A 56,922-nucleotide genomic window follows, 5' to 3' on the forward strand; every position below is an offset into this window, starting at 1 on the left:
CAGGTCGGCCGGGTCGAGCGCGGCGAGCGCGTCGCACGCCGCCGCGAGCGCCGCGGCGCCCACCACGTTCGGCGAGCCGGCCTCGTGGCGTGCGGGCGCCGTCTGCCACTGCGTCCCGGTCACCGCGACCTGGCGCACGGCGCCGCCGCCCGCAAGGTAGGGGGTGCCCGCGTCGAGCCAGTCGCGCCGCCCGACGAGCGCCCCCGCGCCGAACGGCGCATAGGTCTTGTGCCCCGAGAACGCGACGTAGTCGACACCCGACGCGGCGAGCGAGAACCCGCGGTGCGGGACGAGCTGCGCGCCGTCGAGCACGACGCGCGCCCCGGCGTCGTGCGCGGCGCGGACGACCTCGGCGACGGGCAGGGACTCGCCCGTGACGTTGGAGGCGCCGGTCACGGCGACGAGCGCGTACGGGAAGCGCGCGAGCTCGGTGCGCAGGCCCGAGAGCGTCTCCGCGACGGACGCGCCGCCCGCGAGGACCGTCGCGCCGCCGGCGCGCTGCCACGGCAGCAGGTTCGCGTGGTGCTCGACGTCGAGGACGAGCACGCGCCCGGGCGTGCCGTCCGCGTTCGCCGGGACGCAGCCCGCGAGGAGGTTGAGCGAGTCGGTCGTGTTGCGCGTGACGACCGTGACGTCGTCCTCGCGCGCACCGACGAACGCGCCGATCGTGCGGCGCGACGCCTCGTAGAGCGCCGTGGACACCTGCGAGAGGTAGCCCGCGCCGCGGTGCACGCTCGCGTAGAGCGGCAGCACCTCGGTCACGCGGTCCGCGACCGAGCGCAGCGCCGGGGCCGACGCCGCGACGTCGAGGTTCGCGTACGGCACGCTGCGGCCGTCGACGAGCGGGACGAGCGTGTCCCCGCCGACGACGGGCAGGAGCGCGGGCGCGTCGACGAGCGCCGCGAGGTCAGGGGCCGGGGCGTCGGTGGGACACGAGACGTCCGCGAGAGCAGTCATGGCACAGTCCTCCAGGGTCGTCCGGGGAGAACCTCCCCGCGCTTGCCGCCCGCCGGTCGGCGTGCGGCCTGGTCGTCACCCGGGGCACCCCGCCGCGAGAGGAGGGTTGCCGGCCAGCAAACCGGGGTTTCGCGCTGGCACTCATGACCTGCGGACCAGGATGTCCGCGCGGACGGTGACGTGTCAACCGGTGGTCACGGCGTCTCGGATGGCGGGACGCGGCGCTCCGCGTCATAAGCCCGCGCGTCGGAGCCACGCGGCGTCGGGCACCTCCACCCCGGGCCGCTCCCCGAGACGGGCGTTCCGCACGTCGGACGCGTGGCGTACGATCCGAGCCAACCATCCGGAGCGGCCGAGTGACGTGGCACGTCGACGCCGCAGCAACCCCCCGGACCGCCTCGGCGGCCGGGCGCAGGGTGCTACTGCCACGATCGATGGAGGAGGACTCTCATGAGCGACCAGTCCCAGCAGGCGTCGGCACCCTGGCCGGCACCCCCCGAGGCACGTCCCGCCGTCGGCTACGCCGGCGACCTCACCCCGCAGCAGGCATGGGACCTGCTCGCGCACGACGAGCGCGCCGTGCTCGTGGACGTCCGCACCGAGGGCGAGTGGCGCACCATCGGCGTGCCCGACGCCACTCAGCTCGGCCGCGACGTCCTGTTCGACGAGTGGGTGACCCCGGCGGGGCCCAACCCGCGGTTCCTCGACCGGCTCGTCGAAGCGGGCCTGACCCCCGGCGACGAGCGCCCCGTCGTGTTCCTGTGCCGCTCGGGCCAGCGGTCGATCGGCGCGGCGCGCGCGGCCACGGCCGCCGGGCTCGGGCCGTCGTACAACGTGCTCGAGGGCTTCGAGGGCGCCCAGGGGTTCTCGGGCCTGCGGGACGTCGAGGGCTGGAAGGTCCGCGGGCTGCCCACCACGACGTTCGACGAGGCCGCCCGATGAGCGCGGTCGTGCCCGGCGGCTCCGGCCGCAAGCCCCTGCCCGCGAGCGCCCGTCCCGCGACGCTCGCCGTGCGCGGCGGCCACGCGCGCACCGAGTTCCAGGAGACGTCCGAGGCGCTGTTCCTCACGCAGGGCTACACGTACGACCGTGCGGCGGACGCCGAGGCGGCGTTCAAGGGAGAGCTCGACCGGTTCGTCTACTCACGCTACGGCAACCCGACCGTGCACACGTTCGAGGAGCGCCTGCGCCTCCTGGAGGGTGCGGAGGCGTGCTACGCGACGGCGTCCGGCATGTCGGCCGTGTTCACGGCGCTCGCCGCGCTGGTGCGGTCCGGGTCGCGCATCGTCGCGGCGCGCGCGCTGTTCGGGTCGAGCCTCGTCATCTTCGACGAGATCTTCGCGAAGTGGGGCGTGCGGACGGACTACGTCGACGGCCACGTGCTGTCGCAGTGGGAGGAGGCGCTGTCCACCCCCGCGGACGTCGTGTTCTTCGAGACGCCGTCCAACCCCATGCAGGACATCGTCGACGCGCGGCGCGTGAGCGAGCTCGCGCACGCCGCCGGCGCGGTCGTCGTGCTCGACAACGTGTTCGCGACGCCGTTGCTGCAGCGGCCGCTCGAGCTCGGGGCCGACGTCGTCGTCTACTCGGCGACCAAGCACATCGACGGGCAGGGCCGCGTGCTCGGCGGCGCGATCCTCGGGACCGAGGAGTACGTCACCGGCCCGGTGCAGACCTTCATCCGCAACACCGGGCCGTCGCTCTCGGCGTTCAACGCGTGGGTGCTGCTCAAGGGCCTCGAGACGCTGCCCGTGCGCGTCGCCGCGCAGAACGCCGCGGCGGCGCAGGTCGCGGAGGCGCTGGAGCAGCTCCCCGGGATCGGCCGCGTGCGCTACCCGTTCCTCGCGTCGCACCCGCAGCGCGAGCTCGCGCGGTCGCAGCAGAGCGGCGGCGGGACCGTCGTGACGTTCGACCTCGCCGTGCCCGAGGGCACCGACCCCGAGACGGCGAAGAAGCGCGCGTTCACGTTCCTCGACGCGCTCCAGGTCGTCGACATCTCGAACAACCTCGGCGACGCGAAGTCCCTCGTCACGCACCCGGCCACCACGACGCACCGCAAGCTCGGCCCCGAGGGCCGCGCCGCGGTCGGCATCGCAGAGACGACCGTGCGCCTGTCGGTGGGCCTGGAGGACCCGCACGACATCATCGAGGACGTCGCCCAGGCGCTGAACTCCTGACCCCGCCTCCCGCCGAGCAGGCGGTATCGGTTCGTCCCGGCGCCGGGACGGGCCACGACCACCTGCTCGGCGGGCAGGAGGGGCCTGGTCGGCACCGGGGGCTTCCCAGGATCGGGTGGACCGGTCGCGTGAGCTTTCGTAGCGTCGTCGGGTGCCCGACGCCCTCTTCGACGACCCCCGCCTCGCCGCCCTCTACGACCCGCTCGACCCGGACCGGTCCGACCTCGACGCCTACGTCGCGATCGTCGACGAGCTGGGCGCGCGCCGAGTGCTCGACGTCGGGTGCGGCACCGGGACGTTCGCGTGCCTGCTCGCGCAGCGCGGCGTCGAGGTGGTCGGCCTCGACCCGGCGGGTGCGTCGCTCGACGTCGCCCGCACGAAGCCGGGCGCCGAGCGCGTGCGCTGGCTGCACGGCGACGCGACGACCCTCCCCCCGCTCCAGGTCGACCTCGCGACGATGACGGCGAACGTCGCGCAGGTGTTCCTCACCGACGACGCGTGGACCGCGACGCTGCGGGGCGTCCACGACGCGCTCGCGCCGGGCGGGTGGCTGGTGCTCGAGACGCGCGTGCCCGCCCGTCGGGCCTGGGAGGGGTGGGTCCGCGAGGCGACGACCATGCGCGTGGACGTGCCCGACGTCGGCCCGGTCGAGTCCTGGACCGACCTCACCGACGTGTCGCTCCCCTTCGTGTCCTTCCACGACACGACCGTGCTGCCCGACGGCACCACGCTCCACTCCGACTCGACGCTGCGCTTCCGGGAGCGCGAGGAGGTCGAGACGTCGCTCGTGGCGTGCGGGTTCGAGGTCGTGGACGTCCGGGACGCGCCCGACCGCCCGGGTCGCGAGTGGGTCTTCGTGGCACGGCGCGGCTGAGCCGCGCGAAGCGCGATCGTGTCAGCCGCGACGGTCGCCCAGCACGACGACGTCCTCCGGGCGGCCGCCCGACCGTGCGACGTGCGACCGGACCGCGTCCAGCTCGTGCGGCAGCAGGAGGAAGCTCACCGACGTCCCGGTGTCGTTCACGTCCCAGAGCAGCGTCCAGTGCTCGTCGAAGCCCGAGCCGCAGATCGTGAAGGGGGCGACGGCGAGGGCGAGGTCGAGCTCGCGGTCGTCGCGCGGGTCGAGCTCGAGCGAGATCGGGGGCTCCCACCCGAAGCGCCGGGCGAGGCGTCCGCGTCGTGCGCGGCACAGCTCCTCCAAGGCGTGCACCGCGTCGGTCGCGTCCGGTGGCCACGGCTCGTCGGAGTACACGTCGACCTGGAGCCGTGCCACCCGGTCGCGCAGCGCCAGGAGCGCGCCGCGACACGCGGCCGCGACGGTGCCCGGCGAGGCGCCGTCGGCGATCGTGCACAGCACGGCCGTCGTCCTCCGCTGCCGCATCGGTCCTCCCTCGGGTGCTGATTCCGCCGCGGCCTCCGCGCGCGTGCGGTGCGGACACCGTAGTCCCCGGGCCGCCTGTGGACGGCGGTTCGACGGTGTGGGTCGCACCTCGTAGATTCCTCGTAGCGCACGGCCGCGGGCCGGGCACATGATCACGCCACCACCATCGACAGGGGTCCTCTTGCTGCACGTGCACCGCTCCGAGCGTGCCGAGGCGCTCGTGGCGCCGCTCGCCGCCGTGCTCGCGGAGGTCCCGGCGGACCCGTTCACGCCGGACGTCGTGGCGGTCCCGACGCGCGGGGTGGAGCGGTGGCTCGCGCAGCGGCTCTCGCACCACCTGGGCGCGGGCGAGACGGCGGGGATCTGCGCGAACGTGGATTTCCGGGGCCCGCGGCGGCTCGTCGAGCAGGTCGTGGCCGACCTCACGGGCCTCGACCCCGACGACGACCCGTGGCGGCCCGAGCGGCTCGCGTGGTCGGTGCTCGAGGTGCTCGACGCGCACCTCGCCGAGCCCTGGGCGGCGCCGCTCGCGCGCTACGTCGGCGACCCGGGCGACGAGGTGCGGCGGGGCCGGCGGCTCACGCTCGCGCGACGGCTCGCGGACCTCCTGGTCGACTACGCCCGCCAGCGGCCCGAGGTCGTGCTCGCGTGGTCGGCCCCGGTCACGGGGACCGCCGTCGCGCCGGACGACCTCGCGTGGCAGCCCGAGCTGTGGCGCCGCCTGGTGGAGCGCGTCCCGGCGACGGACCCGGCACGGCGCGTGACGGAGGCGGTCGCGGCGCTGCACGCGGACCCGGCGGCCGTCGACCTGCCGCCGCGGCTGTCCGTGTTCGGGCCCACGCGGCTCCCCGAGGACGAGCTCCGGGTCCTGCGCGCGCTCGCCGCGCACCGCGACGTCCACCTGTGGCTCGTGCACCCCTCGCCGGCGCTGTGGGCGACGGTCGCCGCGTCCGCCGGCGACCCCTCCAAGGGCGACGCGGACCCGGGCTCGGACCGCGCGGGCGCGCCCGTCCGGCGTCGCGCGGACCTGCCGACGTTCGCGCGCCACCCGTTCCTCGCGTCCACCGGCCGGGACACGGTCGAGCTGCAGCTGCGGCTCGCCACGGGCGAGGCGCGCGAGACCCACCACGAGGCGGCGCCCCCGCCGCCGACCCTGCTCGGCGCGCTGCAGTCCGCGCTGCGGGCCGACGATCCGGACGGCGCGCACGTGCTGGACCCGACGGACCGCTCCGTGCAGGTGCTCGCGTGCCACGGCCGCGCCCGGCAGGTCGAGGTGCTGCGCGAGACGCTCGTCGGCCTGTTCTCCGCCGACCCGACGCTCCAGGCGCGCGACGTCATCGTGCTGTGCCCCGACGTCGAGACGTTCGCGCCGCTCGTCACCGCGACCTTCGGCGCCGTCCCTGAGCTGGGCGACGACGCGCACCCCGGCCAGCGGCTGCGGGTCAGCCTCGCGGACCGCGGCGCCGGGACCACCAACCCCGTGCTCGCGCTGCTCGCCACGCTGCTGCGCCTCGCGGACGGCCGCGTCACGGCGTCCGAGGTGCTCGACCTCGCGGCGAGCGGCCCGGTCCGCCGCCGGTTCCGCTTCTCCGACGACGACGTCGACCGCCTGCGGCAGTGGGCCGTCGAGGCGGGGGTCCACTGGGGCGAGGACGGCGAGCGGCGTGCCCGCTTCGGGATCGACGAGCACGTGCGGCAGGGCACGTGGGACGCGGCGCTCGACCGCATCCTGCTCGGCGCCGCGATGGCCGACGAGGACGCCCGGTTCGTCGGGCCCGCGCTCCCGCTGGACGACGTCGGCTCGACGGACGTGGACCTCGCGGGCCGGCTCGCGGAGCTCGTCGCGCGGCTCACGGAGATCCTGCGCGGCCTCGACGGCGTGCACCCGCTCGCGCACTGGCTCGACACCCTCGACCGCGCGCTCACGCTCCTGGCGGAGGCGCCGCCGACGGAGGCGTGGCAGATCGGCTCCGCACGCCGCGTGCTGGGCGACGTGCGGGCGGCGGGTGCCGCGCACGGCGGCGTCGCGCTGCGGCTCGCGGACGTGCGGGCGCTGCTCGACGACCGCCTGGCCGGGCGCCCGACGCGCGCCGGGTTCCGCACGGGCGCGCTCACCGTGTGCTCGCTCGAGCCGATGCGCTCCGTGCCGCACCGGGTGGTCTGCCTCCTCGGGCTCGACGACGGCGTGTTCCCCCGCACCGCCGCGCCCGCGGGCGACGACCTGCTCGCCCGGCACCCCGAGATCGGCGAGCGCGACGCGCGCAGCGAGGACCGGCAGATCTTCCTCGACGCCGTCGCCGCGGCGGGCGACCACCTCGTCGTCGTGCACACGGGTGCCGACGAGCGCACCGGGGCGCCGCGCCCGCCCGCGGTGCCCGTGGCGGAGCTGCTCGACGCGCTGGACCGGGTGGCCACCACGGCCGACGGGCGCCCCGCGCGGGAGCACGTCGTCGTGCAGCACCCGCTCCAGACGGTCGACGAGCGGAACTTCACGCCGGGCGCGCTCGGCGTCCCCGGACCGTTCAGCCACGACGACGCGGCGTTCGCCGGGGCCCGCCAGGCGCGCGAGAAGCGTGAGCCGGTCGGGGCGCTCGTCGGCGCACCGCTCTCGCTGCCGGACGGTGCCGCCGTCGGCTCCGTGGAAGGACCGGGGTCGCCCACGGCGACCGGGCGCCGCGCCGACGTCGAGCTCGACGACCTGGTCCGCCTGCTCGAGAACGCACCCCGCTGGTTCGCGCAGCACACGCTCGACGTGGGTCTCGTGCTGGAGGAGGAGGACGTCGAGGACCGGCTGCCCCTCTCCCTCACGGGGCTCGCGGGCTGGGGCGTGGGCGACCGCGTGCTGCGGGCCGCGCTCGCGGGCGTCGACCCGAACCGCGCGATGCAGGCCGAGTGGCGCCGCGGCCAGGTCCCGCCGCGCGAGCTCGGCCGGTCGGCGCTCCAGGAGGTCGTCCGGGCCGTGGGGCCGCTCCGGGTCGCGTCCGTCGAGGCCGCGCGCGAGGCCGACGTCGCGGCCGGTCGTCCCGTGAGCCAGGACGTGCTGAGCTCCGCCGAGACGGTCGACGTGCGGGCCACCCTCCCGGACGGCGGCACGCTCGTCGGCAGCGTGCCGGGCGTGCACGGCGCGCGCGTGGTGCGTACGGAGTACTCGCGGCTCGGGCCGAAGCACCGGCTGCGCGCCTGGGTGCAGGCGCTCGCGCTGCGCGTGAGCGACCCGGGCCGCCCGTGGGACGCCGTCGCGATCGGCCGGTCCCCCCGCGGCCCGGGGGTCGCGTGGTCGACGCTCACGCCGCCCGACCGCGACACGGCGGCCGCCGTGCTGGCAGACCTCGTGGCCCTGCGCGACGAGGCCGCCCGCGAGCCCCTGCCGCTGCTGCCCGAGGTCGCGCTCCGCTACGCCGAGGAGCGGCGCACCACCGACGCGCGCGACGCCCTGATGCGCGCCGGGTGGGCGTGGAACAAGGGCTTCGAGCGCAAGGACCCGTACGTCGTGCTCGCGTGGGGCCAGGACCCGGCGCTCCCCGACCTCGCGGGCCACGCGACGACCGCCGACCTGGGCCGCTTCCCCGACGACCCGACCCGCCTCGGCGCGCTCGCGCGCCGCGTGTGGGACCCCCTGCTGGAGCACGAGCTGCGAGGTGCGCGATGAGCGGCCCGACGTCCGCACCCGCCACGCCCGCCGCGGCGTCCGGACCCGCGGTGCCCGGACCCGTCGCGGGGAGCCCGCGGCGCTTCGACCCGTTCGGCGACCTGCCGCGCGGGACGGTCGTGCTCGAGGCGAGCGCCGGCACGGGCAAGACGCACACCATCGCGACCCTCACCACGCGCTACGTCGCCGAGGGCGTGGCGGCGCTGCCCGAGATCATGCTCGTGACGTTCGGCCGGGCCGCGACGTCGGAGCTGCGCGACCGCGTGCGCGAGCGCCTCGTCGCGACCGAGCGCGCGCTGCGCGGCCACGACCCGGCGCACAGCGCCGACGAGCTCGTCACGTTCCTCGCCGCGGTCGACGCCGACGAGCTCGCCCGCCGTCGTGAGCGCCTGCGCGTCGCGCTGTCCCAGCTCGACGCCGCGACGATCACGACGACGCACGGGTTCTGCCAGCAGATGCTCACCGCGCTCGGGACGGCGGCCGACGTCGACCTCGCGACGAGCTTCCTGCCCGACGTGGCCGACCTCGTCGAGGAGGTCACGGACGACCTGTACGTGCGGCGGTTCGCCGACCAGAGCGAGCCGATCCTCTCGCCGCGCGACGTGCGCGCGGTCGCCCGCGCGGCGGTGAGCGACCACGGGGCGGTGGTCGCGCCGTCGGACGCGGCCGAGGGCTCGGTGGCCGCGGCGCGGTACGAGGTCGCCGTCGCCGCCCGCCGCGAGGTGGAGGCGCGCAAGCGCGCGATGCACCTGCTCGACTACGACGACCTCCTCGTCCTGCTGCGCCGCGCCCTCACCGACCCGGAGCACGGTGCGACGGCGACGCAGCGCGTCCGGTCGAGGTTCCGCGTGGTCATGGTGGACGAGTTCCAGGACACGGACCCCGAGCAGTGGGCGATCCTGCGCACCGCGTTCCACGGGCGGCCCGACGAGAGCAGCGCGCTCGTCCTCATCGGGGACCCCAAGCAGGCGATCTACGCGTTCCGCGGCGCGGACGTCGTGACGTACCTGCAGGCCGTCGAGGACGCGACGGACACCGCGACGCTCAGCACGAGCTGGCGCAGCGACGGCACGCTCCTCGCAGGCCTGCACGCGCTGCTCGGCGAGACGGCGCTCGGCGACCCGCGCATCGTCGTGCGCCCGGTCGACGCGGCGCACCCCGAGGCGCGGTTCTCCGGCGGCGCGCCGGTGCGGCTGCGGCAGGTGACGCGCCGCGCCTACCGGCTGGGCGCCTCGTCGGCGCCGTCGGCCCCGGACGCGCGCGGCCTGCTCGCGAAGGACGTCGCGGCCGACGTCGCGAGCCGTCTCGGCACCGCGTCCGGCGGGGGCGACCGCGTGCGCGACGACGCCGGCGGGGCGGCGAGCGACGCGGCGCGCTGGCGCCCGCTCGAGCCGCGCGACGTCGCCGTGCTGACGCGCACGAACGCGCAGGCCGAGGCGGTGCGCTCGGCGCTCGTCGCGCTGGGCGTGCCCGCGGTCGTCTCCGGGCCGTCGAGCGTGTTCGGGTCGGCCGCGGCGCAGGACTGGCTCACGCTCCTCGCGGCGCTGGAGCAGCCGGGCCTCCACCGGCGCGCGACGGCGCTCGCCCTCACCCCGTTCGTCGGCTGGGACGCGCAGCGCCTCGCGACGGCGGACGACGCGGACCACGACGAGCTCGGCGACACGGTCCGGGCCTGGGCGCACCTGCTCGCCGACCGGGGCGTGGCCGCGGTCGCGGAGGTCGCCGCACGGCGCGGGGCGACGGCCCGTGTCATGGCGCGCGCCGACGGCGAGCGCTACCTCACCGACCTGCGCCACGTCACGCAGGCGCTGCACGAGGCCGCGACGACCGAGGGGCTCGGCACGGCCGCGCTCACGGCCTGGCTCCGGACCCGGATCGCCGAGGTCGGGACGGTCTTCACCGACGAGCGCACTCGCCGTCTCGAGACCGACGCCGCCGCCGTGCAGGTCGTCACCGTGCACGCCGCGAAGGGTCTGGAGTTCGGCGTCGTCTACGTCCCGTTCGGGTGGGAGCGGTTCGAGCCCGACGACCAGGAGCTGTTCGCGTTCCACGACGACCACGGGCAGCGCGTCCTGCACCTCGGCGGGGTCGGCTCCCCCGGGTTCGTGGACGCCAAGGCGCGCTGGCGCGACGAAGAGCTCGGCGAGGACCTGCGCCTGCTGTACGTGGCGCTCACCCGGGCTCGGCACCAGGTCGTCGTGCACTGGACCCCCACGAAGCGCAGCACCGGATCGGGACCGCTCACCCGCCTCCTGCTCGCCGACCGGATGCTCGGCGGCGAGCCCGGGCGCCACGCACGGCCCGACGCGATGCGCGACGACGCCGTCCGGTCCGCGTTCGAGGCGGTCGCGGCGCGGTCGGGCGGTACGGTCGTCGTCGAGCAGGTCGACGCCCGGCCGAAGGGCGAGCCCTGGTCGCCCGGCACCCGGTCGGGCACGGACCTCGCGCTCGCGACCGCGGCCCACCTCCCGGACCGCGAATGGCGTCGGGCGTCGTACTCGGCCCTGACCGCGGCCGCGCACCACGGCCCGGTCGGCGGGATCGAGAGCGAGCCCGAGGACCCGGGCGTGCAGGACGAGCCGGAGGAGACCGCCGACGACGACACCGCCGCGCCCTCGGCCCAGGCCTCGACCCCGCGACCCGGCGCGGACGTGCCGTCCCCGTACGAGGGGCAGCCGGGCGGCACCGCGTTCGGCACGCTCGTGCACGAGATCCTCGAGTACGTCGACACCGCGGCCGACGACCTCGACGCCGAGGTGCGCGCCCGCTGCGCGCAGGCGGCGACGGTCCGCGTGCCGGGCGTCGAGCCCGTCGCGCTCGCGACGGCGCTAGGCCTGTCGCTGCGCACGCCGCTCGGCCCGATCGCGGGCGGGCTCACGCTCGCCGACGTCGACCCGCGGGACCGGCTGCCCGAGCTCGAGTTCGAGCTCCCGCTCGCCGGGGGCGACGAGACGGAGGGCGTGCGTCCCGCGACGCTGCGCGACCTCGCGGACGTCCTGCGGGCGCACCTGCCCGCCGACGACGCGTTCGCCCGATACCCCGACCTCCTGGCGGCGCTGGCCGACGAGTCCGAGACGGGCACGAGCACCGGCGGCGTCCCGCTGCGCGGCTACCTCACGGGCTCGATCGACGCCGTGCTGCGCGTGCCCGCCCCGGGTCCCGACGGCGCTCCGGACGGGGATCCGGGCGGCCGCCGCCGGTACCTCGTCGTCGACTACAAGACGAACCGCGTCGGGCCGCTCGGGGTCCCGCTCGCCGTGGGCGACTACCACCCCGACGCCATGCGCGACGCGATGCTCGCCTCGCACTACCCGCTGCAGCTCGTGCTCTACCTCGTCGCGCTCCACCGCTACCTGCGGTGGCGCGTGCGCGACTACGAACCCGACCGCGACCTCGCCGGCGGGGCGTACCTCTTCGTGCGCGGCATGGCCGGGCCGGACACGCCCCGCGGCCCCGACGGCACCCCGTACGGCGTCGTCGCCTGGAGCCCGCCGCCCGGGCTCGTCGTCGCCCTGTCCGCCCTGCTCGACGGAGGTCGCGCATGACCACGACCACTCCCGGGTCGACGCTCCGGCCCACCGCTCCTCCTGCGGGCGACGTGGTCGACGAGGGCGACCCGCGGCTCGCCGTCGGCGTGCCGGCGGGCCTGGCGCCGTTCAACGTCGCGCGCGTGGTCTCGGCCGCCGACGTGCGCGTCGCGCTGCGGCTCGGCCGGCTCACGGGCGAGCACGACGACCAGGTGCTGCTCGCCGTCGCGCTCGCCGTCCGTGCCGTGCGCAGCGGCTCCGTGTGCGTGCGCCTCGACGACCTCGGCTCCCTGGCGCTGCCCGAGGACGAGGAGGCCGCCCGGACCGACGCCGCGGACCTGCCGTGGCCGGACCGCGCCGCGTGGGCCGGCGCGGTCGCGCGCAGCCCGCTGGTCGCCGTCGGGGTCGACGGCGCGCCCGACAGGCCCGCGCGCTGGGTCGGGGGCGCGCTGTACCTCGACCGCTACTGGCGCGACGAGCTCGCGGTCCGGCACGACGTCGACGGTCGGCTCGCGGCGCCCGACCTGCCGGTCGACGCCGACCGCCTCGACGTCGCGCTGGCCCGCCTCTTCCCCGCGGCGGAGGACACGCGGCAGCGGCTCGCCGCCGCGCACGCCGCCACGCGCCGGCTCACCGTCCTCACGGGTGGCCCCGGCACGGGCAAGACGACGACGGTCGCGCGGCTGCTCGCCGTCCTGCACGACGCCGTCCCGCACGACGCTGCCCGCCCCGCGACCGCGGCGGCGCCCGCTCCGTCGCGCGCGGGGGCGAACGTCCCGGCCGACCAGGGCACGGCGCTGCGCGTCGCGCTCGCCGCCCCGACCGGGAAGGCGGCCGCACGGCTCCAGGAGGCGGTGCGCGAGGTCGTCGCCGGGTTCGGCGACGCCGCCGACCGCGCGCGCGTCGGGACGCCCGTCGCGACGACGCTGCACCGCCTGCTCGGGTACCGGCCGGGCAGCAGCACGCGGTTCCGCCACGACGCGCACCACCACCTGCCGCACGACGTCGTCGTCGTCGACGAGACGTCGATGGTCGCGCTGCCGCTCATGGCGCGGCTGCTCGAGGCGCTGCGGCCCGACGCGCGGCTCGTGCTCGTCGGGGACCCGGACCAGCTCGCCTCGGTGGAGGCCGGCGCCGTGCTCGGCGACCTCGTGCACCGCGAGCCCGTCACGCCCCCGGCCACCGCACCGGTCGTGCTCGCGGCGGCCGAGACCGCGCTGGCCGACGCGCCGCCGCCCGCCGACGGCGAGGTCGACGACCGGGCGGTGCTCGGCAACGGCGTCGTCCGGCTGCGCACCGTCCACCGTCAGGACCGCGACTCGGAGATCCTGCCGCTCGCCGCCGCGGTCCGGGCCGAGGACGCGGAGGCGACGCTCGCCCTGCTGCGCGCGGGGCACGGGTCCGTGGAGTTCCTCGAGACGCCCGACGACGAGCCCGACGACGCGGCGCTGGCCGCGGTCCGCGCGGACGCCGTCGCGGCGGGGACCCTGCTCGTCGAGGCCGCGCGCACCGGGGACGCGGCCGCCGCGCTCGACGCGCTCGCGCGGCACCGCGTCATGGTGGCGCACCGGCGCGGGCCCGCGGGGCGCGGCCGGTGGGCGGCGCAGGTCGAGGCGTGGGTCGAGGAGGCGACCGGCCACCACGCGACCGACTCCCCGTGGGTGGCCGGGCGGCCCCTGCTCGTCACGACGAACGACGCCGAGGTCGGCCTCTACAACGGCGACACCGGCGTGCTCGTCGCGGAGCCCTCGGGCGGGGTCGTCGCCGTGTTCGGGGACCCGCGCGCGCCGCTGCGCGTGCGCACGCACCGGCTGCCGCCGGTCGAGACCGTGCACGCCATGACGGTCCACCGCGCGCAGGGCAGCCAGTTCGACCGGGTCACGCTCGTCCTGCCGCCCGCGACCTCGCCGCTGCTCACGCGCGAGCTGCTGTACACGGCGGTGACGCGCGCGCAGTCGTTCGTGCGCGTCGTCGGCTCCGAGGACGCCGTGCGCACCGCGGTGACGAGCCCGGTCCACCGGGCGAGCGGGCTGCGGACTCCGCTGCCCGGCGGTCAGTCCTCGGTGCGCTCCGCCTGATCGCGCTCGCGCAGCTCCTTGAGGCGGCCCCAGGGCACGAGCACGATCCAGGCGACGGACGCGACGGCGGCGCCCATGATCATCGAGGGGACGTCCATGGCGACCATCCTGGCAGGCGTGCGCGGTCGCCCCGGGGAATGAGGCACGGGGGTGGCCGGTTGGCACCAGGGTGAGCACCCAGACCCCCCGCCTGTCCGTCCTCGACCTCGTGCCCGTCCGCTCGGGCCAGTCCAGCACCCAGGCGGTGCGAGCGTCGCTCGACCTGGTCCGCCTCGCCGACCGGCTCGGCTTCGAGCGCTACTGGTTCGCCGAGCACCACAACATGCCCGCGGTCGCGGCCTCGACCCCGCCCGTGATGATCGCCGCGGCCGCGTCGGTGACGGACCGGATCCGCGTCGGCTCGGGCGGCGTCATGCTGCCCAACCACGCGCCGCTCGTCGTGGCCGAGCAGTTCGCGGCGCTCGAGGCGATCGCGCCGGGGCGGGTCGACCTGGGCCTCGGCCGCGCGCCCGGCTCGGACCCGGTCGTCACGCAGCTCCTGCGCATCACCGGCCCGACGGCCGACGTCGACCGCTTCCCCCAGCACGTCACGGACATCCTCGCGCTCATGAGCCCGCAGGGCGCGACGCTGCGCCTCACGAGCGGGCAGGTCTACGACGTGCACGCGACGCCCGCCGCGGACGGCACCCCGACGGTCTGGCTGCTCGGGTCGAGCGACTACTCCGCGCGCCTCGCGGCCGAGCTCGGCCTGCCGTACGTGTTCGCGAACCACTTCTCGGGCCAGGGCATCGACGAGATCCTCGCCCTGTACCGCGAGGGCTACCGCCCGAGCGAGGCGTTCCCCGAGCCCCGCACGTTCCTCACCCTCAACGCCGTCGTCGCGGAGACCGACGACGAGGCGCGCGCCCGGGCCCTCCCCCAGGCCCGCATGATGGCGCGCCTACGCACCGGGCAGGCGCTCACCGCGCTCGAGACCGTCGAGGAGGCGCAGGCCGCGCCGCTCGACGGCGCGGCCGGGCAGATGGTCGAGGACAGCCTGCGCCGCTGGGCCGTCGGCACGCCCGACGCCGCGGCGGCCGAGGTCCGTCGGCTCGCCGAGCGCCATGGCGTGGACGAGGTCATGGTCGTGCCCGTCGCCGCGTCCCGGGCGGACGAGGCGCTCGACGCGACGCCGGGCCGCGCGCGCACGCTCGAGCTCCTCGCGGGCGAGCTCGCCGTCTGACCCTCCCCGCCGAGCACGACGTTGCTGTCGCCATAGCGCCCGTCACGACAGCAAGGTCGTGCTCGACGCGGAGCGGCGTCGTGGTCGGCGGCGGCGTCGGGGCGGGGGCGCGGCGGCGTCGGTGGGAGGCGGTAGCGTCGCGCGCATGAGCACGAAGTACGACGACGCGTCCTGGCACTCCGGCGGCGAGGGCTACCCGCCCGAGGCCGGTCCCGAGGCGGGGGCGACGCACATCGGCATGTTCCTCGCGTGGGCGGTGCTCGCGGGGCACGCGTCCCCGGAGCTCGAGGAGGACTCCGCGGACGAGCTCGCGGCGCTGCGCGAGCGCACCGTCACGCCGGGCGCGTTCGTGCACGACTCGTGCGACGGCAAGCTCGTCGACCACGACCTCGACGACGTCGGCACCGCGTTCGCGAGCGCCTACTACGCGGGCGACGACGAGGACGAGGGCGACGCCGGCCTCTACCTCGAGGACTACGTGGACGCCGTGAGCCCCGGCGACGGGGAGCCCGAGGACGTGTACCGCGTCCCGGACACGTGGGAGACGTACGAGCTCGTCGCGCCGCTGATCGACGCGCGGTTCGCCCAGTGGGACGACGAGGGCCGCCCGGCGGTCCTGCGGCACCGCGCGTGACATGAGCGCCCCGACGCCCGTCACGCGCCTCGCCGCCGTCCTGCGCGCCGACAACCCCGGCCCCATGACGCTCGACGGCACGCGCTCGTACGTGCTGCGCGCGCCGGGCTCGGCGTCGTGCGTCGTCGTGGACCCGGGGCCCGACGACGCGACCCACCTCGACGCGCTCGCCGCCGCCGGGCCGGTCGAGCTCGTGCTCGTGACCCACCGCCACGCCGACCACACGGCCGGGTCCCCCGGCCTGCGCGCGCGCACCGGCGCCCCCGTGCGGGCCGCCGACCCGGACCACTGCCACGGCGGCGCGCCGCTGCGCGACGGCGAGGTGATCGAGGCCGCAGGCCTGCGGGTCGCGGTCCTCGCCACGCCCGGCCACACCGCCGACTCGGTCTGCCTCGTCCTGCCCGACGACGGCCCGGTCGCCTCGACCGACGACCGCGCCCGCCGCACGGCGGACCCGGGCCCGGCGGGCTCCGGCACCGCGGGCCCCGTCGCCGCGGGCTCCGGGACCGCGGCGGACGAGGGCGCGCGGGCGCCGTCGGGCACGACGATCCTCACGGGCGACACGGTGCTCGGGGCGGGGACGACGGTGATCGCGGCGCCCGACGGGTCCCTCGGCGCCTACCTCGCGAGCCTCGACGCGATCGAGGCCGTCTCGGGCGGCCTGGGACCGGTGGCCGGCCTCCCGGGCCACGGACCGGTCGTCGACGACCTCGCGGCACGCGTTCGCGCGTACCGGGAGCACCGTCACGACCGTCTCGCCCAGGTGCGGGCCGCGCTGACCACGCTCGGCCTTGCCCCGGACGCACCGGGCGCGGTCGACGAGATGGTCGCGCGGGTCTACGCCGACGTCGACCCCGCGGTGCGAGGAGCCGCCCGGCAGTCCGTCGCCGCGCAGCTCGCGTTCCTCGCCGGCCCAGACACCGACGCGGGCACCGGCACCAGCACCAGAACCAGAACCAGAACCAGAACGATCGCCGACATCGGAGCTGACGCGGCCGACGACACCCTCGGCGCCCCGAGCCGCGACGGCTGACTGTCGGTGCCACGGTGCACGATGACGGGATGATGACACCACGGCTCGGTATCGCGTTCGTGCCCACCCACGCACCCGAGAGCCTGCGGCGGCTCGCGACGACGGCGGAGGACGCCGGCCTCGACGACCTCTGGGTGTGGGAGGACTGCTTCAAGCAGTCTGGCCTCGCCTCGGCGGCCGCTGCCCTGGCGTGGACCGACCGCGTGCGCGTCAGCATCGGGCTCATGCCCGCCCCGCTGCGCAGCACGGCGATCACGGCGATGGAGGTGGCGACGCTCGCGCGGATGTTCCCCGGTCGCCTCGTCGCGGGGGTCGGGCACGGCGTCCAGGAGTGGATGGGGCAGGCGGGGGTGCGCGTCGCGTCGCCGCTGACGCTCCTGCGCGAGCACGCGACGGCGCTGCGCAGCCTGCTCGCGGGCGAGGAGGTCACGACGGACGGCCGGTACGTCACGCTCGACGCCGTCCGGCTCGACTGGCCGCCCACGGAGCCCGTCCCGCTGTGGCTGGGCGGGTCCGGGCCGCGGACGCTCGCGCTGGCCGGCGAGCTCGGCGACGGTCTCATCCTCACGAACGCGCTGACCCCCGACGACGTGCGGGGCGCGGCGGCCGTCGCGCGCGAGGGCGGCGCGGGCCCCGGGTTCGACGTCCACGCGACGCTCATCGCCGCGACGGGGCCGGACGCGCAGGCACGGGTCGACCGCGAGCTGCCGACGTGGGGCGCGGAGCCCGGTCGGGGCATCGGCGCCGCGGGCGACGCACAGGCGGTCGCGGCGGGCGTCCTGGCTCTCGCGGAGGCGGGCGCGACGGCCGTGGCGGTCCAGCCGACCGCGGACGAGCCCGACGTCGAGGCGTTCGTGCGCTTCCTCGGGCGAGAGGTCGCGCCGCTGCTCAGCTCCCGGTGACGCGCCCGGTGTCGCCCTCGGTGCCCGCGGCGCCGGGCCGCTGCCGCAGGCCGTGGACGAGGGCGACCACCGCGCACACCAGCGCGACGGCGCCGACGGCGAGCGCGAGGCGGACGGGGAAGTCGGCATAGAGGTCGGTCACCTCGCCGACCGGGAGGCCCCAGCCCGCCGCGGTCTCGCGCACTTCCGCCGCGAGCGCACCGATCCGTCCGGGCACCCGCGTCACGGCTGCGGAGACCCACCCGAGCAGCTCGAGGACGACGGAGGCCACGGAGTGGGCGCCGGACGCGAGGGGGATCACCGGTCCACCCTAGCGGAACCGGACAGCGCGGTCATATGCGGCACGGCGGGTATCGCCTCAGGTCAGCGGCTTGGCGAAGCACAGCGCGACGTGGTTGTCGCCGTCGTAGGGCGGGAAGTGCGCGACGGCACGGAAGCCGAGCGAGCGGTAGAGCGCGATGGCGCCGGGCTGGCGGATGCCCGTCTCGAGCAGGAGCGTGGAGACCCCGCGCTCACGCGCCGCCGTCTCCAGCCCGTCGAGGAGCCGGCGCGCGGTCCCCGTGCGGCGCGCGCTCTCGCGCACGAACACCTTCTTCACCTCGAGCGCGTCCTGCGGCGCGCCGGGCTCGGGCCGTCGCAGCGACGCGCACCCGAGCGCCTCGCCGTCCCGGTACGCGACGAGGGTGACCACGACGTCCGCTCCCAGGCGCGCGTCCACGGCCTCGAAGCCCCCGGCGGAGTCGAGGCCGCTGAAGAGCTCGGGGTACAGGACGGCCGACGACGTCTCGTGCATCTCGCGGCGCAGCGCTGCCGCGTCGGGGTCGTCCCACGGGACGGCTCGGAGCTCGACCGCCGCACCCCCGACGACCAGGCCGCCCGCCGCGGCGCCGGACCCCGACCTCGTGCCGTCCAGCGCAGCGCCCCGTGGTCCGGTGGCATCCGGCGCGGCGGTCCGCGCTCCGGCGGCATCCGACGCAGCGGCGGGCGACACGCGCAGGTCGAGCGCGAAGCAGCGCGAGAGCGGCTGCCCGGCGTAGTGGCCGTACGACTCGATCGGCACGTACCCGAGCGCGAGGTAGAGGTCGATGGACTCCGGCTGGAGCGTGCCCGTCTCGAGCACGAGCCGGTCGAGGCCCGCGGCGACCGCGCGCTCGTGCAGCGCGCGCATCGCGGTGCGGGCGTGCCCGCGGCCCCGGTGGGCCGGCTCGACGTGCAGGCGCTTCACCTCGCCGGTCCGCGCGGGGTGCGTACCGCCACGTCCGTCCGGCGTGCCGGAGACGTCGCGCAGCGCGACGAACGCGACGGCCTCGCCGTCCTCCCGGACCACGACGTTCGCGAGCGCCGCCTCGGGGGCGAACGTGCCGGCGTCGGGCTCGCCGTAGCGCACCGCGAGCTCCGCCTGCTGCCGCGACCGCAGCCGCTCGGCCGCGGCGTCGTCCGCCGGGACCGTCGCCACGGTGACGACCCCGGTCCCGGGGCGCCCGACGGCGTCGGGCAGGACGCGCGGGAGCGTCACGCGCGGACGAGCGCGCCCAGGACGGACGTGAAGAACCCGAGACCGTCGGTGCCGGCGCGCGGGCCGGCCTCGGCCGCCGGGCCGAAGCCGGGCTCGACGGCGTGCTCCGGGTGGGGCATGAGGCCGACGACGTTGCCTGCCGCGTTCGAGATGCCCGCGATGCCGCGGCGCGACCCGTTCGGGTTCCACCCGTCGTAGCGGAAGACGACGCGCCCCTCGGCCTCGAGCTCGTCGAGCGTCCGCTCGTCGGCGACGAACTGCCCGTCCTGGTTCTTCAGCGGGATCGTGATGCGCTGGCCGGCCGTGTAGTCGCGCGTCCAGGCGGTGTCGGCGTTCTCGACCACGAGGACCTGCTCGCGGCACACGAAGTGCAGGTGGTCGTTCTTGACCATCGACCCCGGGAGCAGGTGGGCCTCGGTGAGGATCTGGAAGCCGTTGCAGATGCCGAGCACGGGCATGCCGCCCTTCGCGGCGTCCACGATCGACTCCATGACCGGCGCGAAGCGGCTGATCGCGCCCGCGCGCAGGTAGTCGCCGTAGGAGAAGCCGCCGGGCAGGACGACCGCGTCCACGCCGTGGAGGTCGGCGTCGGCGTGCCAGAGCGACACTGCCTCGCCGCCCGCGAGACGCACCGCGCGCGCGGCGTCGCGGTCGTCGAGCGTGCCGGGGAAGGTGACGACGCCGACCGTGGCCGTCGCGAGAGCCGAGGCGGTCATCAGGCGAGACCCTGCGACGTGATCGTCGCGGCGGCGTCCGTCTCGATGTCGGCGACGCGCACGACGTCCTCGATGACGGGGTTCGACAGGAGCTTCACCGCGGCCTCCTCGGCGGCGGCGAGGACCTCCGGCGTCACCGGGCCCTCGACCTCGAGCTCGAACCGCTTGCCCTGGCGGACGGAGGTGAACTGGGTGAAGCCGAGGCGCGGCAGCGCCCCGACGACGGCCTTGCCCTGCGGGTCCAGGATCTCGGGCTTGGGCATGACCTCGACGACGACGCGTCCCACGGGGGCTCCTTGGCGAGAGTGTTGGGAGGGCCGGGGCTCCGGGATCCCGGCCACGTCACGGGCGTCGAGGACGCCCGGGGGGACGGGACGAGCGGGAGCCGACGGCGGGATTCCGCGCCCAGTCTAGCGGTCGCGCGCACCCGCCCGGTCGGGCGTCCGCACGGTGAGCGGGCGCGCTCAGCCGCCCGCGGTGCGGCGCCGGTCCGGGGTGCCCACGGGGATGTTGCCGTCGAGCACGTGCTTGCGCCAGGCCCGGTCGACGTGGGAGCGGCGGAACAGGAACCCGCTCACGAACGCGGCCGCGCACCAGACGGCGCCGAGCCAGAGGTCCGGCCGGGTGACGTCGTTCGAGAAGAGGACGTGGCCCAGGACGGGCCACCCGTAGAACACCGCCAGCGCGGTCCCCAGGCTGCCCAGGGTGGCGCGCCAGGGGTAGAGCGCCCCGTGGATGTCGTCGGCGACCCACCACCAGTACCGCGCGGGGAGCCGCAGGTCGAGCGACCGGTAGAGCAGCCAGCGCCCGAGCGGCGGGTGCTCGCGCCATCGCAGCGCCCACCCTGCGCGCACGAGCCCCCACGCCTCCCGGGCGCCGATGCCGCGGGGAGCGGCGCCGTCGTCCGGCTCGGGCGCCAGGTCGAGCAGGACGGCGAGCGCCTCGTCCCCGTGCAGGTCGCGCCAGCGCCGGGGGTAGGCGCGCAGCCAGAACCGCGCGGACCGCTCGTACCGGTCTGTGCCGCGCGCCCCGCGGGCAGGGCGGCCGGGCTGCGCGCCGTCGGCGGCGGCCCGTCGCCCGGTCACGCGCCGCTCCCGGCGAGACCGTCGGCGGCACCCCGACCGGCACCGCGGGTGAGCGATCGGCGCGCGCGCTCCGCGAGCTCGGCGAGGCGGAGGGTCTCGGCGCGGGCGGCGCGGCGCCCGTCGTCGGTCGCGCGGTAGTAGCGACGCATCCGGCCGTCGACGACCTCCTCGCCCGTCGGCTCGACGAGACCGGCCGCGACGAGACGGTCGAGGTTCCCGTAGAGGGTGCCCGCGCCGAGGCGGGTGCGGCCGTCGGAGAGGTCGCGCACCGACCGGATGACGGCGTAGCCGTGGAGCGGCTCCCCGCTGAGCGCGAGGAGCACGAGGTACGCCTGCTCCGTCATGCGGAACGGGGCCGAGGTGACCATGGTCGATATATATCGCCCGGCGACCTATGTGCGCAAGCGCTCGGCGCATGTCGGAGGGTGCGGCTAGGCTCGAACACGTGTTCGAGACGCACGCTCGAGCACGGTGCGAGGGCGGGGTCCTGCCCCTTCCCCGCCCTCGCACGACACCTCGCCGACGACGCACGGAGGCTCACCATGGAGGCACCAGCAGCACCCGTCCCGACGATCGACCGCGGCCGTTCACGACCCGCGCCGGCCACCGTGGCCCGCGTCCTCGCGCGCGACGGGACGTGCGTCTTCCCGGGCTGCCGCGTACCGGCGTTCCGCTGCGACCTCGACCACGTCGTCGCCCCGCGGCCGGTCACAGGCACAGGCACAGGCACAGGCACCGGTATGGACGACGACGCGGAGCCCGCGCACGGGGCCGACAACCTCGTCGCCCTGTGCCGCCACCACCGGGTCGTCCGCGCACGCGACGGCTGGCGCCCGGCGCTGCTCGCCGACGGGTCGGTCCGGTGGACCGCGCCGAGCGGGCACACCTACCTCCGACCCGGCACCCTGCGGACGGCGTGAGGCGTGAGGAGAGGCGTCAGGAGAGAAGCGTCAGGCGTCAGGCGAGCGTCGACCCGGTGAGCCGCTCGTACGCCTCGAGGTAGCGCGCGCGGGTACGCGCGACGACGTCGGCCGGGATCGACGGCGGCGGGGTGTCCGCGGCGCGGTCCCAGCCCGACGCGGGCGACGTGAGCCAGTCGCGCACGAACTGCTTGTCGAAGCTCGGCTGCGCGCGACCCGGCTCCCACTGGTCCGCGGGCCAGAAGCGCGACGAGTCGGGCGTGAGCACCTCGTCGCCGAGCACCGTCTCCCCCGTCGCCGGGTCCACACCGAACTCGAGCTTGGTGTCCGCGAGGATCACGCCGCGATCGCGCGCGATCTCCTCGGCGCGCGCGTACACGGCGAGCGTGAGGTCGCGCAGGCGGGTGGCGTCGTCGAGGCCGATCTGCTCGGCCACGACGTCGAAGGAGACGTTCTCGTCGTGCTCGCCCACAGCCGCCTTCGTCGCCGGCGTGAAGATCGGCTCGGGCAGGCGCGACCCGTCGACGAGGCCGTCGGGCAGCGGCACGCCGCACACCTCGCCGCCCGCGCGGTACTCCACGAGGCCGGAGCCCGTCAGGTACCCGCGGGCCACGCACTCGACCGGGAACATGTCGAGGCGGCGGCAGATCATCGCGCGGCCGGCAACGACGTCCGGCACGAGGCCGTCACCCGGCACCGCCGAGACGGCGGTCGAGACGACGTGGTTCGGCACGAGGTCGGCGAGCTGCTCGAACCACCACAGGCTGAGCTGCGTGAGCACGACGCCCTTGTCCGGGATACCGGGCGACAGCACGTGGTCGTAGGCGCTCACCCGGTCGCTCGCGACGACGAGGACGACGTCGCCCAGGGGGTGCACGCCCCCGACGGCCGGCAGGTCCGGCGTGTACAGGTCGCGCACCTTGCCGGAGTACGCGTGCGTCCAGCCGGGCAGGTCGAGCGCGGCCGTGTCGAAGGCGTCGGCCTCTCCGAGCGAGAGAGCCGAGCCGGGGTCCAGGGGTGGGTGCGTCACGGCCCCTAGTCTCGCACCGGCCCCGGCGAGGTTCGCCCACCGGTCCAGGAGCGCGCGACGTAGGGACGAAAAGTCGCTACTGTGCCTCCCAGGACGGCCGTGGGAGCGCTCTCCCGCCGTCAGGGGGCCGCACCGGAGCGACTCCTGCGGGGGCGCGTGCGCTGCTGTCCGGGCCTGCCGACGGCGGCGGGCCCCATCCGCACGGAGGAGGCAACGATGCACCACCGCACGATGCACCATCGCCTGACAGCGCTAGCGGCCGGGGTGGGGGTGGTCGTCGCGAGCGTGGGCCTCGCGACGACCGCGCACGCGGACGCTCTCGGTCCCGCGGGCGCGCCCCTGTCCGCACCGAGCCCGAGCCCGTCACCGACGACCGCGAGCCCCGCCGCCCCCGCCCCCGACGACCTGTCGGAAGGGCAGCTCCGCGCTCTCGAGCGCGACCTGGGGCTCGATGCTGCGGGCGTCGCCGACCGGCTCGCGCTCGACGCCGCGACGGCCACCGTCGAGCGCGCACTGAGCGACGGTCTCGGGACGGCGTACGCCGGCACGTGGGTCGACGCCGAGGCGGGCGCCCCCGTCGTCGCCGTGACCGACCCGGCGGCGGTCGCCGACGTCGAGGCGGCCGGTGCGACGGCCGTCGTCGTGGAGCACGGCCTGGCCGAGCTCGACGACGTCGCGGCCCGGCTCGACGCGACCACCACCCCCGACGCCGTCCAGGCCTGGTACGTCGACGTCACCACGAACGAGGTGGTCGTCGAGTCGCTCGACCCCGCGGCAGCGCAGGCGTTCGTCGCCGCGTCCGGCGTCGACCCCGCCGCGGTGCGCACCGAGGCCCTCGCGGCGCCGTACGAGCTCACGGCCGACGTGCGCGGCGGCGACCGCTACATCACCCGGGACCCGGGCGCGTCGTCGGGGTCGGCCTGCTCGATCGGCTTCGCCGTCCAGGGCGGCTTCGTCACGGCGGGGCACTGCGGCGCGGCGGGCAAGGAGGTGCTCACCGCGAGCTGGGCGCGGATGGGGACGGTCCAGGCGGCGTCGTTCCCCGGCCACGACTACGCGTGGGTGCGCGTCGACGCCGGGTTCTCCCCCGCCCCCCGGGTGAACAACTACGCGGGCGGCACCGTCGACGTCGCCGGCTCGGCCGAGGCGCCCGTGGGTGCGTCGGTGTGCCGCTCGGGCGCCACGACCGGCTGGCGCTGCGGCGTCATCGAGCAGAAGAACATCACCGTCAACTACGGCAACGGCGACGTTCCCGGCCTCGTGCGCGGCAGCGCGTGCGCGGAGGGCGGCGACTCGGGCGGCTCGGTGATCTCCGGCAACCAGGCGCAGGGCGTCACGTCGGGCCGCATCAACGACTGCTCGAACGGCGGCAAGTTCATCTACCAGCCCGTCAACCCGATCCTGTCGGCCTACGGCCTGTCGCTCGTGACCACGGGCGGCGGGTCGGGCAGCGCGCTCGTCGGGCTCGCGGGCAAGTGCATCGACGTCCCCGGGTCCGACTTCAGCGACGGCAAGCGCCTGCAGCTGTGGACGTGCAACGGGTCGAGCGCGCAGCGCTGGACGTTCGAGGCCGACGGCACCGTCCGCGCGGGCGGCAAGTGCATGGACGTCGCGTGGGCGGCCACGGCCGACGGCACGGCGCTCCAGCTCGCGAACTGCAGCGGCAACGCGGCCCAGAAGTTCGTGCTCAGCGGCGCGGGCGACCTCGTGTCGGTGCTGGCGAACAAGTGCGTCGACGTGCCGAGCAGCAACAGCGCCGACGGCACCAAGCTCCAGATCTGGACGTGCAACGGCACCGCGGCCCAGAAGTGGCGCCGCGCCTGACGCCTCGCCCCTGAGGTGCTGCGCACGGCACGGCGGTCGCTCCCCGCGGAGAACGACCGCCGTGCCGTGCTCGACGGCGGGGTCTCAGCCCGCGAGCGTGACCTCGCCCGCGGCGGCCCTCGCCGCGATGTCGGTGCGGTGGTGCGAGCCCGGGAGCACGATGCGGTCGACCGCCGCGTACGCCCGGCGCCGCGCCTCGGCGAGGTCCGCGCCGCGCGCCACGACCGACAGCACGCGGCCGCCCGAGGCGACCAGGCCGCCGTCGTCCGCGCGCGACGTGCCCGCGTGCAGCACGTGCACGCCCTCGACGCCCTCTGCCGCGTCGATCCCCGTGATCGGGTCGCCGCCACGGACGGCGCCCGGGTAGCCGTGCGCCGCGACGACGACGGTGACGGACGCGTCGTCGTGCCAGCGCAGCGGGCCGACCTCGGCGAGCCGCCCCTGGGCCGCCGCGAGCATGACCGCGGACAGCGGCGTCGCGAGGCGCGTGAGCACGGACTGCGTCTCGGGGTCGCCGAAGCGCGCGTTGAACTCGACGACGCGCGTGCCGCGGCTCGTCAGCGCGAGGCCCACGTAGAGCACGCCGACGAACGGGGTGCCGCGGCGCGCCATCTCGTCGATCGTCGGCTGCGCGACGCGCGTGACGACCTCCTCGACCAGGCCCTCGGGCGCCCACGGCAGCGGGCTGTACGCGCCCATGCCGCCCGTGTTCGGGCCCGCGTCGGCGTCGAACGCGCGCTTGAAGTCCTGAGCGGGCGCGAGCGGCACGACCGTCGCGCCGTCGCTCACGCAGAAGAGGGAGACCTCGGGACCGTCGAGGTACTCCTCGACGACGACGCACGGGTCCTCGGGCGTGCCGTCCGCCGCGCGGCGGGGCGTCGCGAAGCACGCGGCGGCGTGCTCGAGCGCGGCCTGGCGGTCCTCCGTGACGACGACGCCCTTGCCCGCGGCCAGGCCGTCGTCCTTGATGACGTAGGGCGCGCCGAACGCGTCGACGGCGGCCGCGACCTCGTCGACGTCGGTGCACACGTGCGCGAGCGCCGTGGGGACCGACGCGGCGGCCATGACGTCCTTCGCGAACGCCTTGGACCCCTCGAGCCGCGCGGCCTCGGCGCTCGGCCCGAACACGGGGACGCCGGCCTCGCGCACCGCGTCCCCGACGCCGGCGACGAGCGGCGCCTCCGGGCCGACGACGACGAGTTCGACGCCCAGGTCCGTCGCGAGCGCGGCCACCGCGGCGCCGTCGTTCTGGTCCACCGCGTGCAGCGTCGCGAGGTCCCCGATGCCCGGGTTCCCCGGGGCGGCGTGCAGCTCGTGGCGCTCCGCGCCCGGGCGGTCGGCCTCGTGCGCGAGGGCGTGGACGATGGCGTGCTCGCGGGCACCGGTCCCGACGACGAGGATCTTCACGGGCGCCGAGTCTACCGAGACGGCCCGGACGCCCCGCGGGGCGTCCGGGCCGTGGTCGGCTGGCGTCGTCGGCTCAGTGGATGAGGTCGTGGCGCGGGATGATCGCGTCGCGGCTCGGGCCGACGCCGATCGCGGAGATCCGCGTGCCCGACATCTCCTCCAGCGCGTGCACGTAGCGCTGCGCGTTGACCGGCAGGTCGTCGAACGTGCGGGCGCCGGAGATGTCCTCCCACCAGCCGTCGAGCTCCTCGTAGATCGGCTTCGCGTGGTGGAACGCCGTCTGGTCGAGCGGCATCTCGTCGTACCGGACGCCGTCGACGTCGTACGCGACGCAGACCGGCACCTTCTCGAAGCCGGTGAGGATGTCGAGCTTGGTGAGCACCATGTCGGTGATGCCGTTGACGCGGGTCGCGTAGCGAGCGATGACCGAGTCGTACCAGCCGCAGCGGCGCGCGCGACCCGTCGTGACGCCGTACTCGCCGCCCTGCTTGAGCAGGTACTCGCCGTTCGCGTCGAACAGCTCGGTCGGGAACGGGCCCTCGCCCACGCGCGTCGTGTACGCCTTGATGACGCCGATCACGGAGCTGATGCGCGTCGGCCCGACGCCCGAGCCCGTGAGCGCGCCGCCCGCGGTCGCGTTGGACGACGTGACGAACGGGTACGTCCCGTGGTCGACGTCGAGCATCGTGGCCTGCCCGCCCTCGAAGAGGACGTTCTTGCCCGCGTCGAGCGCCTTGTTCAGCTCGAGCGCCGTGTCCGCGACCATCGGCTTGAGCCGGTCGGCGTACTGCAGCAGCTCGGCCACGGTCTCGTCCACCGTGATGGCGCGGCGGTTGTAGACCTTCACCAGCAGGTGGTTCTTCTGGTCGAGCGAGCCCTCGATCTTCTCCGCGAGGATCTTCTCGTCGAACAGGTCCCAGATGCGGATGCCGACGCGGTTGATCTTGTCCGCGTACGCCGGCCCGATGCCGCGGCCCGTCGTGCCGATGCGACGCTTGCCGAGGAACCGCTCGCTCACCTTGTCGATCGTGCGGTGGTAGCCGGCGATGACGTGCGCGGAGCCCGAGACGAGCAGGCGCGAGACGTCGACGCCGCGCGAGATCAGGTCGTCGAGCTCCTGGAACAGCACCTCGATGTCGACGACGACACCGTTCGCGATGACCGGCGTGACCCCCGGGGACAGGATGCCCGACGGCAGCAGGTGGAGCGCGTACTTCTCGTCCCCGATGACGACCGTGTGGCCGGCGTTGTTGCCGCCGTTGAACTTGACCACGTAGTCGACCCGGGACCCGAGGAGGTCGGTCGCCTTGCCCTTGCCCTCATCGCCCCACTGGGCACCGACGAGCACCACGCCTGGCATGGAATCCCCACTTTCGCGCTGCCTGTTCCTCGGGCCGGTCATGGTCGTGGGCGCGCACCGGCGTCCGGAGCGGAGCGGGCACGGCGTGCCCGACGGCGCCGGGCCCGCGGGCCCGAGGCGTCACCCGGGCGGCAGAGACCCGGGGACCGGCGCCGAGTTTACCGGTCGGATGACGGAAATTGACCTTCGAGGCGTCTATCGACCGCGTCACGCCCGGGATGGGCAGAATGGCCTCATGAGCGACACCCACCCGAACCTCCTCGACGGCCCCGCACCCGTCCGCCTGCCCGACGACTACGCGCACGTCCGCGACGCCATCGCGGCCGACGGCGACCCGTACGAGATCGCGGGCCGCTCGCCCGCGAGCTCGCTCGCGTGGGCCTACCTCGCCGAGGACTTCCTCCACGAGAACGGCTCGCGCGGCGCGGTGACGGCCTACGCGTTCGCGCGCACCGGCTACCACCGCGGGCTGGACTCCCTGCGGCGCGCCGGCTGGCGCGGCCAGGGACCGATCCCGGCCGACCACGTGCCGAACCAGGGCTTCCTGCGCGCGCTCCTGGCCCTCGCCGAGTGCGCCGCGTACCTCGGCGAGGTCGAGGAGGCGGAGCGCTGCGAGCAGTTCCTGCGCGACTCCGGGACCTCGGCCGACGAGGTGCGCGCGCTGCGCTGACCGGCCGCGCGTCCGCCCGGCGACCACCGGGTGGGCGCGCGACGCACCCGGGCGGCGTCTAGAGTCGTGGGCATGATCGAGATCGCCACGTCCCCCGCGACGACGACCCTCGTCATCGCCGGAGACCTCGATCTCGCCGAGCGCGACCAGTTCCCGGAGATCGCTGCACGCGTCGTCGGGCTGCGCCGTCAGCTCCTCGTCATCGACATGTGCCGCGTGACGTTCATGGACTCCACCGGCGCGGCGTTCCTCATCTCGCTCGCCGACGCCGGTCGCAAGCGCGGCGGTGCGACGGTGCTGCGCGGCTGCGACGACCGGGACCTGTTCGTTCTCGAGGTGTGCGGCGCGCTCGAGCTGTTCCGCATCGACAACGACCACCGCTGCGAGCCCGCGACGCCCCCGTCCGGCTTCGCCAAGGTCGAGCCCCCGGCCTGACGCCCGCGGGGCGTCCTAGCGCCCCGAGGGTCGCAGGGTTGCCCACACGAGCTTGCCCGACGCCGTCGGGCGCCACCCCCAGTCGGCGAGCCGCTCGACGATCTGCATGCCGAAGCCGCCCATGCGGTTCGGGTGCCCGTCCGTGGGGACGGGGGGCGCCGGGTTGGAGTCCTCGACCTCGACGCGGATGCCGTCGCCCGTGTCGAACAGGCGCAGCGCGAGGTGGCCCCACCCGTGCAGCACGCCGTTCGCGACGAGCTCCGAGACGACGAGCTCCGCGTTGGCGCTCTCCCGCACGCCCCACGCCTGGCACGTGCGCACGACGGCGTGCCGCGCACGCCCGATCGACGCCGGCTCGCTCGGCAGGAGCCAGCGGCGGCTGCGCGGGCTGAGCACGACGGCGGACGCGTCCCGCTGCGGGTCGGGGATGCGCACGACGACGAGCGCGACGTCGTCCTCGGGGGCGTCGGCCAGGCGCGACAGCAGCTCCTCGCCCACGCCCGCGGCGTCGACGGCCGTGACCGCCTCGGACGCCGCGACGAGCGCCTCGAGCCCGACCCGCAGGGCGCGGTCGCGGCGCTCGATGAGGCCGTCGGTGTAGAAGACGAGCGTGTCGCCCGGCAGGAGCGTCGCGACGCCCGTCGAGCGGCTGCGGCCGCCGAAGCCGACGAGCGCTCCCCCGGCGTCGTCGAGCTGCGTCACGGTGCCGTCGCGCAGCAGGAGCGGCGGCAGGTGGCCGGCGCGCGAGTACTCGATCCGCCACGTGTCCTCGGGCTGCGCGGCGTCCGGCTGCGTGAGCGCCGCGTACACGAGGCTCGCGGAGCGCGGGATGCGCATGCCCTGGACGAGCTGGTCGACGCGCTCGAGCACGGGGCCGGGCGTCGTGAGCTCGTACGCGTACGAGCGCACCACCGAGCGCAGCTGGCCCATCGCGGCCGCGGCCTCGACGTCGTGCCCCACGACGTCGCCGATGACGAGGCCGACGACGTCCGGCGCGATCTGCAGGACGTCGTACCAGTCGCCGCCCACCTGGGCGTGCTCGGAGTTCGGCGCGTAGTACGTCCACACGTCGAGGCCCGTGACGTCGGCCTGCTCGGGGAGCATCGCGCGCTGGAGCGTCTCGGCGAGGCGGTGCTCGCGCGCGTACAGGCGCACGTTGTCGATCGCGGTGCCGGCGCGGCGGGCGATGACCTGCAGCAGCGTGCGCACGCCCTCGCGGGCCTCCGCGTCGGTGCCGAACCCCTGCGGCGGCGTGTCGGGCAGGTCTCCCGTGACGAGCAGGCCGAGGATGCGTCGGCGCCCCGGGACGGCGGACACCGTCACGGACCCCGGCCGCCGGGGCAGCCCGGAGAGCCGGTGGTGGAGGTCGCGCTGGAGCCAGCCCGAGGCGGACCACTGCGGGTACGTGGCGGAGAGGTCGAGCGTCACCGGCCCCTCGATGCGCCCGTCGAGCACGTCCTGGACGCGGTCGGGCACGTCCACGCGGACGCGCGGCACCGAGCCGGTGACGGAGGCCGAGTCGCCGAGCGCGTCGGTCGCGTGCACGCCCGGGGCCAGGGGCAGGACGCCGGGCGTGTAGCGGCCGTGCCGCTGGCCGCGCCCGCTCGGGGGCGCCGCCGTGTCGACGCCCTCCGCGTACCGCAGCCCGTCGTCGTTGAGGTAGAAGCCCGCCCAGTCGACGACGTACCCAGCGAGCAGCGCCGTGATGTCGCGCAACGCGTACGGCTGGTCGAGGTCAGCGAGGAGGTCGGAGCTGCGGGAGACGACGTCGAGCACCGCGCGCTCGCGCCGCTCGAGCGCGAGCGACGCGACCTGGGCCGCGTACCGGTCGAGGTGCTCGGAGACGTCGACCTGCGCACCGACCCAGTGGGTCACCGTGCCGTCCGGGCCGGTGAGGGGCGCGAGCGAGAGCTGCGTCCACACCGCGACCCCGTCGCGCCGGAAGGTGCGCACGGTGTAGGTGAGCTCGCGCTCGTCAGCCACGGCGGCGCGGAGCTGCTGGGCGTCGACGGGGTTCGCGAGGAGCGACTCGAGGACCTGGGGGCTGCGGCCGAGCACCTCGGCGGCGGTGAACCCGGTCTGCCGCTCGAACGCGCGGTTGACCCAGACGATCGGCATCTCCGCCGACCGCGGGCCCGTGACGAACATCGCGACCCCGGTGGCGTCCATCGCGCGTGTGCACAGCTCCTGGACGTGCGCGGGCAGGTCGGTGCCGAGCCCCGGCGAGCTGCCCATCGTCACCTCCGACGGTCCGAGCGTCGATCGTCTGGAAACGGACGCCACGGTCGCGTTACTGTCCCGACTGGACATTCAACCGTAGATTGGTGCTTCCCGAGACCGGAACCGGTCCGGACCACGCCAGAGAGGAGCGCCGGTGCGCGAAGGTACACCCCCGGCCGCAGACCGCCCGGTCGGCGTCGCCGGCGACCCCGCAGGAGCGGGCGACCCCGCGAGCGTGCACGTCATCGTGGGCACGACGCGAGCCCGCATCGTGCTCTCGGGCGAGATCGACGCCGACCTCGGCGCCGACCTCCAGGAGGCGACCGCCGCGGCGGAGGACTCCGGCCTGCCCGTCGAGATCGACGCCCACCACGTGACCTTCATGGACTCGTCCGGTGTGGCGTTCCTCGCACGTCTCGCGTCGCGCGGCCCGCACCGCGTGCGCGTCCTCCGCGCCCCGCCCACGGTCCGGTTCCTGCTCGAGGTGACCCGCATCGGCGAGCTGCTCGACATCGTCGACGTGGACCCCGGCTTCGACCTCGACGAGCCTCCCGGCAACGGCGCGGGCACCACCGACTGATTCCCGTGGCCGCCGGACGCCCGTCGTCGGGCGCGCCCGCGGCCGCAGCACGACGAAGGCCCCCGGTCCTCACGGACCGGGGGCCTTCGTGCGACGCGGGCCCGGAGCGGACGCCGGGCCGTGCGGCGTCAGCGGATCTTGTTGCCCGCGGAGCGCAGCTGCTGCGACGCCTCGATGATGCGCGCGGCCATGCCGGCCTCGGCCAGCTTGCCCCAGGCGCGCGGGTCGTAGGCCTTCTTGTTGCCGACCTCGCCGTCGATCTTCAGGACGCCGTCGTAGTTCGAGAACATGTGCCCGACGACGGGGCGCGTGAACGCGTACTGCGTGTCGGTGTCGATGTTCATCTTGATGACGCCGAAGTCCACCGCCGCCGAGATCTCCTCGGCCGTGGAGCCGGAGCCGCCGTGGAAGACCAGGTCGAACGGGTTCTCCTTGCCGACCTTCGCGCCGACGGCCTCCTGGATCTCCTTGAGGATCTCCGGGCGGAGCTTGACCGCACCCGGCTTGTACACGCCGTGCACGTTGCCGAACGTGAGGGCCGTCAGGTAGCGGCCCTTCTCGCCCGTGCCGAGCGCCTCGATCGTCGCGAGGCCGTCCTCGACCGTCGTGTAGAGCTTCTCGTTGATCTCGGCCTCGTGGCCGTCCTCCTCGCCGCCGACGACGCCGACCTCGATCTCGAGGATCGTGCGCGCCGCCTGCGAGAGCTCGAGCAGCTCGGCCGCGATGGTGAGGTTCTCGTCCAGGGGGACGTCCGAGCCGTCGTACATGTGCGACTGGAACGTCGGCAGGCCGCCGTTCTTCACCTGCTCGGCCTCGATGGCCAGGAGCGGGCGGACCCAGGAGTCGAGGTTCTTCTTGACGCAGTGGTCGGTGTGGATCGCGATCTGCACCGGGTAGTTCTTCGCGACCTCGCGCGCGTACGCCGCGAGCGCGAGCGAACCGGCGATGCGGTCCTTGACCGTCGAACCCGAGCCGTACTCGGCGCCGCCCACGGAGACCTGGATGATGCCGTCGGACTCGGCCTCGGCAAAGCCCTGGAGCGCGGCGGTGATGGTCTGCGACGAGGTGATGTTGACGGCCGGGTAGGCGAACGAGCCTGCCTTCGCCCGGTCGATCATCTCGGCGTAGACCTCGGGGGTTGCGATGGGCATGCGGAGCTCCTGTGGAGTCGTGCGGGGTGGACTGTCAGGTCAAAGTCTGGCATGGATGACAGCGCGAGGTCAGGGCCGTTCGACCTGTGGTCCCCCGATGACCACGCCTCTACCTCGGCGACCCCGTCGGCCCCAGGTGCTGCGCCGCCCACGCGTGCAGGGCGATCGCGCCGGCGGCGCCGGCGTTGATCGACCGGGTCGACCCGTGCTGCGTGATGTGGAGCACCGCGCGGCACGCCTCGACCGCCTCGGGCGTCAGCCCGGCCGACTCCTGGCCGAGGAGCAGCACGCACGACGCGGGCAGCGCGTAGCCCTCGATCGGCACCGACCCCGGGACGTTGTCGACCCCGAGGAGCGGCAGCCCCTCCCCCGCCGCCCAGACCGCGAGGTCCGCCACCGACGCATGGTGGTGGACGTGCAGGTAGCGGTCGGTGACCATGGCGCCGCGGCGGTTCCACCGCCGTCGCCCCACGACGTGCACCCCGGCCGCGTTGAACGCGTTGGCGGTGCGGACGACGGAGCCGATGTTCAGGTCGTGCGCCCAGTTCTCGATCGCGACGTGGAGCCGACGGGCCGGGTCGCGGCGCGCGTCGAGGTCGGCGACGACGGCCTCGACCGTCCAGTACCGGTAGGCGTCGACGACGTTGCGGCGGTCGCCGTGCGCGAGCAGCTCGGGGTCGTACCGGGGGTCGAGCCGCGTCGCCCCGGGCGGTCCGGCGGGGTCCGGGACGCGGGGCCACGCCTCCGGGCCGCCGGGCCACGGGCCGACGCCGACCTCGCGCTCGTCCGCCTCCCGCTCGCCCGCGCTGCTCGCCATGGCGCACATTCTGCCGGGACCCGCAGGTCCGTCGTCGCCGGACCTCCACGGCGGGTCCACACCGACCGCCGGGCCACGCGGCCGCGCCCGGCTACGCTGGTGACCCGTGACCACCCTCGCCGAGCTCGCCTCCGCCCTCCCGGGAGCCGCGCACGCCGCGAGCCTCGGCGCCGCCGGACCGGTCGCCGCCCTGGGCCCCGACTGGATGGACCCGATGACGCTCATCGAGCGCTTCGGCGACGCCGCGCTCGTCGGGATCGTCGTCGTCATCTTCATCGAGACGGGCCTGCTCTTCCCGATCCTGCCGGGCGACTCGCTGCTGTTCACCGCGGGTGCGCTCGTCGCGCAGGAGTCGCTGCAGATCAGCCTGCCCGTGCTGCTCGTCCTGCTGTTCGCCGCAGCGTTCCTCGGCGACCAGACGGCGTACCTCATCGGACGCACCGTCGGGCCCAAGGTGTTCGACCGGCCCGACTCCCGGTTCTTCAAGCGCAAGTACATCGACCAGACGAACGCCTACTTCGAGAAGTACGGCGGCCGGACGATCGTCATCGCGCGGTTCGTGCCCATCGTGCGCACGTACGCCCCCGTCGCCGCGGGTGTCGGCAAGATGCACTACCGGCACTTCGTCGGGTTCAACGCGCTCGGCGCGCTGCTCTGGGCCGTCGGCCTCACGTGGCTCGGCTACCTCCTGGGGAACATCACGTTCGTCAAGGAGAACATCGAGGCGCTCGTCCTCCTCATCGTCTTCCTGTCCGTGCTGCCCATGGTCGTCGAGGTCTGGCGCGGGCGGCGGGCGGAGAAGCGGGCGGCGGCGCTCGAGGCGCAGATCGCGGCCGACGCCCAGCAGAGGACAGGGGTCGCGGAGGACGCGACCGCCGTCGGCCAGGCCGACACGGACGGGAAGGACGCCTGACATGACCCGAGAGATCACGAGCTGGCTCACCGACATGGACGGCGTGCTCGTCCACGAGGGCCACGCGATCCCCGGCGCACCGGAGTTCGTGCGCGCGCTGCGCGACAAGGGCCGGCCGTTCCTCATCCTCACGAACAACTCGATCTTCACGGCACGCGACCTGCGGGCGCGGCTCGCGACGTCAGGCATCGACGTGCCGGAGGAGTCGATCTGGACGTCGGCGCTCGCGACGGCGCAGTTCCTCACCGACCAGATCCCCCAGGGCAGCGCGTACGCCGTGGGCGAGGCCGGGCTGACGACGGCGCTCTACGAGGCCGGCTACACGCTCACCGAGTCCGACCCGGACTACGTGGTGCTGGGCGAGACGCGGACGTACTCGTTCGAGGCGATCACCAAGGCGATCCGCCTCGTGCTGGGCGGGTCGCGGTTCATCTGCACCAACCCCGACACGACCGGGCCCTCGCAGGAGGGCCCGCTGCCCGCCACGGGCGCCGTCGCGGCGATGATCACCTCGGCGACGGGCCGCAAGCCGTACTTCGTCGGCAAGCCCAACCCGATGATGTTCCGCTCCGCGCTCAACCGCATCGACGCCCACTCCGAGACGACCGCGATGATCGGCGACCGGATGGACACCGACGTCGTCGCGGGCATCGAGGCGGGCCTCTACACCTACCTCGTCATGACGGGCTCCACGACGATGTCCGACGTCGACCGCTACCCGTTCCGGCCGAGCAAGGTCGTCGACTCCGTCGCGGACCTCGTCGACCTCGTCTGAGGGCACGCCGGGCCGGTCCGGCCGTTCCAGCTCCCCGGGGAACCCCGCACGCACGACGACGCCCGGTCACCGCGAGGTGACCGGGCGTCGTCGTGCCGGGGACCGGGTCAGGCGGCCGCGGCCACCTCCATGCGACCCGCGCGACGGCGGCGCACCGCCAGGAGGGCCGCACCGGTGAGCAGCAGCGTCCCGGCCAGGAGCGCGAGGCTCCCGGCGTCGGAGCCGGTGGTGGCGAGCGCCCCCGAGTAGGCGTCGCACTCGACGTCGCCGCCGACCGGGAAGCTCACCGTCACCGGCGAGAGCGCGGTCCCGGCCTCGTAGAACCCGGCGAACGCCTTCGCGCCGGCGGCCGTGAGGGTCGCGGGGACGCCGCTCCACGTGATCGTGGAGCCCGACGTCGCCTTCTTCCCCGACAGGTCCAGGCTCGCGAACGCGACGCCGGTCGACGAGGACTTGTTGCCCTCCATGTCGCTGCTCTGCACGTCGACCACGAGCGTGCCCGACGACCCGTCCACGACCACCCGCGGGTTGCTGATCCGCAGGTCGAGGATGCCCTCGTGCCCGGAGAACGACACCGACCCGCCGAAGCTCGCGCGGCCCTTGCCGAGGTCCGTGTTGAACGAGCCCTTGCCGCCGCTCCACGTGAACGCCGAGCCGCCGTCCCGCACGCCGTCCGTCGAGACCGAACCCTTCGCGATCGGGCCGGTGACGTACGACCGGAACCGGTCGCTCACACCCCACGAGAGGGTCGCGCCGTTGACGCCCTGCGCGAAGCACTGCTCCGTCGCGCTGCCGGAACCGGAGCCGGTGCCGGTCGTGCCGGCGCCCACGATCGTGATGGGCGCGGACGCGGTGTGGTCCGCACCGACGAGGAGGAGCGTGTGCTCGCCCGGGGCGACGTCCTTCGGGATCGTCACGGTCGAGCTCGCGGCGCCACCGGCGTTCGCGGTCGTGCCCGTCGCGAGCGTGCGCGGCGTGGAGCGGAGCTCCGTGCGGATGCCGGACTCGCGCGCGCCGAACCCGACGCCGCTGATCGTCACCTCGTCGCCCGGGCGAGCCTGCGCCACCGAGAGCGTCGCCTTCGCCGGGTCCACGGACCCGCCGGTCGAGCCGTCGCCCGGGGCGCCGATGGTGCCGCCGCCCCCGGGCGCGGTCGCCTTCGCGCCGACCGTGAACGTCACGGGGTCGAGCGCGGTCCCGGCCGGGTAGAAGCCGACGAACGCGAGCGAGCCGTCCGCGGTGAGCGTCGCGGCCGCGTCGCGGAACGTCACGGCCCCGTCCGCGCTCGTCGTCGGCGCACCGAGCGCCAGGGTCGCGACGGCGACGCCCGTGCGGTCGAACGTCGAGCCGTCCAGCCCCGTGGAGCGCGCGTCCGCGAGCAGGCGACCCGTGCCCGGGCCGGTGATCTCGACCACCGGGTTCGACAGGGTGAGGTCGAGCGCGCCCGCGTGGCCGGTGAAGCGGACCGTCCCGGCGTACCGGGCCGTCCCCCGGCCGCTCGACGCGGTCCACGTGCCGCCGTCGGCCTGGCCGAAGCGGAAGACGCCGTCGACGACGCTCGCGCCGCTCGTCGCCGTCGCGCCGCCCTTCGCGACCGGGCCCACGATGTAGCTGCGGAACGACTCCTTGACGCCCCACGTGAGGCTGCCGGCCGTCGTCGGCGCCGGGGTCACCGGCGTGGCGGTCACCGCGACGGTCACCGGCGCGGACGTCGAGCCGCGGTAGGCGGTGGCGTCCGTGGGGACGAACGTCGCGCTCAGGGCGTGCGACCCGACGGCGAGCGGGGCCGTCCGGAACGTCGCGACACCGTCCGTGACGGTCGCGGTGCCCAGGGTGGTGCCGCCCGCGACGAACCGGACCGTGCCGGCGGTCTTCGGCGCGACCGTCGCGGTGAGCGTCACCGCCGTGCCCTCGACGACCGACGTCGCCGACGACGCGAGCGTCGTCGTGGTCGACTTCGCCTCGCCCCCGGGGACCGGGGCGGTCACGGTCAGCGTGGTGCTGCCGGTCAGGCCGAGCTCCGACGTGACGACCACGGGGACAGGCCCGGCGGCGGTGTCGGCGGGGACCGTGAGCACGAGCGTCGCGCCGTCGCGGGAGTACGACGCCGGGGCGCCGCCGAGCGTCACGGCCTTGACCGCGTCGTCCGCAGCGAGGCCACGCACGGCGAGGCGGACCGTCGAGCCGGCCTCCACCGTGGTGGACGCGGGCGTGACGGTGAGCGTGCCCGGCGCGTCGTACGCGACGGGGACGAAGAGCTCCTGCGCGGCGTTGCTCACGCCGCCCGCGCCGTAGGTGGCGACGCCGTAGCGACCGCCCTCGAGCGCGGCGGGGTTCTTCACGACGAGACGCGCCTCGAACGTGCCGTCCGGCGTGATGTCCGTCCACTGCGCCCGGACCACCGACTGGTACTGCGCGGGGACCTGGTCGAGCACGGGCTCGGCGAGGGCCCACACCTGCGAGCCGACCTTGCGGGTCGACGCCGCGGCGCCCTCGGACGGCCGCCACTGCTCGGCGAAGCTCCCGAACACGACGTAGGTGCCCTGGGGGAGCGTCGCCGGGATCGGGACGCCGCGCCCGCCGACGTTCGCCGCCGGGTCGAAGCCGGTGCCCCGGACGACGATCGTGTCGCCCGCCGCGACCGGGGTGTCGCCGAGGGGCGTCGTGCCGTCCGCGGCGAGCACCGAGATCTCGGGCTCCCACACGGGCGCCTCGGGCTCCGTCGTGAACGCGACGGGCGCGTACAGCTCCTGCGCGGCGTTGACCGTGCCGCCCGCGGCGTACGTGTAGACGCCGTAGCGGCCGCCCTCACGCTCGAGCTCGCTCGCGACGAGCTCGGCGGTGAACGTGCCGTCCGGCGCGAGCTCGGCCCACTGCCCGCGGATCGCGGACTGGTAGCGCGGGTCCACCTGGTCGAGCGCCGCGGACGAGAGTGCCCACCGCTGCGAGCCGGCCGTGCGCGCGCTCGACGGGGCACCCTCCGACGGGCGCCAGTCGGCCGCGAAGCTGCCGAAGACCACGTAGGTGCCGGCGGGGATGCCGCCGGAGATCGGCGGACGGTTGCCCGCCGGCGCGACGTTCGCGGCCGGGTCGAAGCCCGAGCCCTTGACGACGATCCTGTCGTCCGGGCGGACGGGCGTGTCCCCGAGCGGGGTCGTGCCGTCGGCGGCGTAGAGGGTGATCCGCGGCTCCCAGACCGGCTCGGGCGTCGTGCTGCCCTGGACCGCGACGGGCGTGAACGTGTCGAGGCTGCGGTCGGTCACCGAGAGGCCGTGTGCGGCGGACGTCGCCACCACGTACTGCTTCGCCGGGTCGAGCTTTCCGCCCGGGACGGTCAGCGTCGTCGTGAACGCGCCGTCGCGCACCTGCTGCGGCATGACCCAGCCCTGGGCGAGCCACCCGCTCGCGACCAGGGGGCCGCTGCCGTCCCAGATCGAGGCGTCGCCGAGGAGCACGTACGCGCCGTTCGCGGCGCCCGCTCCGACGAACCCGGTCCCCTGGATCGTGAACGTGTTCTCCACCGCCGGGTCGACGGGCGTCGACGGCGACACCGTGACCGCGGGGTCGACGGCGGGCTCCGGCTCGGGCTCGGGCTCGGGCTCCGGGGCGGTCACCGTGTGCGCGACGGCCGCGGAGGCCGAGGCGACGAACGCGGCCGGGTCGGCGGGCGCGAAGGCGGCGCTCAGCTGGTGGCTGCCCGGGGCGAGGGCCGCGGTCTCGAGGCGCGCGACGCCGTCGGCCACGGGAGCGGTGCCGAGGGCGGTGCCGCCGTCGCGGAACTCGACCGTGCCCGCGGCGGCGGGCGCGACGGTCGCGGTGAGCGTCACGCTCGCCCCGGCCGCGGACGTGCCCGCAGGCGCTGCGGCGAGCGTGGTCGTCGTCGCCTGCGCGGGCGCCACGGGCTCGGGCGACACGACGCGGGCGGTCAGGGTCGACAGGGGCTTGCCCGCGTACGACGCGAAGTACGGCGAGACGTTCCCGAGCGTCCCGACGACGGTCCCGTCCGCCACGAACGTGACCTCGTCACCGGCCCGCGTCGCGGACACCGTGACGTCGGCGACCTTCACGTCGTCCCCCGCGCCGGGGTTCACCGTGCCCGCGAAGTCCGCGTAGACCGCGCCCGTGGTCGGGCCGGTGAGGTCGAGCCGCACGTCGGAGATCGTCACGTCGAGCGCGCCGCGGTGGCCCTCGTACCGGGTCGATCCGCCGAGACGGACGGAGCCGGTCCCGGACGCGTCGTCGTAGCTGCCGGACGCGGGTCCGTAGGACGCCTGGCCGCCCTGGAGCGCCGGGGTGATCGTGCCCTGGGCGATGCCGCCCGTGACGTACGACGTCCACGAGTCGACGAAGTTCCAGGTGGCCGACCCGCCGGTCACGTCGGCCGCGGCCGCCTGGGCCGGGGCGCCGGTGCCGGCGACGGTGAGGCCGGCGGCGAGCGCCGCGGCGAGGAACGAGGCGAGGGCGCGTCGGACGCGTCTCGGCGATGAAGTGCGCACAAGGTCTCCCGTGCTGGTCCGGGCGAGGTCCCGGCGGGGAGCGGGACCGAGAAGGGAGCGTGCTCACGCTCCGCCGAGACGGACCATATAAGGGTCGCCTCACCAAAGCAAGGTAAGCCTGACCTATCGAGATGTGACGCGCGCCTCCTCCCTCCACGACGACGCCCCGCGGCCCAGGAGGCCGCGGGGCGGTGCGCCGCGTCGAGCGGCGGGAGACGGAGCGGGAGGGGCTCAGGCGAGGCCGAGGTCCTCCAGGCTGAACAGGTAGTGGTACGGCACGCCGAGCGCCTCGATCTTCGCGCCCGCACCTGTGGCACGGTCGACGATCGTCGCGACGCCCGCGACCTCGCCCCCGGCCGCGCGCACGGCCTCGATCGCCGTGATCGGCGAGCCGCCCGTCGTCGTGGTGTCCTCGACCACGACGACGCGCCGGCCCGCGACGTCGGGGCCCTCGATCTGGCGCTGCATCCCGTGCGCCTTCGCCGCCTTGCGCACCACGAACGCGTCGAGGTCCTGACCACGGGACGCGGCGGCGTGCAGGAGGGCGGTCGCGATGGGGTCGGCACCCAGCGTCAGGCCGCCGACGGCGTCGATCTCCGCCGTGCCGAGCCCCTGCTCCTCGAGGAGGTCCAGGAGCTGGTGGCCGATGAGCGGCGCCGCGCGGTGGTGCAGCGTCACGCGGCGCAGGTCCACGTAGTAGTCCGCCTCCTTGCCCGAGGAGAGCGTCACGCGGCCGTGCACGACGGCGAGCTCACGGATGAGGCCGAGCAGCTGCTCGCGGGGGGTCGAGGCGAGCGTCGAGGCGGGGTCGGTAGTCACGACCGCCAGGGTATCGGGCCCGCCCGGTGCCTAGCGGTACTTGCCGATCGCGCGGACGGCAGAGCGCGGCATCGCGCGCAGGGCCGCCGACGCGACCCGGTACCGCACCGACGGCGTGGAGATGACGACGCCCCGCCGGACGTCCGCGAGCGCCTCCGCGACGACCCGGTCGGCGTCGAGCCACGCGAGGTCGGGGAGCACCGACTTGTCGATGCCGGCGCGGTCGTGGAACTCGGTGTGCGTGAAGCCGGGGCACAGCACGGTCGCCGTGACGCCCGTGCCGTGCAGCTCGACGGCGAGCCCCTCCGTGAAGGACCGCACCCACGCCTTCGCCGCCGCGTACGTGCCGCCCGCGGTGAGGGCCGCGACCGACGCGACGTTGAGGATCGCGCCGCGCCCGCGCTCCGTCATCTGGCCCGCCGCCGCGTGCGACAGCACCATGACGGCGCGGACCATGACGTCGAGCGCCTCGAGCTCGACGTTGAGGTCGCCCCCGACGAAGTGCTGGTGCGTCGCGAAGCCCGCGTTGTTGACGAGCAGGCCGACCGGGCGCTCGTCCGGGCCGCCGGTCGTGGCGAGGCGCTCCGCGACGCGCGCGACGTCGTCGGGCACGGAGAGGTCGGCGCGCAGCACCTGGACGCGCACCCCGGCCGCGGCGCGGATCTGCCGTGCGGTCTCCTCGAGGCGCGCCTCGTCGCGCGCCACGAGGACGAGGTCGTGCCGCGCCGTGGCGAGCTGCCACGCGAACTCCAAACCCAGGCCGGCGCTCGCGCCGGTGATGAGTGCTGTCGCCATGGTCACAGCCTACGGGCGCCCGGGTGACCCGGGCGCCCGCAGGCGGGGTGGAGTCGCGTCACCGGGCCGGCGGCTTGACGGCGAGCACGGGGCACGCGGCGCCCAGCAGGATCTGCTGGGCGGTGGAGCCGAGCACGAGCTTCCCCACGGGCGTGCGGTGCCGCACCCCCACGACGACGAGGTCGGCGTCGACCTCGGCCGCGACACCGAGCACGACCTCCGCGGGCAGCGCGGAGGACTGCAGGTGCCGCACCTCGTGCTCGACGCCCGCCTCCTCGAGGATCGTGCCGACCTCGACGAGCTGGTCGTGGTCGGCCCAGCGCGGGTCGACGAGCCGGTCGCCGCGCGTCGTGTTGACCACGACGACGCCGGCGCCGAGCAGGACGGCCGCCCGGGCCGCGGCCCGCGTCGCGGCGGTCCCGAGCTCGCCGGGCGCGTAGGCGAGGACGACGGTCATCAGCGCACCTCCTGGTCCTGGGCCTCGACGCGGACGTCCTCCGCGAGCGCCGCGAGCTCGGCGCCGGTGCGGCGCTCGCGCCGGCGCAGCCAGAGGCCCGCGAGGACCACGACGGCGACGAGGGCGTAGGCCGTCGCGGCGAACGGGCTGGTGACGAGCGTCGTCAGGTCGCCCTGGCTGATCGCGAGCGAGCGGCGCAGGCGGTCCTCGGCCATGGGCCCGAGGATCATGCCGACGACCATGGGCGCGACGGGGTAGCCGTAGCGCCGCATGAAGAACCCGATCGCGCCGATGACGAGCAGGATGAGCACGTCGACCGGGGAGAAGTTCAGCGCGTACGAGCCGAGCGCGCCGAACAGCAGGATGCCCGCGTAGAGGTAGTGCCGCGGGATCTGGAGCACCTTCACCCACATGCCCACGAGGGGCAGGTTGAGCACGATGAGCATGAGGTTGCCCACGTAGAGGCTCGCGACGAGCGCCCACACGAGCGCGGACTGGCTCTCGAAGAGCAGCGGGCCCGGCTGGATGCCGTACGACTGGAACGCGACGATGATGATCGCGGCGGTCGCCGTCGTCGGGAGGCCGAGCGTGAGGAGCGGCACGAGGACGCCGGACGCCGCGGCGTTGTTCGCCGCCTCCGGGCCCGCGACACCCTCGATCGCGCCCTTGCCGAACTCGTCCTTGTGCTTCCCGGCGGACCTGCGCTCGGCGGCGTACGACAGGAAGGTCGCGACGTCGGCGCCGCCCGCCGGGATGGTGCCGACGGGGAACCCGATCGCCGTCCCGCGCAGCCACGGCTTCCACGAGCGCCGCCAGTCCTCGCGCTTCATCCAGGAACGCCACCCCTTCTCGACGGGGATGACGTGCACGGGACCGTGCCGCAGGCGCGACCCGACGTACAGCGCCTCGCCCACCGCGAAGAGGCCGACGGCGACGATGACGACGTCGATCCCGTCGGCGAGCGTCGGGACGCCGAACGTGAACCGCTGCTGGCCGGTGAGCGTGTCGGTTCCCATCAGCCCGAGGAACAGGCCGAGCGACAGGGACGCCATGCCGCGCGGCACCGACGACCCGAGCAGCGCGCCGACGGTCACGAACGCGACGACCATGAGCGCGAAGTAGTCGGGCTCGCCGAGCTGCACGGCCCAGCGCGCGACGTACGGCGCGACGAACGTCAGGGCGACGGTCGCGATGGTGCCCGCGACGAACGAGCCGATCGCGGCGGTCGCGAGCGCGGCCGCCCCGCGGCCCATGCGGGCCATCCTGTTGCCCTCGAGCGCCGTGACGATCGACGACGACTCGCCGGGCGTGTTGAGCAGGATCGACGTCGTCGACCCGCCGTACATGCCGCCGTAGTAGATGCCGGCGAACACGATGATGGCGGCCGTCGCGTCGAGCGAGTACGTGAGCGGCAGGAGCAGCGCGATCGTCATCGCGGGGCCGATGCCGGGGAGCACCCCGACCGCGGTCCCGACGAACACGCCGAACAGCGCGTAGAGCAGGTAGACGGGCTGGACGACGGTCGCGAACCCCTCGAGCAGCGCGGTGAGGTTATCCACGGAACCAGGTCACCCCCTCCAGGAGCGGGCCGGGCGGGAGCGACAGCCCGAGCACGCCCCCGAACAGGACCTGGATCACCAGGGCCAGGACGAGGCCGAGCACGGCGGCGCGCCACCACGGGCGGGCGCCGAGGACGATCGCGGCCCCGGCGAACAGGAGCGTCGCGGCGAGCGGCCACCCGACGAGGTTGATCGCGTAGACGTGGACGAACAGCACCGCGCCGAGGAGACCGACGGTCAGCCAGTCGGTGCGGGCGTCGGGGTCGACGTCCTCGCTGTCCTCCTCCTGGCCGCCGTGCCCCCGCCAGACGGCGACGAGCAGCACGAGGCCGGTGGCGAGCAGCAGCGCGCCCACGAGGTAGGGGAACGCACGGGGACCGAGCGTGTTCGACGAGCCCGGCACGACGATCGTCCCCGCGTCGAGGAGCACGAACACCCCGAGGGCGGCGGTGACGCCGGCGACGACGAGCTCGCCGGGTCGCCGCCGGGGACCCGCGGCGGGGGTGGCGCCTGCGGGGTCCCCGGCGGCCTGGCCGTCGGCGGGGTCGCCGACGGCCGTCGCCGGCGCCGGCCCGGGGCGGGGCTCGGCGTCGGACGGTCCTGGCTCGGGAGCCGCGGCGGACGACCCCGCGGACGGAGCCTCCGACGACCCCGGCTCGCGCGACGCGTCGGGTGGCGCGTCGCGCGAGGCGCGACGCCTGGTCACGGCGCGACCAGGCCGATGTCGGTGAGCGTCATCTTGATGTCGGCGATGTTCTCCGTGAGGAAGCCGTCGAACTCCTCGCCCACGAGGAACGCGTCGTCCCAGCCCTTCTCCTCGAGCGTCGCCTGCCACTCGTCGGACGCGACCATCTCGCTGACGAGCAGCTCGAGGGCGGCGCGGTCCTCGTCGGAGAGGTCGCCCGGCGCGACGACGCCGCGCCAGTTCGTGAGCTCGACGTCGTACCCGGCCTCGGTCATGGTCGGCACGTCGGGCAGCAGGTCCGTGCGCTCGGCGCCCGAGACCGCGAGCGCCCGGACGGTCCCGGCCTTGACCTGCTCCGCGTACTCGCCGACGCCCGAGATCCCGGCGCTGACCTTGTTGCCGAGCAGCGCGGCGAGCGACTCGCCGCCGCCCGAGTAGGCGACGTAGTTGAGGAGCCCGCCCACCTCGGCCGACGGCACGTCGGCCGCCTGGAGGAGCATCCCCGCGAGGATGTGGTCGGCCCCGCCGGCGGAGCCGCCGGTGATGGAGACGGACTTGCCGTTCGCCACGACGTCGTCGACGAGGTCCTCGAGCGTCTGGTAAGGCGACGACGCGGGCACGACGACGACGAGGGGCTCCTCGGTGAGGCGCGCGATCGGGGTGGTGTCCTCGATGCGGGCCTGCGACTCGTTGGTCTCGACCGCGCCGACCATGACGAGGCCCATGACGAGCAGCGTGTGGGGGTCGGTGGTGTTGGCGAGCGACGCGAGACCGACCGTGCCGCCGGCGCCGCCGACGTTCGTGACGGTCGCGGTGCGCACGAGCCCGGAACCCTGGAGGTCCTGCTGCATCGCGCGGCCGGTCTGGTCCCAGCCCCCGCCGGGGTCGGCCGGGACGACGATCGCGAGCTCGTCGACCGACGCGGCGGCCCCGCCGGACGCGTCGCCGGAGCCGCCCGTCGTGGGGGCGCCGGGCTCGAGGCCCGAGCACGCGGCGAGACCGAGGACGAGTCCTGCGGCGAGCGTCGCGGTGAGAGCGTGCCGCGGGCTGACGGTGTGCCCGGAGCGCGGGCGGACGACGGATCGCATGTCTCCTCCTTGAGCGGGACCCGCAACGGCGCGGGCCTCACGACCTGATCCGGGGAGCCTAGGAGCGCGGGGCGGCACGGCGAGGGATGCGGTCGTACTGGACGTTGTGGTCGATCCGGTGGTTGCGGTCGTTGTGGTCACGGCCGAGGCCCGGGTGCGGCGGACCTGGGGCACACTGGTGCGGTGGGTCGAGCAGTGTCGCTCCGGGTGCAGCTCCTCGTGCTGCAGGTCGCCATCGTGCTCCTGGTCGTGGCGTCGGCGGGGGCCGTCGCCTCGACCCTGCAGCACCGCCAGCTCCGCGACGCCTACCTCGACCGCATGACCGCGGTCGCGTTCTCCGTCGCGCGCCTGCCCGCGATCATCGACGCGTTCGACGACGACGACCCCGCCGCGACGATCCAGCCGATCGCGGAGGTCATCCGCGAGGCCTCCGACGTCACGTACGTCGTCGTCACGGACGACGAGGGCGTGCGGTACTCCCACCCGGACCCGACCCGCATCGGCGAGAGGGTCTCGACGGACCCGTCGGTCCCGCTCTCCGGCGAGGTGTGGACGGGCACGCAGACCGGCACGCTGGGCGAGTCGTGGCGCGTCAAGGTCCCGGTGTTCGGGCCCGAGGGCGACGTCGTCGGGACGGCGAGCGTCGGCATCCTCGAGTCCGACCTGGCCGACGACCTCGCCGACGACCTCGGGTGGCTGCTCGCGGCCCTCAGCGTCGCGGCGGCCCTCGGCGTGGTGTGCGCGGCGTTCGTCACGCGCGCCGTGCGCCGTCGTATCTTCCGGCTCGAGCCCGAGGAGATCGGCCGGCTGCTCGAGACGCGCGACGCGATGCTCCACGGCATCTCCGAGGGCGTCGTCGCGCTCGACCGCGACGGCGCGGTCGTGCTCGTCAACGACGAGGCGCAGCGCCTCCTCGGGATCGCGGCGGCCGACGCCGTCGGGCGGCCCGCGCACGACGTCCTCGACCCGCAGCTCCTCGCGCTCGTGCCCGACACCGCGGAGACGGCCGACGACGCCGACGCGCCCGCCGCCGGGCCCGAGGAGGGCGGCGCGCTCGTCCTCGCGGGCGAGCGCGTGCTGCTCGCGCGCGCCGACCGGGCCCGCGTCGACGGGCGCGCCGTCGGGACCGTGCTGCTCCTGCGCGACCACACCGAGCTGCACGCGCTCCTGCGCGACCTGGACGGCGCGCGCGGCCTCACCGACGCGCTGCGCGCGCAGTCCCACGAGTTCGCCAACAAGCTCCACGTCGTCTCGGGCCTGCTGGAGCTCGGGCAGGCCGACGAGGCCGTCGCGTTCATCGAGCGCGCCGGGCACGGCGGGCTGCTCACCGCGTCGGGCGTCGCGCCCGGCGTCCACTCCCCCGAGGTCGCGGCGCTGCTCCTGGTCAAGGCCACGACGACGCGCGAGCGCGGCTCGCGCCTCGAGGTGTCGCCGTCCGCGCACCTCGCCGCGCCCGCGGGGCCCGACGACGCCGCCCTGCACGGCGACGCCCTCACCGTGCTCGGCAACCTCGTCGACAACGCGGTCGACGCCGTCGGGCCCGGGGGCCGCGTCCGCGTGCTCGTGACCGACCGCGCGCCCGACGGCACGGGCCCGACGCCGGGCGACCGGGTGGTCGTCGTCGTCGAGGACGACGGGCCTGGCATCCCCGCGGGCTCGCGCGCCGACGTCTTCGCCGCCGGGTACACCACGAAGGCGGGCCCGCCCGGGCGCGGGATCGGCCTCGCCCTCGTGCGGCGCGTGGCCGCGCGGCGCGGCGGGACGGTCGAGGTGACGACCTCCGTGCTCGGCGGGGCGCGCGTCGCGGTGGCCCTCCCCGCGCAGCCCGTCGACGCCGCCGCGGGCGCCCGGGCCCGGACGCCGGAGACGGCGTCGTGACCGCCGCCGGCCGCTCCGCCGCCCCCACCGGCGCGCCCACGGCGCCGCCGGGCGACCGGCTGCGCGTCCTCGTCGTCGAGGACGACCCGACGATCGCGCGCCTGCACCGCGGCTTCGTCGAGTCGCACCCGCGCTTCGTCGTCGTCGGTGAGGCGCGCACGGCGGCCGAGGCGCTGCGCGCGTTCGCCGTGCTCGACCCGGACGTCGTGCTGCTCGACATCTACCTGCCGGACGCGACCGGGCTGCACGTGCTGCGCCAGATCCGGCGCCGGCCGTCCCCGCCCGTCGACGTCGTCGCGACGACCGCCGCGCGCGAGCTGGAGAGCGTCCGCCAGGCCATGGCGGGCGGCGTGCAGCACTACCTCGTCAAGCCGTTCACGGCCGCGGCGCTGCGCGGCCGGCTCGACGAGGTCGCCCGTCTGCGCGACTCGCTGCGCACCGCGGGCGACGAGCTCGACCAGGACGCCGTCGACCGCCTCGTGCGGCGCGGGACGCCGGAGGCCGCGGCGCTGCCGAAGGGGCTGTCCGAGCGCAGCCTGCGGCTCGTCGTCGAGGCGCTCGCGGCGGCGTGCGCCGACGCGGGCGACGCGTCGGCGGGCGAGGTCGCCGCGCGGACCGGGATGTCGCGCGTGAGCGCGCGCCGCTACCTCGAGCACCTCGTCGCCACGGGGCGTGCCGACGTCGCGCCCCGGTACGGCGCGGCCGGGCGACCGGAGAACGGCTACCGGCCCGCCTGACCGGCGGGACCGCTGCGGGTCGCTGCGGGTCGCGCCCGCGACGCCGTACGGTGGGGCCCGTGCGCCTCGCGACCTGGAACATCAACTCCGTCCGTGCCCGCGTCGACCGCGCGGTCGCGTTCCTCGAGCGGACGGGGATCGACGTCCTCGCGCTCCAGGAGACCAAGTGCACGGACGCGCAGTTCCCCGTCGCGCCGTTCGAGGCGGCCGGGTACGAGGTCGCGCACGTCGGCGTGAACCAGTGGAACGGCGTCGCCGTCGTCTCGCGCGTGGGCCTCGACGACGTCGAGACGTCGTTCCCCGGGCAGCCCGCGTTCGGCGACAAGGTCGAGGCGCGCGCGCTCGGCGCGACGTGCGGGGGCGTGCGCGTGTGGAGCCTCTACGTGCCGCACGGGCGCGAGGTCGGCGACCCGCACTACGCCTACAAGCTGCGCTGGCTCGACGAGCTGCGCGCGCAGGCCGCGGGCTGGCTCGCCGCCGACCCGGCGGCGCAGGTCGCGCTCGTCGGGGACTGGAACGTCGCGCCGCTCGACACCGACGTGTGGGACGTCGCGTACTTCGCCGGGAAGACGCACGTCACCCCCGCCGAGCGGGACGCCTTCGCCGCGTTCGGCGCCGCCGGGTACACCGAGGTCACGCGCGAGGCGATCCCCGCCGAGCGCACCTACACCTACTGGGACTACCAGCGGCTGCGGTTCCCGCGGAACGAGGGCATGCGCATCGACTTCGCGTACCTGTCGCCCGCCGCCCGCGCGCGCGTCACGGGCGTGACGATCGACCGCGACGAGCGCAAGGGCAAGGGCGCGTCGGACCACGTGCCGGTCGTCGTCGACCTGGCGGGCTGACCTCCGGGGCGTCCGCCGTCGGGCTCGGGCCGCGGGTCGGCGCCGCGGGTCCGGGCCGGGCAGGGCGCGTCCCCTCGCTACGGTGTGTCCATGACGACGCCACCCGTCCCTCCGTACGGGTCCCCCGACGAGCCCGCCGACCCGTACGCCCCGCGGCGTCCGCACCAGCCGCCGCTCACGCCGTACCACCCGCCCACCGAGGACGCCCCCGCCGCGCCGGACGACGGCGGGTTCGTCGCGCCGTCGGGCGCCGGGGGCGGGTACGGGAGCACGCCGGGCGGCGGGAGCGGGTACGGGAGCACGTCGGGCGCCGGCGCCCCGTACGGCGCGCCGGCCGCGCCCGCCGGGTCCCCCTACGGCCCCGGCTCCCCCTACGCCCCCGGGGCGACGCCGTCGTACGGCGGGACGCCCGGGTACGCGGCGCCGCCCGGACCCGCGGCGTACCCGGCACCGGGCTACGGGGTCTACCCGCCGCCGTACGGCGCGCCCTACGCGCCCCCGCCGCGGACCAACGGGCTCGCGCTCGCGTCCATGATCGTGTCGATCGCGAGCCTCGTGCTCTGCGCGGGCTTCCCCGGCCTCGTCGGCCTCGTGCTGGGCATCGTGGCGCTCAACCAGGTCATGCGCGACGGCACGCGCGGGCGCGGTTTCGCGGTGACCGGGATCGTCGTCGGCGCGGTCGGCACGGCGTTCGCGATGCTCGTGGTCCTCGCCGGCACGCTCGGGGACTCGGCACCGTGAGCGACGACGACCTCTTCGCCCCGCCCGGCGACGCCGCGTCCGGGCCCTCGGGACGCCCGCCCGTCCCGCCCCCCTCGGGAGCGCCCGGGGCCGCGGAGCCTCGCGCCGCGGAAGCCGGCGCGCCCCGGCCCGGCCCGACGCCGCACGGCCCCTCCGGTGCGGCGGCACCCGTGCCGCCGCCCGGGCCCGGGGACCGGCCCGGCTTCGCCCCCGAGACGTACTACGCGCCCGGGTGGCAGCCCGCGGCGCCCGGCGTCGAGCCGCTCGCCGTCGCGAGCGTGCCCGCGGGCGTGGTGCTCGGGCCGGTCGGGGTCGGCCTCGGCGCCGCGGCCCTGTCGCGCGTCCGCTCCCGCGGCACCCGCGGACGCGGCCTGGCCGTGACCGGGATGGTGCTCGGCGCCGTCGCGACGCTCGGATGGGTGGTGGGCGGGATCGCCTGGTGGCAGGGCGAGCAGGCGCGCACGCCGCTCGCGGGCGACGTGGACGCACCCCGCACGGTGAGCGCGGTGCAGCTCGTGCTGGGGACGTGCCTCGACGAGCTCCCGCCCGACGGCGAGGTGTCGCGCGTGCGCGCCGTCCCGTGCGCCGACGAGCACCGTGCGCAGGTCGTCGGGCGCACCGACATGGGCGCGGACGAGGTCTGGCCCGGCCAGGACGCCGTGGACCGCCGCGTGGCGCGCGTGTGCACGCCCGAGACCCTCGGTCCGGATGCCCCGGAGGACGTGCGGCTCGTGGTGTGGGCACCGACCGAGGCGTCCTGGCGCGGCGGCGACCGCACGGGGCTGTGCCTGGCGAGCAGCGAGGCCCCGCTCCCGGCGGACCTGATCGGCTGACGTCCCGGGCGGACCGCGCCGTCAGCGTTCGGCGTCGGACAGCACGAGGCGCAGGTACGCGCGCAGGTCCGCGGCCATGTCGACGCGCTCGGGCCGCGGGCGGTCGAGGGACAGCAGCCACTGGACCTGCAGACCGTCCATGAGCGCGACGAGCTGGCGGGCCGCGACCTCCGGCTCGACGCCGTCGCGCAGGCCGCCCGACCGGGCGCGCCGGGACAGCTGCTCGCCGATGCGCGCGACGGTGGACTCGTAGCGCTCGACGAAGTACGCGTGCGCCGGGTGGTCGGGCGACGTCGCCTCGGCCGCGAGCGCCGTGAACAGCTCGACGATGGGCCTGCGCAGGGCGTTGCGCTCGACGAGCCGCACGAGCGCGTCGAAGAAGTCGGTCCCGCGCGCGAGGTCCTCCTCGAGGTCGGCGCGGTCGACGGTCTCCCGGTGGTCGAGCACCGCCTCGAGGAGCGCCGCCTTCGTCGGGAAGTGGTGGAGCAGCCCGGGGTGGGACATGCCGACGCGGGACGCGAGCTCGCGCAGCGACGCGGCGTGGAAGCCGACCTCGCCGAAGAGCACGACGGCCGCCTGGAGGATCTCCTCACGCTTGGCGCGTCCCTTCGCGTACCCGCGGGCGGGGTCGGGCGCCGCGGCGCGGCGGGAGCCCGTGGGGTCCTGCCCGGCGCCGATGGCCGCGCTCGTCATGGCACTGCTCCGTCCGTCGTCCGACGAGGGCACACCCTACCGACCGCGGTGCGGCCCGGCGGGGTGCCCGCGCCCGGGCGGAGGAGGTTCAGGGTGCGGGGGCGAGCGTCGGGGCGGGCTCGTCGGCGCTCGACGACGGCCCGGGCACCGCGACCGACGGCCGGTCGGCGGAGGGCGTCGGCGCGGGCTCGGCCGGGGGCGTCGGGCCAGGTCCGGTGGGGTCCTCGACGTCGGGCGGCGCGGCCCGCAGGGCTTCGGCGGTCGCCGCGGTGACGGTGCCGTCGGGCGTGAGGCCGTGCGCCTTCTGGAACGACCGCAGCGCGGTGCGCGTGGCGTCGTCCATCGTCCCCGTGACGGCGACGTCGGCACCGTGCACGCGGAGCCGCTCCTGGACCCACGAGACGGACGCCGTGCCGGGGTCGGTCGTCGGGGAGGGCGTGGGGGTGGGCGCGGTCGGTCCCGGGGTCGGCTCGGACGCGGTGGGAGCGGGCGCGGGCTCGGTGGTGGGCGAGGGCGCGCCGGGCGCGGCCTGCTCTCCCGGGCCGCTCGCGGACGGGCGCGGGGACGGGGCCCGGCGCGCGTCGTCGGACGTGCCGTCCGCCGCGTCGGGCGGAGGGATGCGGGTCACCTCGGGGCGGGGGGTGTCGGGGCGCGGCGTGACCGCGGGGACCGCGTCCTCGCCGTTCGCGCCGCCCTCGGCGGAGACCCCGCCGACGACGACCGCCTCGCCACCGCCCGTCGCGGCACCGACCATGCCCGCGACGGCGACGACGAGCGTCACCGCCCCGGCACCGGCGGCAACCGTGACCCACGGCGTGGCGGTGCGGCGCGCGGGCCGCTGGAGGGGGGCGGTGCGGTCCCGCTCGGCGGGTCCGGACCGGTCGTGGCGTCGGCGCACGTCGCCTCCTTCCGGGGCTGTCGAGGGGGCGGACGGCGCGACACGCTGCCCACCAGGGCGATCGGGTGGACGTCCACCCTGCCCCATCCCGGCTCGTGTGTCACGCCCGACGCCCTCACCTGCGGCGATACCCGCCACGGCTCCCCCGGTCCAGCGGTGCGGCGCCACGCCTCCGACGGAGGTCGCAACGCAGGTTCCGCCCTGCGCCGCAAGACCCGGCGGGGGCCCGCGCGACAGCCTGGTGGGGCACCGCACGGGAGGCCCGTGCGGGACGCACGAGGGAGGGACCGGCATGACCACCATCCACGTCTCCGGGCTGCGCAAGGCGTACGGGGCGTTCGACGCCGTGCACGACGTGACGTTCACCGCCGCGCCGGGCCGCGTCGTCGGGCTGCTCGGCCCGAACGGCGCCGGCAAGACGACCACGCTCCACGTCCTGCTCGGGCTCGCGGCCCCGACCGCGGGCACCGCGACGTTCGACGGCCGCGTGTTCGCGGACCTGGCGCACCCGGCCCGCACCGTCGGCGCGCTGCTCGACGCGGGCGGCCTGCACCCGGGACGCACGGGCCGCGACCACCTGCGCGTGCTCGCGTCCGCCGGCCGGATCCCGGCGCGTCGCGTCGACGAGGTGCTCGCGCTCGTCGGCATGACCCCCGCCGCGGACCGCCGTGTCCGGACGTACTCGCTGGGGATGCGGCAGCGCGTCGGGATCGCGGCCGCGCTGCTCGGCGACCCGGAGGTCCTCGTCCTCGACGAGCCCGCGAACGGTCTCGACCCCGCCGGGATGCGCTGGCTGCGCGACCTCGTCCGCGCGTTCGCCGACGACGGCGGCACCGTGCTCCTCGCGAGCCACGTGCTGTCCGAGGTGCGGCAGGTCGCGGACGACCTCGTCGTCGTCGGGCAGGGGCGCGTCGTCGCGGAGGGGCCGCTCGACGAGCTGCTGCACGGGGAGTCCCTCGAGGACTTCTACCTCGACCTGACCGCCACGACCGAAGGGGTGCGCTGATGTACCGCGCCGAGATGCTCAAGCTCCGCACGACCCGCGCGACGTGGGTCGTCGCGGCCGTCGCCGTCGCCGGGATGCTCGTCGTCCAGGCCTTCACCCTGCTCCTCCCCACGATCCTGCGCAGCGCCGACGCGGTCGGCGGCGGCACGACCGTCGGGCTCCAGGCCCCGCCCGAGATGGTGGCCGAGCTCGCGCCGGACCTCGGCGCGCTCGCCGACGTCTCGCAGCCCGCGTTCCAGCGCTCGATGCTCGACCTCCTCGGCACCGGCCTCGGCGGCTCCGGCTCCGTCGGCGTCGCGACCGTGTGCATGCTCCTGCTCGGCGTGCTCGCCGTGACGACCGACTTCCGCACGGGCGGCATCGTGCCCACGGCGCTCGTCCAGCCGTCGCGGCTGCGCATCCTCGGCGCGAAGGCGGGCGCGACGGCGACCGTCGCGCTCGGCGTGGGCGTCGTCCTCGCCCTCCTGGGTGCCCTCGGGCTGCTCGTCGCGATCGTCACGACGCCGGGCGCGGGCCTCGCGCTCGGCCCCGGCGACGTCCTCGGCGTGTGGGCCCGCGGGCTCGCGGTGCTCGTCCTGCTCGCGTGGCTCGGGCTCGGCATCGGGACGCTCGTGCGCGGCCAGGTCGCGGGCGTCGTCACGGTCGCCGCGCTCGCGCTCGCCGAGCCGATCGTCCGCGGCGCGGTGACGCTCCTGTCCGGCGGCGACTCGGCCGCGGCCGAGTGGCTCCCGCTCGGGCTGGGCGCGCTCGCGTCGACCGGCGGGTCCGCCGCGACGCTCCTCGGCGGCGCGGCCCCGCTCGGCGCGCTCGCCGCCCTCACCGGGCTCGCGGCCTGGGCCGCGGTCCTGCTCGGCGGGGGCGCCGTGAGCCTGCGCCGGCGCGACCTCGTCTGACCACAGCCCGTCCCGCTCCCGACGCGACGACCCGGTCGTCCACAGGCCGGGAGCCGCACGGCGCCGTCGGCCCGCCCGCCCCGTAGGGTGGGCGGGCCCGACGGCGCACCCCGTCCCCGCACCCGTCGCCCGTTGGAGGAGGACCGTGACCGAGACCCTGCGCCGCGCGCTCGACCGGGTCGGCGTCCGCACCGACACCGGCCGCGACGCCGTGCTGGCCGGTGTGGTCGCCCTCGCGACCGTCGTGCTGTTCCTCGGCATCGAGCGCGTCCTCGCGACGGAGGTCGGGGCCACGTTCGGCGCGCCGGGGGAGAGCCTGATCAGTCCGGGCGTGCGCGCGACCGTGCTCGCGCTCGTCGTCGGCCAGGCCGCGGCGCTCGTGCTCCGCCGTCGGGCGCCGCTGGTCTGCCTCACGCTGACCGTCGTCGCGCAGGTGGCGATCACCGCCCTCCTGCCGCCGTACGTCGGGTTCCAGGCCCCGGCGACGCTCGTCGCCGCCTACTCCGCCGGGGCCTACGCGCCCCGCCGCGCGCGCCTCGGGGCGCCGGCGCTCGCGGCGCTCGCGCAGGTCCTGCTCGTCTTCGCGCTCGGCGGGTTCGGTGTCCCCGCCGGGGCCGGGCCCGCGCAGCACGCGCTCCAGGTGGGGGGCGCGCTGCTCTCGGCAGTCCTCACGTTCGTGGGCGCGGCGCTCGTCGGCTCGTACGTCGCGACGCGGCGCGAGCTCGTCGCCGAGCTGCGCGACCGCGTGGTGCGCGCCGAGCGCGAGCGCGAGGCGCTCGCCGCGCAGGCGGTGCTCGAGGAACGTGCCCGCATGGCGCGCGAGCTGCACGACGTCGCGGCCCACCACCTCTCGGGCATCGTCGTGCAGGCGTCCGCGGCGGAACGGCTCGTCGACGCCGACCCGGAGCGCGCCAAGGAGTCGGTGCGCTGGATCCGGTCGCAGGGCCGCGAGACCCTCGACGACCTGCGCCTCGTGGTCGGCATCCTGCGCGGGCGCGACGACGAGGGCGACGAGCGCGAGGCCCCGCAGCCGACGCTCGCCGACCTCCCCGCGCTCCTCGAGACGGCGCGCGCGGCGGGCACGACGGTCACCGTCGAGACCGAGGGCGAGCCCTGGGAGCCCGCGCCCACCGCGCAGATCGCCGTCTACCGCGTGCTGCAGGAGGCGCTCGCCAACGCGCGGCGGCACGCACCCGGGCGACCGGTCGCGGTGCGGCTCGCGTGGAGCCCGGCGGCCGTCGTCGTCACCGTGCGCAACCCCGCCGGTCGCGTCGCTCCCCCGCAGGACGCGCGACCGGGCCACGGCCTCGTCGGGATGCGCGAGCGCGCGGCCGTGCTCGGCGGCACGCTCGACGCGCGGCGCACGCCCGACGGCGCGTGGCTCGTCCGGCTGACCGTCCCCCGCGCGCCCGCGCGCGACCCCCGCACCCCCGCCCAGGAGGCCTCGTGACACGCGTCGTGCTGGTGGACGACCAGGCCGTCGTCCGCGCCGGTTTCACCGTCATCCTCGAGAGCGAGGGCCTGGAGGTCGTCGGCGAGGCGTCGAACGGCGCGGACGCCGTGCGGGTCGCGCGCCGCGAGCGCCCCGACGTCGTGTGCATGGACGTGCGCATGCCCGGCGGCGACGGCATCACGGCCACGCGCGCCCTCGCCGGGCACGACGTCGCGGACCCGGTGCCCGTCCTCGTGGTGAGCACGTTCGACCTCGACGACTACGTGTTCGGGGCGCTGGAGGCCGGGGCGAGCGGGTTCCTGCTCAAGGACGCGGAGCCGGAGGTGCTGGTGGACGCCGTCCGCCGCGTCGCGTCGGGCGACGGCCTCGTGGACCAGTCGCTCACGCGCCGCGTGCTCGGCGAGTTCGCGCGGCGTCGTGCCCCGGTGTCGCGGGACGACGACGCGGCCGCGCTCCTCACGCCGCGCGAGCTCGACATCGTGACGCTGCTGTGCCGGGGGTCGTCGAACGCGGAGATCGCGACGGCGCTGTTCCTCGAGCCGAGCACCGTGAAGTCGCACCTGAGCCGGGCCATGACGAAGACGGGCGCGCGCGACCGCGTGCAGCTCGTCGTCTGGGCGTTCCGGCACGGGATCGTCGACCCGGCCGCCTGATCTCAGCCCACCGGCCGCGGGACCGCGAACCGGGCGTGCACCGGCGCGGCGACGTGCACGAGCGGCGGGTCCGCGGGGGGCAGCCCGAGGCGGTCGAGCAGGTCGGTGTCGAGGACGTCGAGGGTTCCGCGTCGCAGGGTCCACGGCTCGTGCACGACGGGGAACCGCCACAGCCGCCCGGCCCGCGCGCCGTACGCGGACCACCGTGCCGTGAGCCACCGCACGAGGCCCGACGACGCATCCACCTCCTCGTGCGCGCGCACCTCGGCGTGCAGGGAGAGGTCGCGCAGCCCCGGGTGCTCGTGCGGCACGTGCAGGGGCCCGCGGCCGTCGGACCGGAACCGGTAGCGCACCGCGGACGGCGCCCCGGCCCGGTCGCCGCGCGCGTGCACCGCCGCGCGGGCCGGGTGGTACGGGACGCCGGCCGCGCGCGTCGCGGCGACGAACGCGCGCGACGTCGCCCACAGGCCGAGGAACCACACGCCCTCGGCGCCCGCACGGTCGCGCACGTACACGCGGACGTTGAGCTCGGGGAACGCCGACCACGCGCCCAGCGGCGGCAGCGGCGGGACCCGGACGCCCGCCATGCGGAACGGGACCACCCCGAGCCACGTCGTCCCACCCGCCTGCTGCACGGTGAGGTCGGGCGGGAGCCAGCCCTGCACGACGGCCGGGTCGACAGGCCAGTGCAGGAACGTCAGGGCCTCCCAGCGCTGGGCGTTCACCACCACCCGCGGTGTCGGGTGCGGCGACGCGCCGGGCGGCGTGCCCCGCCCCGCACCGGGCGCGCTCGGGTGGTCGCTCACCGCGTGCCCGCCGCGTCGGCCGCGTCGGCCGCGAGGCGGAGGTCGTCGACGAGCGCGGCGAACGCCGCCTCGCGCTCGGCGCGGTCGCGCACGCGCAGCAGCGCGGACGGGTGGGTGGTGAGGACGACGCGCGGCGCGTCCGTCGGCCGGGGCCTGCGGGCGCCGTCGGACGGCTCGGAGCGCCCACCGCCGCCGGGTGCGCCCGGGGAGAACGGTGACGCCGGCTCCGCGTCGCCGAGGTCGAGGACCCGTCCCCGCTCGGCGGTCACGCGCACGGGCCGCCCCAGGACGGCGCGCCCCGCGGTCGCGCCCATCGCGACGACGACGCGCGGCCCCACGGCGGCGACCTCGGCGGTGAGCCACGGCAGGCACGCACGGACGTGGGCGACGTCCGGGCTCTTGTGCAGGCGGCGCCCGCCGCGCTGCTCGAACCGGAAGTGCTTGACGGCGTTCGTCAGGTACACGTCGTCGGCCGCGAGCCCGGCCGCGTCGAGGGCGTCGTCGAGGAGGCGCCCGGCCGGGCCCACGAACGGCTCGCCCTCGCGGTCCTCGTGGTCGCCGGGCTGCTCGCCGACGAGCGCGAGCCGCGCGTCGTGCGGACCGCGCGA

The 56,922-nt window shown here is 76.1% G+C and carries 52 protein-coding genes and 1 riboswitch (2 of these 53 cut by a window edge); of the genes, 26 read left to right on the top strand and 26 right to left on the bottom strand.

What is annotated here, in order from left to right:
* On the bottom strand, positions 1-957 hold the 5' portion of the coding sequence (locus tag MT994_RS07665; protein ID WP_354805785.1) for an aminotransferase class V-fold PLP-dependent enzyme. The gene continues 477 nt to the left of window position 1, outside the view; 957 of the gene's 1,434 nt are visible here — the first part of the coding sequence; it begins with the start codon at positions 955-957; its stop codon lies beyond the left edge, outside the window.
* A 33-nt stretch (positions 958-990) separates the two neighbouring features.
* A riboswitch (SAM riboswitch) is annotated at positions 991-1,106 on the bottom strand.
* 301 nt (positions 1,107-1,407) lie between these two features.
* Between MT994_RS07665 and MT994_RS07670 the strand changes: the two genes are divergently transcribed.
* The 3 genes from MT994_RS07670 to MT994_RS07680 all read left to right on the top strand — a co-directional run bounded on the left by MT994_RS07670 (position 1,408) and on the right by MT994_RS07680 (position 4,008).
* Complete coding sequence (locus MT994_RS07670; RefSeq protein WP_076403624.1) at positions 1,408-1,899, top strand: rhodanese-like domain-containing protein; 492 nt, start codon at positions 1,408-1,410, stop codon at positions 1,897-1,899.
* Positions 1,896-3,134 carry an O-succinylhomoserine sulfhydrylase gene (locus tag MT994_RS07675; protein ID WP_076403625.1) on the top strand — a complete coding sequence of 413 codons (1,239 nt, stop codon included), beginning with the start codon at positions 1,896-1,898 and terminating at the stop codon, positions 3,132-3,134. The genes MT994_RS07670 and MT994_RS07675 overlap by 4 nt, the downstream gene beginning before the upstream one ends.
* 151 nt (positions 3,135-3,285) lie before the next feature.
* Positions 3,286-4,008: a class I SAM-dependent methyltransferase gene (locus MT994_RS07680; RefSeq protein ID WP_354805786.1), complete on the top strand. Its 723-nt coding sequence runs from the start codon at positions 3,286-3,288 to the stop codon at positions 4,006-4,008.
* A 21-nt stretch (positions 4,009-4,029) separates the two neighbouring features.
* Here the strand turns inward: MT994_RS07680 and MT994_RS07685 are convergent, their stop codons facing one another.
* Entirely contained in the window at positions 4,030-4,515 is a 486-nt protein-coding gene (locus tag MT994_RS07685) for a hypothetical protein (protein ID WP_076403629.1), read from the bottom strand.
* 190 nt (positions 4,516-4,705) lie between these two features.
* Here MT994_RS07685 and recC point away from each other — a divergent pair, with 190 nt between their 5' ends.
* Genes recC through recD form a run of 3 tightly spaced genes read left to right on the top strand, consistent with a single transcriptional unit; the run spans position 4,706 to position 13,769 of the window.
* Positions 4,706-8,164, top strand: coding sequence for an exodeoxyribonuclease V subunit gamma (gene recC, locus MT994_RS07690; RefSeq protein ID WP_354805855.1), 3,459 nt, complete (start codon positions 4,706-4,708; stop codon positions 8,162-8,164).
* A complete protein-coding gene (locus tag MT994_RS07695; RefSeq protein WP_354805787.1) occupies positions 8,161-11,709 on the top strand; it encodes a UvrD-helicase domain-containing protein in 3,549 nt (1,182 codons plus the stop codon). The genes recC and MT994_RS07695 overlap by 4 nt, the downstream gene beginning before the upstream one ends.
* Positions 11,706-13,769: an exodeoxyribonuclease V subunit alpha gene (recD, locus tag MT994_RS07700; protein ID WP_354805788.1), complete on the top strand. Its 2,064-nt coding sequence runs from the start codon at positions 11,706-11,708 to the stop codon at positions 13,767-13,769. The genes MT994_RS07695 and recD overlap by 4 nt, the downstream gene beginning before the upstream one ends.
* On the opposite strand, the gene MT994_RS07705 is transcribed toward recD, so the two are convergent.
* The gene (locus MT994_RS07705; protein WP_021483523.1) at positions 13,745-13,867 is read right to left on the bottom strand and encodes a hypothetical protein; all 123 of its coding nucleotides are present in this window, start codon (positions 13,865-13,867) and stop codon (positions 13,745-13,747) included. The genes recD and MT994_RS07705 overlap by 25 nt on opposite strands.
* Positions 13,868-13,938: 71 nt before the next feature.
* Here MT994_RS07705 and MT994_RS07710 point away from each other — a divergent pair, with 71 nt between their 5' ends.
* From MT994_RS07710 to MT994_RS07725, 4 genes are all read left to right on the top strand, one after another.
* A complete protein-coding gene (locus MT994_RS07710) occupies positions 13,939-14,991 on the top strand; it encodes an LLM class flavin-dependent oxidoreductase (RefSeq protein ID WP_061267132.1) in 1,053 nt (350 codons plus the stop codon).
* Between the two features lie 145 nt (positions 14,992-15,136).
* Positions 15,137-15,625, top strand: a complete 489-nt coding sequence (locus tag MT994_RS07715; protein ID WP_251176440.1) for a hypothetical protein — start codon at positions 15,137-15,139, stop codon at positions 15,623-15,625.
* Between the two features lies 1 nt (position 15,626).
* Complete coding sequence (locus MT994_RS07720) at positions 15,627-16,658, top strand: MBL fold metallo-hydrolase (protein WP_354805790.1); 1,032 nt, start codon at positions 15,627-15,629, stop codon at positions 16,656-16,658.
* A 29-nt stretch (positions 16,659-16,687) separates the two neighbouring features.
* The gene (locus MT994_RS07725) at positions 16,688-17,560 is read left to right on the top strand and encodes an LLM class flavin-dependent oxidoreductase (protein WP_354805791.1); all 873 of its coding nucleotides are present in this window, start codon (positions 16,688-16,690) and stop codon (positions 17,558-17,560) included.
* On the opposite strand, the gene MT994_RS07730 is transcribed toward MT994_RS07725, so the two are convergent.
* The 6 genes from MT994_RS07730 to MT994_RS07755 all read right to left on the bottom strand — a co-directional run bounded on the left by MT994_RS07730 (position 17,547) and on the right by MT994_RS07755 (position 21,245).
* Positions 17,547-17,861 (bottom strand): hypothetical protein, encoded by a 315-nt coding sequence (locus MT994_RS07730; protein ID WP_076403636.1) that lies wholly within the window; start codon positions 17,859-17,861, stop codon positions 17,547-17,549. The genes MT994_RS07725 and MT994_RS07730 overlap by 14 nt on opposite strands.
* A gap of 57 nt (positions 17,862-17,918) precedes the next feature.
* On the bottom strand, positions 17,919-19,076 hold the full coding sequence (locus MT994_RS07735; protein ID WP_354805792.1) for a GNAT family N-acetyltransferase: 1,158 nt from the start codon (positions 19,074-19,076) through the stop codon (positions 17,919-17,921).
* Positions 19,073-19,792 (bottom strand): phosphoribosylformylglycinamidine synthase subunit PurQ, encoded by a 720-nt coding sequence (gene purQ / locus MT994_RS07740; RefSeq protein WP_034654359.1) that lies wholly within the window; start codon positions 19,790-19,792, stop codon positions 19,073-19,075. Before purQ ends, MT994_RS07735 begins: the two co-directional genes overlap by 4 nt.
* Entirely contained in the window at positions 19,792-20,079 is a 288-nt protein-coding gene (gene purS, locus MT994_RS07745) for a phosphoribosylformylglycinamidine synthase subunit PurS (RefSeq protein ID WP_021483374.1), read from the bottom strand. Before purS ends, purQ begins: the two co-directional genes overlap by 1 nt.
* 177 nt (positions 20,080-20,256) lie before the next feature.
* Complete coding sequence (locus MT994_RS07750) at positions 20,257-20,877, bottom strand: hypothetical protein (RefSeq protein ID WP_354805794.1); 621 nt, start codon at positions 20,875-20,877, stop codon at positions 20,257-20,259.
* The gene (locus tag MT994_RS07755) at positions 20,874-21,245 is read right to left on the bottom strand and encodes a PadR family transcriptional regulator (protein WP_354805795.1); all 372 of its coding nucleotides are present in this window, start codon (positions 21,243-21,245) and stop codon (positions 20,874-20,876) included. The genes MT994_RS07750 and MT994_RS07755 overlap by 4 nt, the downstream gene beginning before the upstream one ends.
* Before the next feature lie 372 nt (positions 21,246-21,617).
* Between MT994_RS07755 and MT994_RS07760 the strand changes: the two genes are divergently transcribed.
* Complete coding sequence (locus MT994_RS07760; protein WP_194521875.1) at positions 21,618-21,797, top strand: hypothetical protein; 180 nt, start codon at positions 21,618-21,620, stop codon at positions 21,795-21,797.
* A 37-nt stretch (positions 21,798-21,834) separates the two neighbouring features.
* On the opposite strand, the gene MT994_RS07765 is transcribed toward MT994_RS07760, so the two are convergent.
* Complete coding sequence (locus tag MT994_RS07765) at positions 21,835-22,749, bottom strand: phosphoribosylaminoimidazolesuccinocarboxamide synthase (protein WP_240949215.1); 915 nt, start codon at positions 22,747-22,749, stop codon at positions 21,835-21,837.
* Positions 22,750-23,043: 294 nt separating this feature from the next.
* Here MT994_RS07765 and MT994_RS07770 point away from each other — a divergent pair, with 294 nt between their 5' ends.
* Entirely contained in the window at positions 23,044-24,651 is a 1,608-nt protein-coding gene (locus MT994_RS07770; protein WP_354805797.1) for a ricin-type beta-trefoil lectin domain protein, read from the top strand.
* 84 nt (positions 24,652-24,735) lie between these two features.
* Here the strand turns inward: MT994_RS07770 and purD are convergent, their stop codons facing one another.
* Both purD and MT994_RS07780 read right to left on the bottom strand, forming a co-directional pair.
* The gene (purD, locus tag MT994_RS07775) at positions 24,736-26,058 is read right to left on the bottom strand and encodes a phosphoribosylamine--glycine ligase (protein ID WP_308820904.1); all 1,323 of its coding nucleotides are present in this window, start codon (positions 26,056-26,058) and stop codon (positions 24,736-24,738) included.
* 73 nt (positions 26,059-26,131) lie between these two features.
* Complete coding sequence (locus MT994_RS07780; protein WP_021482868.1) at positions 26,132-27,418, bottom strand: adenylosuccinate synthase; 1,287 nt, start codon at positions 27,416-27,418, stop codon at positions 26,132-26,134.
* Positions 27,419-27,653: 235 nt separating this feature from the next.
* Between MT994_RS07780 and MT994_RS07785 the strand changes: the two genes are divergently transcribed.
* Together MT994_RS07785 and MT994_RS07790 are read left to right on the top strand one after the other, a co-directional pair.
* On the top strand, positions 27,654-28,088 hold the full coding sequence (locus MT994_RS07785; RefSeq protein WP_043653884.1) for a DUF3151 domain-containing protein: 435 nt from the start codon (positions 27,654-27,656) through the stop codon (positions 28,086-28,088).
* A gap of 72 nt (positions 28,089-28,160) precedes the next feature.
* Positions 28,161-28,523 (top strand): STAS domain-containing protein, encoded by a 363-nt coding sequence (locus MT994_RS07790; protein ID WP_043653881.1) that lies wholly within the window; start codon positions 28,161-28,163, stop codon positions 28,521-28,523.
* A 15-nt stretch (positions 28,524-28,538) separates the two neighbouring features.
* Here the strand turns inward: MT994_RS07790 and MT994_RS07795 are convergent, their stop codons facing one another.
* Positions 28,539-30,758, bottom strand: a complete 2,220-nt coding sequence (locus MT994_RS07795; RefSeq protein WP_061267141.1) for a SpoIIE family protein phosphatase — start codon at positions 30,756-30,758, stop codon at positions 28,539-28,541.
* A 220-nt stretch (positions 30,759-30,978) separates the two neighbouring features.
* Between MT994_RS07795 and MT994_RS07800 the strand changes: the two genes are divergently transcribed.
* On the top strand, positions 30,979-31,323 hold the full coding sequence (locus MT994_RS07800; protein WP_085951315.1) for an STAS domain-containing protein: 345 nt from the start codon (positions 30,979-30,981) through the stop codon (positions 31,321-31,323).
* A gap of 128 nt (positions 31,324-31,451) precedes the next feature.
* Here MT994_RS07800 and fbaA read toward each other — a convergent pair whose 3' ends face one another.
* Both fbaA and MT994_RS07810 read right to left on the bottom strand, forming a co-directional pair.
* The gene (gene fbaA / locus MT994_RS07805; protein ID WP_021482032.1) at positions 31,452-32,474 is read right to left on the bottom strand and encodes a class II fructose-bisphosphate aldolase; all 1,023 of its coding nucleotides are present in this window, start codon (positions 32,472-32,474) and stop codon (positions 31,452-31,454) included.
* A gap of 109 nt (positions 32,475-32,583) precedes the next feature.
* Positions 32,584-33,291 carry an RNA methyltransferase gene (locus MT994_RS07810; RefSeq protein ID WP_128957622.1) on the bottom strand — a complete coding sequence of 236 codons (708 nt, stop codon included), beginning with the start codon at positions 33,289-33,291 and terminating at the stop codon, positions 32,584-32,586.
* A gap of 106 nt (positions 33,292-33,397) precedes the next feature.
* On the opposite strand from MT994_RS07810, the gene MT994_RS07815 reads away from it, so the two are divergent.
* Both MT994_RS07815 and MT994_RS07820 read left to right on the top strand, forming a co-directional pair.
* The gene (locus tag MT994_RS07815) at positions 33,398-34,204 is read left to right on the top strand and encodes a VTT domain-containing protein (RefSeq protein ID WP_306303290.1); all 807 of its coding nucleotides are present in this window, start codon (positions 33,398-33,400) and stop codon (positions 34,202-34,204) included.
* 1 nt (position 34,205) lies between these two features.
* Positions 34,206-34,979, top strand: coding sequence for an HAD-IIA family hydrolase (locus MT994_RS07820; RefSeq protein WP_021482670.1), 774 nt, complete (start codon positions 34,206-34,208; stop codon positions 34,977-34,979).
* Positions 34,980-35,086: 107 nt separating this feature from the next.
* Here MT994_RS07820 and MT994_RS07825 read toward each other — a convergent pair whose 3' ends face one another.
* The 7 genes from MT994_RS07825 to MT994_RS07855 form a co-directional block, all read right to left on the bottom strand.
* Positions 35,087-39,475, bottom strand: coding sequence for an HtaA domain-containing protein (locus tag MT994_RS07825; protein ID WP_354805798.1), 4,389 nt, complete (start codon positions 39,473-39,475; stop codon positions 35,087-35,089).
* 231 nt (positions 39,476-39,706) lie between these two features.
* Positions 39,707-40,294, bottom strand: coding sequence for an orotate phosphoribosyltransferase (gene pyrE, locus MT994_RS07830; RefSeq protein ID WP_021483023.1), 588 nt, complete (start codon positions 40,292-40,294; stop codon positions 39,707-39,709).
* A 30-nt stretch (positions 40,295-40,324) separates the two neighbouring features.
* Positions 40,325-41,089: an SDR family NAD(P)-dependent oxidoreductase gene (locus tag MT994_RS07835; protein ID WP_354805799.1), complete on the bottom strand. Its 765-nt coding sequence runs from the start codon at positions 41,087-41,089 to the stop codon at positions 40,325-40,327.
* A gap of 58 nt (positions 41,090-41,147) precedes the next feature.
* The gene (locus tag MT994_RS07840; RefSeq protein WP_061267146.1) at positions 41,148-41,546 is read right to left on the bottom strand and encodes a universal stress protein; all 399 of its coding nucleotides are present in this window, start codon (positions 41,544-41,546) and stop codon (positions 41,148-41,150) included.
* Positions 41,546-43,105: a tripartite tricarboxylate transporter permease gene (locus MT994_RS07845; RefSeq protein ID WP_354805800.1), complete on the bottom strand. Its 1,560-nt coding sequence runs from the start codon at positions 43,103-43,105 to the stop codon at positions 41,546-41,548. The genes MT994_RS07840 and MT994_RS07845 overlap by 1 nt, the downstream gene beginning before the upstream one ends.
* The gene (locus MT994_RS07850; protein WP_143311006.1) at positions 43,098-43,811 is read right to left on the bottom strand and encodes a tripartite tricarboxylate transporter TctB family protein; all 714 of its coding nucleotides are present in this window, start codon (positions 43,809-43,811) and stop codon (positions 43,098-43,100) included. Before MT994_RS07850 ends, MT994_RS07845 begins: the two co-directional genes overlap by 8 nt.
* Complete coding sequence (locus tag MT994_RS07855; protein ID WP_354805801.1) at positions 43,808-44,878, bottom strand: tripartite tricarboxylate transporter substrate-binding protein; 1,071 nt, start codon at positions 44,876-44,878, stop codon at positions 43,808-43,810. The genes MT994_RS07850 and MT994_RS07855 overlap by 4 nt, the downstream gene beginning before the upstream one ends.
* Before the next feature lie 183 nt (positions 44,879-45,061).
* On the opposite strand from MT994_RS07855, the gene MT994_RS07860 reads away from it, so the two are divergent.
* The 5 genes from MT994_RS07860 to MT994_RS07880 all read left to right on the top strand — a co-directional run bounded on the left by MT994_RS07860 (position 45,062) and on the right by MT994_RS07880 (position 49,912).
* Positions 45,062-46,756 (top strand): sensor histidine kinase, encoded by a 1,695-nt coding sequence (locus MT994_RS07860; RefSeq protein ID WP_241005689.1) that lies wholly within the window; start codon positions 45,062-45,064, stop codon positions 46,754-46,756.
* The gene (locus MT994_RS07865; RefSeq protein WP_354805803.1) at positions 46,753-47,493 is read left to right on the top strand and encodes a response regulator; all 741 of its coding nucleotides are present in this window, start codon (positions 46,753-46,755) and stop codon (positions 47,491-47,493) included. The genes MT994_RS07860 and MT994_RS07865 overlap by 4 nt, the downstream gene beginning before the upstream one ends.
* 59 nt (positions 47,494-47,552) lie before the next feature.
* Positions 47,553-48,338, top strand: a complete 786-nt coding sequence (locus MT994_RS07870) for an exodeoxyribonuclease III (RefSeq protein WP_251176427.1) — start codon at positions 47,553-47,555, stop codon at positions 48,336-48,338.
* Positions 48,339-48,428: 90 nt separating this feature from the next.
* Entirely contained in the window at positions 48,429-49,079 is a 651-nt protein-coding gene (locus MT994_RS07875; protein ID WP_354805804.1) for a DUF4190 domain-containing protein, read from the top strand.
* Positions 49,076-49,912, top strand: coding sequence for a DUF4190 domain-containing protein (locus tag MT994_RS07880; protein WP_354805805.1), 837 nt, complete (start codon positions 49,076-49,078; stop codon positions 49,910-49,912). Before MT994_RS07875 ends, MT994_RS07880 begins: the two co-directional genes overlap by 4 nt.
* Before the next feature lie 21 nt (positions 49,913-49,933).
* Here MT994_RS07880 and MT994_RS07885 read toward each other — a convergent pair whose 3' ends face one another.
* Complete coding sequence (locus MT994_RS07885; RefSeq protein ID WP_082774317.1) at positions 49,934-50,605, bottom strand: TetR/AcrR family transcriptional regulator; 672 nt, start codon at positions 50,603-50,605, stop codon at positions 49,934-49,936.
* 88 nt (positions 50,606-50,693) lie between these two features.
* A complete protein-coding gene (locus MT994_RS07890; protein ID WP_308820912.1) occupies positions 50,694-51,503 on the bottom strand; it encodes a peptidoglycan-binding protein in 810 nt (269 codons plus the stop codon).
* Positions 51,504-51,795: 292 nt separating this feature from the next.
* On the opposite strand from MT994_RS07890, the gene MT994_RS07895 reads away from it, so the two are divergent.
* The 4 genes from MT994_RS07895 to MT994_RS07910 all read left to right on the top strand — a co-directional run bounded on the left by MT994_RS07895 (position 51,796) and on the right by MT994_RS07910 (position 55,508).
* The gene (locus tag MT994_RS07895) at positions 51,796-52,509 is read left to right on the top strand and encodes an ATP-binding cassette domain-containing protein (RefSeq protein ID WP_354805806.1); all 714 of its coding nucleotides are present in this window, start codon (positions 51,796-51,798) and stop codon (positions 52,507-52,509) included.
* Positions 52,509-53,402 (top strand): hypothetical protein, encoded by an 894-nt coding sequence (locus MT994_RS07900; RefSeq protein ID WP_354805808.1) that lies wholly within the window; start codon positions 52,509-52,511, stop codon positions 53,400-53,402. The genes MT994_RS07895 and MT994_RS07900 overlap by 1 nt, the downstream gene beginning before the upstream one ends.
* Positions 53,403-53,547: 145 nt before the next feature.
* Positions 53,548-54,852, top strand: a complete 1,305-nt coding sequence (locus MT994_RS07905) for a sensor histidine kinase (protein ID WP_076403658.1) — start codon at positions 53,548-53,550, stop codon at positions 54,850-54,852.
* Entirely contained in the window at positions 54,849-55,508 is a 660-nt protein-coding gene (locus MT994_RS07910) for a response regulator transcription factor (protein ID WP_354805810.1), read from the top strand. Before MT994_RS07905 ends, MT994_RS07910 begins: the two co-directional genes overlap by 4 nt.
* A 2-nt stretch (positions 55,509-55,510) precedes the next feature.
* Here the strand turns inward: MT994_RS07910 and MT994_RS07915 are convergent, their stop codons facing one another.
* Both MT994_RS07915 and MT994_RS07920 read right to left on the bottom strand, forming a co-directional pair.
* Complete coding sequence (locus tag MT994_RS07915; protein ID WP_168944764.1) at positions 55,511-56,236, bottom strand: DUF2071 domain-containing protein; 726 nt, start codon at positions 56,234-56,236, stop codon at positions 55,511-55,513.
* A gap of 74 nt (positions 56,237-56,310) precedes the next feature.
* Positions 56,311-56,922 carry the 3' portion of a UdgX family uracil-DNA binding protein gene (locus MT994_RS07920; RefSeq protein WP_354805812.1) on the bottom strand. 144 nt of this gene lie beyond the right edge of the window, so 612 of the gene's 756 nt are visible here — the last part of the coding sequence; its start codon lies beyond the right edge, outside the window — the gene reads right to left on this strand; it ends in the stop codon at positions 56,311-56,313.

It is taken from the genome of Cellulosimicrobium sp. MI9406, from assembly GCF_040595865.1.
GTDB classification, from domain to species: Bacteria; Actinomycetota; Actinomycetes; order Actinomycetales; family Cellulomonadaceae; genus Cellulosimicrobium; species Cellulosimicrobium funkei.

Coding starts and splice junctions, on each gene's coding strand:
- MT994_RS07670 (WP_076403624.1), top strand. CDS start 1,408: ATGAGCGACCAGTCCCAGCAGGCGTCGGCACCCTGGCCGGCACCCCCC.
- MT994_RS07675 (WP_076403625.1), top strand. CDS start 1,896: ATGAGCGCGGTCGTGCCCGGCGGCTCCGGCCGCAAGCCCCTGCCCGCG.
- MT994_RS07685 (WP_076403629.1), bottom strand. CDS start 4,515: ATGCGGCAGCGGAGGACGACGGCCGTGCTGTGCACGATCGCCGACGGC.
- MT994_RS07695 (WP_354805787.1), top strand. CDS start 8,161: ATGAGCGGCCCGACGTCCGCACCCGCCACGCCCGCCGCGGCGTCCGGA.
- recD (WP_354805788.1), top strand. CDS start 11,706: ATGACCACGACCACTCCCGGGTCGACGCTCCGGCCCACCGCTCCTCCT.
- MT994_RS07705 (WP_021483523.1), bottom strand. CDS start 13,867: ATGGACGTCCCCTCGATGATCATGGGCGCCGCCGTCGCGTCCGTCGCC.
- MT994_RS07715 (WP_251176440.1), top strand. CDS start 15,137: ATGAGCACGAAGTACGACGACGCGTCCTGGCACTCCGGCGGCGAGGGC.
- MT994_RS07720 (WP_354805790.1), top strand. CDS start 15,627: ATGAGCGCCCCGACGCCCGTCACGCGCCTCGCCGCCGTCCTGCGCGCC.
- MT994_RS07725 (WP_354805791.1), top strand. CDS start 16,688: ATGATGACACCACGGCTCGGTATCGCGTTCGTGCCCACCCACGCACCC.
- purQ (WP_034654359.1), bottom strand. CDS start 19,792: ATGACCGCCTCGGCTCTCGCGACGGCCACGGTCGGCGTCGTCACCTTC.
- MT994_RS07755 (WP_354805795.1), bottom strand. CDS start 21,245: ATGGTCACCTCGGCCCCGTTCCGCATGACGGAGCAGGCGTACCTCGTG.
- MT994_RS07760 (WP_194521875.1), top strand. CDS start 21,618: ATGGACGACGACGCGGAGCCCGCGCACGGGGCCGACAACCTCGTCGCC.
- MT994_RS07770 (WP_354805797.1), top strand. CDS start 23,044: ATGCACCACCGCACGATGCACCATCGCCTGACAGCGCTAGCGGCCGGG.
- MT994_RS07780 (WP_021482868.1), bottom strand. CDS start 27,418: ATGCCAGGCGTGGTGCTCGTCGGTGCCCAGTGGGGCGATGAGGGCAAG.
- MT994_RS07785 (WP_043653884.1), top strand. CDS start 27,654: ATGAGCGACACCCACCCGAACCTCCTCGACGGCCCCGCACCCGTCCGC.
- MT994_RS07790 (WP_043653881.1), top strand. CDS start 28,161: ATGATCGAGATCGCCACGTCCCCCGCGACGACGACCCTCGTCATCGCC.
- MT994_RS07795 (WP_061267141.1), bottom strand. CDS start 30,758: ATGGGCAGCTCGCCGGGGCTCGGCACCGACCTGCCCGCGCACGTCCAG.
- fbaA (WP_021482032.1), bottom strand. CDS start 32,474: ATGCCCATCGCAACCCCCGAGGTCTACGCCGAGATGATCGACCGGGCG.
- MT994_RS07810 (WP_128957622.1), bottom strand. CDS start 33,291: ATGGCGAGCAGCGCGGGCGAGCGGGAGGCGGACGAGCGCGAGGTCGGC.
- MT994_RS07820 (WP_021482670.1), top strand. CDS start 34,206: ATGACCCGAGAGATCACGAGCTGGCTCACCGACATGGACGGCGTGCTC.
- MT994_RS07835 (WP_354805799.1), bottom strand. CDS start 41,089: ATGGCGACAGCACTCATCACCGGCGCGAGCGCCGGCCTGGGTTTGGAG.
- MT994_RS07840 (WP_061267146.1), bottom strand. CDS start 41,546: ATGACCGTCGTCCTCGCCTACGCGCCCGGCGAGCTCGGGACCGCCGCG.
- MT994_RS07855 (WP_354805801.1), bottom strand. CDS start 44,878: ATGCGATCCGTCGTCCGCCCGCGCTCCGGGCACACCGTCAGCCCGCGG.
- MT994_RS07875 (WP_354805804.1), top strand. CDS start 48,429: ATGACGACGCCACCCGTCCCTCCGTACGGGTCCCCCGACGAGCCCGCC.
- MT994_RS07885 (WP_082774317.1), bottom strand. CDS start 50,605: ATGACGAGCGCGGCCATCGGCGCCGGGCAGGACCCCACGGGCTCCCGC.
- MT994_RS07895 (WP_354805806.1), top strand. CDS start 51,796: ATGACCACCATCCACGTCTCCGGGCTGCGCAAGGCGTACGGGGCGTTC.
- MT994_RS07900 (WP_354805808.1), top strand. CDS start 52,509: ATGTACCGCGCCGAGATGCTCAAGCTCCGCACGACCCGCGCGACGTGG.